The following is a 52,637-nucleotide window of genomic DNA, read 5'->3' as shown; positions in this document are numbered from 1 at the left end:
GCTTGAAACCGCCCTCGTGCGGCAAAGAAAATGATGCAGAACAGAGCCAACAGAACGAAGAGCAACGCCCAGATCTTTGGTCCCGACTGCCTTGCCCGTCCGAGTCTGTCAATCATTGTTTCAGTTTCTTCGATGCCATGACAACACTCTTGAGGAGACCAATGTTCTCAAGTGTCCGCCCCGTCCCCTCGCCAACGCAGGAGAGCGCGTCCTCCGAAACGAGAACAGGCATTCCCGTCTCGTGTGAAAGAAGCTTATCGAGGTTCGTCAGGAGAGCACCGCCGCCCGTCATCATGATGCCGTGATCCATGACGTCTGCCGCGAGTTCCGGGGGCGTCTTTTCGAGTGTGGTCTTCACTGCATCAATGATCTTGTAGATCGGCTCGTTCAGCGCTTCCCGAATTTCCTTCGCATGAATCGTCAGGGTCTTTGGGAGACCGCTTACAAGATCCCGCCCTCGAATATCCATCGTACGATCCATGTCCGGCGTTACAATCGCGGTGCCAACCGTGATCTTAATCTCCTCCGCCGTGCGCTCACCGATCATGAGATTATACATGCGCTTGATGTACTGCACAATTGCAGAGTCCATCTCGTCGCCGCCGATTCGAATAGATCGGCTCGTCACGATGCCGCCGAGCGAAATTACAGCGATCTCCGTCGTACCCCCGCCGATATCGACGACCATACTGCCCGTTGCCTCTTCGACCGGAAGCCCTGCACCGATCGCCGCAGCCATCGGCTCCTCAATGAGATATGCTTCGCGTGCGCCTGCCTGTTGTGCAGCATCGATGACCGCACGCTTTTCTACCTCCGTGACCCCTGACGGAACACCGACCACCACACGCGGACGGACAAACGACTTTGAGCGCATTGCCTTACGAATGAAGTATTTCAACATCGCCTGCGTCACGTCAAAATCCGCAATCACGCCGTCCTTCATTGGACGAATCGCGACAATATTGCCGGGTGTACGCCCGATCATCTGCTTTGCTTCCTCGCCGACGGCAAGCACATCTCCCGTATCATTCTTTATTGCAACAACGGAGGGCTCGCGCAGTACGATTCCCCTGCCCTTTACATGCACCAGTGTATTTGCAGTACCGAGATCGATGCCCATATCGTGTCCACCAAAAAGACCAAACATTGTAAAAGGAGTCTCCTTCCATCAGATGAAAATACATCGCTTAAGTATAATTCCGGTTGCATATATGCTTACACAGAATATGCTACGTCAGTATATCATACGCAAGTTTATTTTTCCATGAGATTTTATCGGAAAAATACAATAGGTTACGTTGGCTAAATTACAAGTACTGCCAGCGGAGAAAAATTATGTATCCGAATCAATGCAACAAACTGCGGCGCATCAGCCCTTGATATAAAAGGCTTATAGACACAACCGCTAATTTCTTGTATAATGCGTTCATCAATTCATCATAAAAATTATGATCCTTAGGGGGACGCGATATGGCACTTATTGTAAAGAAATTTGGCGGAAGTTCGGTTGCGACGCCCGAGAAGATAAAGAACGTCGCAAAGCGCATCCTCAGCGAAAAAGCCCCCGACGATCGGATTGTCATGGTGGTCTCGGCGATGGGCGATACGACGGACGATCTGATCGCGCTGGCGGAGCAGGTGGCTGACACGCCGTATCAATACGCGCGCGAAATGGACATGCTCATGACGACGGGCGAGCAGGTCTCTATCGCGCTGCTCACGATGGCGTTTCGCTCCATGGGACAGCCCGCTATCTCGCTCACGGGCGCGATGGCAGGGATGAAAACGGACAGCGCGCACACGAAGGGGCGCATCATCGGGATCGAGCCGGCGCGTGTGCATCAGGAACTGGACAAAGGAAATATCGTCGTGATCGCCGGATTCCAAGGAACCGATCCCGCAGGCAATCCTGTGACGCTCGGGCGCGGCGGTTCCGATACCTCCGCCGTTGCGATTGCGGGAGCGATCGGCGCCGATACCTGCGAGATCTACACGGACGTCGACGGAATCTACTCCGCCGATCCGCGCATCGCGCGGGGTGCGCGCCGTATGCGCGAGATCACATACAACGAGATGCTCGAGATGGCGCGTCTCGGCGCGGGCGTCATGCAGCCGCGCTCCGTGGAGATGGGACAGCTCTACAAGATCCCCATCCATGTCCGTTCGACATTTACGACAGAACCCGGCACGATCATTAGGGAGGAATATACAGTGGAAGAGAAGTCCTTTATCATTCGCGGTGTGACGCATGACGAGCACGTTTCGAAGGTCGCCGTCCTCGGCGTTGCCAATGTCCCGGGCGTCGCGCACGAGATTTTCTCAGCGCTGGCGGACGCGAACATCGACGTCGATATGATCGTGCAGAGCCTGCGCAGCGCCGAGTCCAACATCACCGATATGATCTTCACCGTCGCCTCCATCGACGCGCCGGAGGCAAAACAGGTCGTCGAACGCATCGCGGATAAAATCAACGCGTCCTCCGTGCTCATCGACAACGACGTGGCAAAAGTCTCCATCGTCGGCGCGGGGATGCTCGGCAGTCCCGGGATCGCCGCGCGCATGTTCGGCGCACTCTCGCGCACGAAAATCAACATCGAGATCATCAGCACCTCTGAGATCAGCATCTCCTGTCTCATCAAGGGCGGTAGCGTGAAGGAAGCCGTCAATGTGATTCACGACGAGTTCTTCCCCGACGCGCATTGATGTACGCGCAGGATATACCGACCGGCGGCGTTGAATACTTGTATACACTCCCGTGCGCCGTGGACATCGCCCCAATAACGCGCTATGATTCATGCGACGCAGTATATAAAGGAGAGTGTATTTAACATGGCATTTCAGATGGCGGCATCCCATGCAGCCGGAAAGCAATTAAAGGACGCGATTTTCGGCGCGAGCGCGGCATGTCGTGCCGCGAGTGAAAAGTATGGCGCGGATCGCGTGACGAACGCCACGATCGGCGCCGTCATGGACGACGCGGGGAAACTGGCGCATCTGCCGACCGTGGAGCGCATTTTCCGCGCCCTCCCCATCGAGGACTATATCGCCTACGCCCCGATCGCAGGACTGACCGCATATCTCGATGCGGTCATCGACATCACCTTTGCCGGCAATCGCCCGGACGGATACCTCGGTGCGATCGCATCCGCCGGCGGCACGGGGGCACTGCGTCTCGCGGTCGCGAACTATGTGGAAAAGGGCGACAAGGTGCTGACCTCCGATTGGTTCTGGGGCACTTACGGCGTGATCTGTCAAGAACTCGGCTGTTCCACCACGAATTTTACGTTGTTCGACGCGCAGAACAATTTCAATCACGAAGCGTTCGCCGCGTCGGTCGACGAACTTCTGCGCGTACAGGACAGTCTGCTCATCATCCTCAACACGCCCGCGCATAATCCGACGGGATACAGTCTCTCGGCATCCGATTGGGATCACGTCTTGGACGTTGTAAAGAAATATGCGGCGGCAGGGAAAAAGATTGAGTTGCTCGTCGACATCGCCTACATCGACTTTGCCGGCGAAAAAGTCGCAACGCGCGCATTCATGCAGAAATTCGCGGGGCTTCCCGAGAGCATCCTCGTCCTCTTTGCATTCTCCATGTCCAAGGCATACACGTTCTACGGGCAGCGCTGCGGCGCACTCATCGCCCTCTCGTCGAATCAATCCGTGATCGCAGAGTTCAGCGAAATCACGAAATACTCCGCGCGCGCAACGTGGTCGAACATCAACCGCGGCGCTATGACGCTCCTCACGCGCATCGAGCAGGACAAAGCCGCCTATGCCGCATATGAGGGCGAGCGCGACGCTCTTTATCGGCTCGTACAGGAACGCGGCGACATCTTCATGCAGGAAGCGGCGGCGTGCGGACTCCCCGCACTGCCCTACAAGGGCGGCTTCTTCCTCGCCGTTCCCACGGACGATCCGCAGGCGGTCTGCGACCGCCTCCACGAAGATCTCATCTTCGCCGTGCCCCTCAAAATGGGCGTGCGCATCGCGGCATGCTCCGTGCCAAAGGATAAGATGCACGGTGTCGCCGAGAAAGTAAAGCGCGCAATGGACAAAATTTCTTAACAATCCTTGACAATCCGGATGAAATTTCATAGAATAGCAACGTGTGATATTTTTCATGTATCCATTAGCCCCGGAGTCGTGAGTGTATATCGCATCAACACATAAAAAAACTCTTATCTCTCTAGGGGGGAATTACGTGAAAACCACGGTTATGGCAAAAGCTTCCGATGTTGAGCGCAAGTGGTATGTTGTAGACGCCGAGAATCAGACGGTCGGACGCCTTGCAGCGGAGATCGCGAAGATTCTTCGCGGTAAGAATAAGCCCATTTACACGCCGCATGTCGACACCGGTGATTATGTCATTGTTATCAATGCTGAAAAAGTAAAGTTCACGGGAAAGAAGCTGACGGACAAGACCTATTTCCGTCACTCCGGCTATCAGGGCGGCACGACGTTCACAACTGCCGGTCAGATGCTCCAACGCTTCCCTACCCGCGTCATTGAACATGCCGTTAAGGGTATGCTGCCGAAGAACAGCCTCGGCGCGCAGATGTTCCGCAAGCTGAACGTATATGTCGGCGCAGAGCATCCCCATGCGGCGCAGAAGCCGGAACCGCTGTCGTTTGACATTCGCTGAGTTTCGTAAAAAGGAGGAATCTGTTCAATGGCACAAGTTACTTACTACGGCACGGGACGCCGCAAGACCTCTGTCGCCCGCGTTCGCCTCGTTCCAGGTGACGGCAAGGTGACGATCAACGGTCGCGATATGTCCGAATACTTTGGTCTTAAGACTCTCGAGTTGATCGTTCGTCAGCCGCTGAACCTGACGGAGACGGTTGACAAATACGACGTCATTGCCAATGTGGCAGGCGGCGGTGCATCCGGTCAGGCAGGCGCGATCCGCCACGGCATCACGCGCGCCCTTATCGAGATGGACGCGGAGCTTCGCCCGGCACTGAAGAAGGCGGGCTTCGTCACGCGTGACCCGCGTGAGAAGGAACGCCGCAAGTACGGTCTCAAGAAAGCGCGCAAGGCTTCGCAGTTCTCGAAGCGTTAAGTGCACGAACACAAAGCAATATAAAAATCCCCTCTTCCGGCAAAGAAGACGGGATTTTTTATTGACATTTTCTCTATATTAACCTATTATGTATATATAAAAAATAGGTTTTATGAAAAGAGGCTCACGTCATGAAAATTTCCGCGAAGGGACGGTATGGCATCGCCGCGATGGTTTTTCTTGCCCGCAATTACGATGCCTCCTCCCCCATCACCATCATCAGCATCTCCGAACATCTTGGCATCTCGAAGATATATCTCGAGCAGGTATTCTCGCTCCTCAAGCGCAGCCGGCTCGTCAATTCCATCAAGGGCTCGCAGGGCGGCTATCAGCTCTCACGCCATCCGCGCGAGATCAACGCGTACGATGTGCTCTCCTCCATCGAGATCTCGCTGATTGAAAAAGCGGGTCCAGCGACGGATAAAATGGACGCGCTCAACCGTATGCTCTCGCGCTGCGTCTTTGACGAACTCGATCGAAGCATCCTTGAGACACTGCGCGGCATCAGTCTCGAGGATCTTCTCACCGCGCTGAACCATGAGGAAACGGACGACAGCCTGATGTATTTTATCTAATACGGTGCATGTAAAATCGGCTGCATGGAAAAACTTCCATGCAGCCGATTTTTTATACGGCAAAATAGGAAACAATAAAGAGAAGCCCGCCAATGCATCCGCCGACGAGCGAGCCGTTCACGCGAATCCACAGGAAATCCTGCTCGACCTTATCGTAGACGAGCCGATTGAGCTCATCGTCCGTCAACCGTGCGAGCACATTCTCAACGATGACGCCGACGAGCGTCTGCGCATGGAGCGCGGAGCGCGCGAGCAGGTCGTACAAAACCTTTGTGATGATCTTTTGCAGATCGGGGCTCTGCTCGATGAGGGAAAGCATGTGCCGATATTCCACCCGGATGATGCTGCGCAGATGTGTATAGAGTTCTGGCATATGCTCCTCAACAGCGTCCACATGTCGTGCACGATCCTCTTCGAAATGTCTGCGCATCTGATCAAAGAGACGTTTCAGCGTCTCCTCTATGGGCAGTTCATCCGCGATGCGCACTTGCAGTTCGCGTGCAAGAGAAAGGATCTCCTCGTCCCTGCGCAGATCCAAAAGACATGCTCTGCAAAGCGACAGCGCCTTCTCCTGCAATGGCGAGCCGTCCGCCGCGATCTCGTCGAGCGCCGTGCAGATATGGCGTTGAATGAGGGAGGCACCCTCTTCCAAATTGACGGTATTCGTCAACTCGAGGAGACGCGAGAGAAATCCATCCCCTAATTTTTCGTGCTCCATACGTTCCAGCGCATCTCGAATCGAATGCCACATCTCCTCGGTGAGTGCTTCTTTTTTGAGCAGGACAGCAAGTTTTACAAGACCGCTGCGATCCCATGCATTTTTTTGGGAGGTGTCGACGATCCGATCGATCAGTGCGGCGATATTCTCCTGCAAAACGAGATTTTTAATACGTCCGGACAAATAGGAAATCATCTTCGTATTGTGCCCGCGCAGGAAGGATGCACGGAGGAAATGCATGACAGTATTCGTCAGCCCTTCTTCTGTCTCGGGACGCCGGAGGTATGCCTGCATCATCGGGACGAGATGAATTTTTTCAATATGGCGGAAGATTTTGCGCCGTGAGAAAAATTCCTTCTGTACCATCACGACAATCGCGTGAATGAATCCCGCACGGCGGCGCGGGAGCAGCGCCGTGTGGTACGGGAATCCGAGCGGCTTCTTAAAAAGTGCGGTCACGGCGAACCAGTCCGCCGCCCCGCCGACGAGCGCCGCCTCGCTGACGGCGAGCAAACCGCCCGCCCATACGGCGCCGGGATAGGAAAGATGCAAATAGAGCGAAATGAGGAAACAGAGGAAGGAGAGGAGCAACGCCCTGTCCGCAGTGTTCAGAGAGCGCATCATAGTCCCCACATCCTTTCCGCGAGGGTCACGCACAGAGAGAGCCCCATGCCGACAATAGCGCCGACCACGGCACCGTTGACGCGGATCATCTGGAGATCGCCGCGCACCTTTCGTTCGATGAACGCGATCAGCTCGTCGTCGCTTTTTTTGCTCAGATATTCGCGCACAAATACTGCGACGAGATCGTGATGCTTGTCGATCTCCGCGGCGATCAACCCCTTCACGAAGCGATCCGCGCGGCTCTGCCACGCGGCGGAGTGTACGAAGGTATCTAATTTTTCATTGAGGAGCTGCTTGAGGTAAGGAACCCAGAACGGACGTGCGCCTTTGACCCGCGTTTCGATAAAGTCGACAATCATTGACGCGATGTCAATATGTTCGGCAAGATGTATCTTATATTGATACAGTATATCACGCAGCGCAGGATCGCTCCGAACGGCGGTGACAAACGCGCCAAGCGCCGCCACGCCGTCGATATGGCGCCAATGCTCCGCTTCGAGCGCGCTCTCGAGCATCTCGTCGAGGTAGTCGGTCAATCCTTCGACAATCATCGCGTCGTCGAAAAATGACAGGACAAAGGCGCGTATCATACCGTCCCCCTCATACTCCGCACGCATGGAGGCAACGTTCTCATGCAGCAGTTCCTGAAAGGCATCCGTCCGTATGATGCGGCGCCCCATGCGAACGAATACGTTAAAGACGCGATCTGCATGGGGATGCTCCGCAAGAACGGAGAGCAGCTGTGCGAGACTATCCTCGAGAGGCAGGCTCCGCAGCGCCTGTATGATATAGGGGGTCAGCTCCCGCGCGGCGTTCTCGCTGTCCACTCCCGCCGTGATATGATGCAATATGTCGACCGCCGCATCAACGAGCCGTTCGCGCCCCCCGCGATGCTCTAAGTACTCTACGAGGAGCGCGCCGATATTCTCCTCTGATACAACCTGCATGATGTTATCGCGGCTGAGGAGATCGCTCGACGAGAACGATACGAGGGACTCCATAATGCGCGCCCGGTTGCGCCGCAGGATATCCGTCCGATGCGATATGCCGAGCGGACGCCCGAAAATCGCCTTGATGGCAAACCAATCGGCAAGCCCCCCGATCGTCGCGGCGAGAAATCCGTGATGCAGCGTACTCATGAGAATACCGCCGCCGCCCATCGTGGACGCGGCGCCGATCACGCTGACGGCAAGCGCAAGATTCGCTTGATTTTCCTTCTGCACAGAGGTCGCCTCACATTATTTAGAGTGTCGGCACGAGTGCTTTGAGATAGTCGCGGAATGGTGCCCCAAGATCCGCACGTCGCAGAGCAAACTCTACTGTCGCCTGTAAAAATCCGAGTTTATCCCCCAAGTCGTAACGCTGTCCCTCAAAATCATACGCATAGACCGCTTCACGCTGTGCCAAGACCTTGAGCGCATCCGTGAGCTGGATCTCCCCGCCCTTGCCCGGTGTCGTATTGCCTAGGATCTCAAAGATCCCCGGGCATATGATATACCTGCCGAGCACCGCCATACGGCTTGGCGCTTCTTCGAGCGCAGGTTTTTCCACCATATCGTGAACGCGCATCAAACGCGCATTCCCCAGGTTCTTGCCCGCAACGATGCCATAGGACGATACCTGCTCGTCCGCGACAACCTGACAGCCAAGTACCGAGCCGCCTGTCTCCTCGTAGACGTCCATGAGTTGGCGCAGCGCCGAGCGCTGCGGATGATAGACCACGTCGTCGCCAAGCAGAACTGCAAACGGTTCATTCCCTACAAAGCTCTTTGCACACAGGATCGCATCGCCGAGCCCTCGCATATATTTTTGGCGTACATAATGCACGTTCACATCCGTCGTCTCTCGTACGAGATCCAAGAGTTCCTGCTTTCCCTTGCGCTCCAGTTCATGTTCCAGCGCCGGTGCCGCGTCGAAATGATCCTCAATGGCGCGCTTCCCGTGTCCGCTGATGATGAGAATGTCCTCAATACCGCTCGAGAGCGCTTCCTCGACGATATACTGGATGGTCGGCTTGTCCACGATGGGGAGCATCTCTTTCGGTGTCGCCTTAGTCGCGGGGAGAAATCGCGTGCCATATCCTGCGGCGGGAATCACTGCTTTTCGTATCGGCTGTCTCGTCATGTACATTGCTCCTAGCTTCCGCTGTAAATAAAGCGCGAGGTGCTTTCTGCCCCGCGCCCATATATCCTAAAAAGTTACGTCCGTGCCAAAATTTCCAATACGGCGTCGCCGATCTCCGACGTCTGCGCCGTACCGCCAAGATCAGGCGTGAGCGTCCGCCGTTCTATGAGCAGTGTCTCAATGGCGGATAGAATCCGCGCGCCCCAAAGAGGTTCGCTGAGAAAGTCCAGCATTTGACTCACCGACCAAATCGACGCCAGAGGATTTGCAAGCCCTCGCCCCGCGATATCCGGCGCACTGCCGTGAATCGGCTCGAACATTGACGGGAACCTGCGCTCTGGATTGAGGTTTGCACCGGCGGCAAGCCCCATGCCGCCTGCAATCGCAGCTCCTAGGTCTGTCAGAATATCACCGAAAAGGTTGCTTGTCACGACGATCTCAAACCGTTTCGGATCTTTGACAAAGAACATGCTCGCCGCATCGACGAGAAGCGTATGTGTCTCGACATCGGGGTAGTCCTCGCCCACCTCTGCAAAAATCCGATCCCAAAAGACCATGGAGTAACGCAGCGCGTTCCCCTTCGATATTGAGGTCAAAGAGCGCTTCTCTTGCCGTGCCAGCTCATAGGCATAGCGAATCACGCGTTCACACCCGTGGCGCGAGAACACCCCCGTTTGGAGCGCCATTTCCCGCTCCGTCCCCGGATAGAGATGCGCGCCGACATTGGCGTATTCGCCTTCACTGTTCTCCCGCACGACTATCATATCGATATCGTCCGGCAGAGCGCAGGCAAGCGGACAGGGGGCTCCTTTGAGGAGTTTTACCGGGCGCAGGTTGATATATTGATCAAAGCCTCGGCGAATGCGCAAGAGCAAGTCGCCGAGCGATATGTGATCCGGCACGCCGGGGTATCCGACGGCACCAAGATAGACGGCATCGAACACACGGAGCGTATCGAGTCCATCCGGCGGCATCATCTCTCCGGTTCTGAGGTAATATTCGCATCCCCATGGAAAATCCTCAAATGAGACGGTAAACGTACCGCTCATCCCGGCAATGCCGGAGAACACTTTCTTGCCTTCTGCCAAGACCTCCGGTCCGATCCCGTCGCCTGCGATCACCGCAATATTAAAATGCTTCATCCAGAACACCCCCTTTTCGATCGACTTTCTAAAAATGTGTCGGCATTAAAACGAATCCGCAATCGTCTTAATCAAAAGTGACTGCTGCTGGCGAGGAAGATCGCTGCGATGTAAGGCGCGGCCAAATCCAATCAAGAAGTCAATTTTTTGCAGTTTTGTCAGCGTCGTATTATCACGCAAAACCTGTGTGAGTGCGCGCATTCCCTCAACCGTAGGATCTTTTTTTAACTGAATTTCCATGGCGAGCTGACCGGCAAGAATATGGCGGCGCACTTCATCCGAAATGCCGGGGAGTGTATCATCCTGCATCTGCTGAGGTCGCGGTGTCAGCGCGGGAACTCCTTCGGGGCGCACGGAACGCTCAGGAACCGCTTGCAGAGAATGCCCCTCCTGACGCATCCCCTGTGAGAGCGGTGCATCGAGACTATCGAATCGCTCCGGTTTCTTCGGCGGTGCAGGCACATCCGCAGGAGGGTTCAGTGTAAACTGCTCATGCGGCATCTGCGCATAGCGAGGGCGTTCCGGTTTCTGCAGCGCTTCTTCCCCTCCAACAGCTGCCATAGACATGCTCTGCTGCGGCACGGAGACAGCAGCCTGTGTCGGCATCTGTGCTGCGGGCTGATGCATATGATCTATCGGCATCTGCGATCCCTGCATGGGAGGCGGCGGTACAGGCATATTCTGTGCAGGTTCCCGGTGCATGTCTTCCGGTGGTACGGACGGAACTGCGGGACGCGGAGGGATGACACGCGGCGGCTCGTTCTCTGGCACAACCTCTACGTGAGGAAGACCTTCTCCCTGCATATTCGTCCGACCGACGAGCTGCTGCGGCGCACGCCCCTCTTTTTCCGCCTGCTTCGTCTCGCGCTTCACGTCCGCCGCCGTGATGATGACGGGCTTTGCTTTCTGCGCGGAGAGCGTGAATGCAGGCGTATTGCTGCGCGCTGCGATACGTGTATCCACGTCATCCCAATGAAGACGTGCTGCACGCTGCGGAGCCGTGTGCGACGTCTGTTTTTGTACGGGTGCCGCCGCTGATTTTTTCTGTGCGGAGATCGATGCCTCATAGCTGTCCGATGCCGTATTCTCCTCCATCTTCGGCTGCCGGGTCTGATCCGTAACAAGCCGGTTCGAGTGAAACAGCTCCTGAGAATCCACCGTCCCTGATGTGGCTGCCGATGCCGTACCGGAAGAGAGTGCCATAAGCACGGCTGCAGTAATCATTGTTTTCTTCGACGAACCCTTCATTTGGAATCTTCTCCTTTATCTTTCATCCCTATCCTTAACAGCTCTTTTATTTTTGTGCTCCCGCGAGCGTTCGTGCCCCCTCTACAAACGCGGATACCGATGCGGCGCGCAGTTCCGGATTATCGATCAGCTCTAGTCCGTACCGCTCCCCGTTCGCACTGCGGAAAAACAATACTGCCATCTGCGTGTCTGCGTGTGCCGCAGCATCGACGACACCATCTCCGTCCTCATCAATCTCGATTTCCTTCGCCGTCATAGCAAAAATTGCCTTATTTCGCTCCGTTAGATTGACGAGCATGATGCCCTCGTAGCCGTTGCTGCCCATGATCCCCTTGAGAAGCGTCTCTGCCTGTTCCCGATCAATGCTGTTCAGATCCGGCAGTGCATCCGCGGAAAATGCATCCACGAGAACCACCCACGCATACTTGATATTATATTCCTCGTTTTCAAAAATCAGCACCTCCCCCTTGCGCCCTTCATACAGCACTGAGGCAGGAATCACTCCGACAGGCGCTTTAGGGCACATAATGCGGTAGCCGTAAGCCTTACTTTCATAAAGATACGGAAGAACCGTCTGTGAATGTTCCTGGACAGCCTGCTCCATTGGCTTTGTCGCCGGAACTGTGTTTTCGGCATGTGCTGTACCAAAAAGGAGCAGCGATATACCGGCTGCCGCTAATATATGTTTCGTGTGTTTTTTCATGAAATACTCCTTATCATATCCACAGTCATCCACAATGCTTTTTCCACAGAGGCACGCTTATTTTCAAGGCGTGTCCCCAAAAACCGGTTCTCAGAGACCACGGTGCCGCTCGGTGAAGATACGGCGATGTAGACGAGCCCGACGGGCTTGCCCACCGTCCCGCCGCCGGGGCCTGCAATGCCCGTGATGCCGACGCCGATATCGGTGCGCATGAGGGTGCGTACTCCCTCCGCCATCGCACGCGCCACAGGTTCCGAGACCGCGCCGCAGGAGGCAAGGCTCTCCTCCGGCACACCTAGAATGCGCGCTTTCACCTCGTTCGTATAGGAGACGACGCTCCCCGTCAGATACGCGGAGCTGCCCGGCACATCCGTCAGCGTACTCGTGAGCAGTCCCCCTGTGCAGGATTCAGCACAGGAGATCGTAAGACCGTTCTCCTCGAGCAGCCTGCCGATCTCGGCGGCAATCGCCACAATGTTCTCCGCCATCAGCCGACCTTCTCTCCCACAATATCGTAGGTAAACCCTTGCAACAGGCGCACCCTCACAATATCCCCGATACAGCTTCCCACGTCGCCCTCGATGTAAATCTGCCCGTCCACCTCGGGCGCCTCGCGATAGGAACGCCCGACGGCAATCCCCTGCTGCTCGCTGTCGCGCCCCTCGATGAGGACGTCGATCTCCTTATTTTCAAGCGAAATATTGATCTCCTCGGAAATCTTGCTCTGAAGGCTCATCAGGTCATGGTACCGCTCCTGCATGACCTCCTCGGACACCTTTTGACGCATGAGCGATGCCGGCGTGTCCTCCTCCTCGGAGTAAGTAAAGATGCCGAGCTTATCGAACCGCTGTGCCTCAACAAAATCGCGCAGCGCCTGATAATGCGTGTCCGTCTCCCCGGGAAATCCAACGATAAACGTCGAGCGAATCGTCACGCCCGGGATGCGCTCACGCAGTTTTTGGATGAGCCGCTCGATGCCCGCGCGCGTATCGGGGCGGTTCATCGAGCGCAGCACCGCGTCATGCGCGTGCTGGAGCGGGAGATCAACGTATTTGACGACCTTAGGCTCCGTGGCAAAGACCTCGATGAGTTCGTCGCTGAAATATTTCGGATAGCTGTAGAGCACACGGATCCACGATATTTTTTCAATCTTGGCGAGCTCCCGCAGGAGACTTGCAAGCATCGGTTTGCGGTAGAGATCGAGCCCATAGTTCGCGCTGTCCTGCGCGATGAGAACGAGCTCGCGTACACCGCTCTCCGCCAGCTCCCGCGCCTCGGATACGATGTCCTCCATCGCGCGGCTGCGGAACCCGCCGCGGATGAGCGGGATCGCACAGAACGCGCAGCGGTGATCGCAGCCCTCCGCGATTTTCACATAGGCGGTATAGTTCGGCGTCGTCCGCAGGCGCGGCGTATGTGCATCGTAGATGGTATCGTCCTCGCCCGCAATCACAAGGCGTCGTCCCTTCAGCGTCTCCTCGACAACCTCCATGATGCGGCTCCACGCCCCCGTTCCGATGATGGCGTTCGCCTCCGGGATCTCGTCGAGGAGCTGCTGTCCGTATCGCTGACCGAGACATCCCGCCACGATGAGACTGCGGCAGCGTCCCGTCTCCTTATAATCCGCCATCCCGAGCACGGTCGTAATGGATTCTTCCTTCGCCGACTGAATGAATGCGCAGGTATTGACGATCAGGATATCCGCCTCCGCCGGTTCTGACGTGAGTTCGATGCCATGCTCCCGCATGATGCCGAGCATAACCTCCGTATCCACTAAGTTCTTTGCACAACCGAGACTGATGAAACCTGCTTTCACTGACAAAACTCCTCCGGCTTTCGCCCCATATTTATTCCCCGCTGAGCCGCACTTTTTTTACCCAGCGATCGAGGAGCTTCTCCTTCTCTTCCTTGGTAAAATAAGGGTGACTTTGAAACATTGTAATATTTTTCCCCGCAAATGTCTGATACGCGAGCGTCGCGGGATTCGTCGTTAGAAAATAGAACCGATGTCGGGCAAGCGCGCGCTGCGCCTCGTCCGTCAGCAGCCAGTCCGCGAACTGCTCCGCCTCATGCGCGTCCCGCTCCGCGGCGCGAAAGGCGATGCCTGTGCCGAAGACCACGGCACACGTCCCATCCGTCGGATAGAGTACGCGAATCGGATAGTCGCCCCGCACATAGCGCAGCGTCTCACTCAGTACCGCGATGGAGAGATCGACCTCCCCCATCCCCGCCTGACGCACCGGCGTGTGCAGATACCGCGAATACTGCATGATCTTCGGCTGAATGGCGCGCCACATGTCAAACGTCTGCTGCTCGCCGTACTCCGCGATCATACTGTAAAGAAGATTGGACGCCGCATCCGCCGCCATAAAATCCGTCGTACCGATGCGGATATCGCGCTGCTGCGTCAGCATCTGCCACGAATTTGGCAAATCGAGATGCGTCCGGAGATAGTCTTGATTGACCGCAAAGACGATGGGGTCATACCACACCCCAGTCCAGAATCCTTTCTCGTGGCGAAAGGATGCCGCTACCTGATCGCTCTTTTCCGACGCATACGGAACGAGATACCCCGCCGCCGCCGCACGGTCGAGAATCTCCCGCTCCGCCAGCACGAGCGACGCCTTCCCGCTCCCCGTCTCCTTAGACTGCTCCCGCAGACGATTGAATATTTCTTCAGGCGGAATCTGAATGAAATTGACCCTGATATTGTGTTCCGTCTCGTACTCCTCAGTGAGCGCCATCGCCGCCTCGGTCGGCAGCGACGTGTACGCCGTGATCTCCTGCATCGACCGCCGCTCCGCACCGCGCGAATGCGACGAGAGATGCACTGACACGAGGACAGCCGTGAGCACGAGGAATACGGACACCATAACAAGCAGCGAATATCGCCTCATGTAAAATCCTCTTGCACGCATAAGCATATACCTATATGCCATTATATATTTTACCAAAACAAATAGCAATAGGCGTTAGTAGGAAAATCTCTTAAAGCATTGATATATCTAGCTTTACGCCTATTATCCACCAACAAAACACATGCGTATAAATACACCTAAATGGAGATTTCCACCGCATTTTGTAGACAAATTGTAGACAAGAAAAAGGGACGGTATCATGCCGCCCCCTCTTTTTCCGTCTGTATTCTGTTACCATTCCGCGACCGTATAGATTACGGAGCCCCCCTTAACGTCGCTGCCCTGCCCGTGCGCGAGAGCTTCCCATCGACCGACCTGCAATCCTGCCGTCCAATATGTACGGCTGTCAACCTGCGTCACGCCCGTCTTGATCTTGCGCCGCTTGTCGAGGTTAATTTTGTATACGCCGACTTGATAATCTTTGTTCTCGGGCTGCGGGGCGACGACCGTCCTATCCGTCTTTTCGAGAGCGGCGGGCGGCAGTGTCTTATCATTATGATTGATGCGCTCCTGCACCTGCGCCGCCGCACGCTCCACGGTCGGCGCGGTGACCGTGACATGTGTCACGGGCTGCACCTTGCCCTCCTGCGCGCGCTCTATGGCACGGGCGAGCTGCTGTGCTTGCCCCTCGGATACTCTCAAGCGCTCGCGCAAAGTATCTGCGTCCCGCGCCTGCTCCTCGGTCATGATCTGCGCTTGCCTTAGCGCCTCCTGCGTATGCGCGTGGTAGCGGTATGTGAGTACACCAACAACGGCGAGGACAAGGATGCACGCCGCGGCGATAATGATTTGCTTGCGTGTGATGTTTTCAAGCATGGGTTATTCCTCCTCCGCACCTATAGGTTCATACGTTTTCTCGAAGATGTACGGCTTGCATGGATAAAACTCTCCATTGACGCCGCGAATAATGAAGTCGTTCACGCTTGCAACCATAGCGCCCTCTAACGTATGAACGATGAGGTTTGTTCCCCCGTTATACACTTCACCGACAGCATCGCAGGCAAAGGCTTTTATCTCATCAAGGTTATTGTCATGCCATTGGACAGCATCAATGACAACGGGTCTTTTTCTGTATTTCATTTTACCGCCTCAATTCTGCGCGTACCAATTCGCCTTACCCCGCACTTCCGGCAGCAGCACATAAAGATTTGTTCCGGGGCACGCTGTCGGCATGAGATCGCGGTGCCCGACGACATGATTCTCATCAATCGGCAGACCGTAGTCCGTGCAGAGATTCGCGAGCAGCATCGCGAGGGATTCGATCTGCGCCCCCGTTGGATCGGCGAGCTCGAAATTCCCGCAGACGTGAATCCCGATCGTGTGATTGTTGTGCTCGTATGCGTGTGCGCCGACCGTCCAATGCAGACGCCCCGCCTCGATCGTGCCACTCTTGCGTATGACATAGTGATAGCCGATGCCCGCCCATCCCTGCGCCCTGTGGCTTGCGTGGATCTCTTCTGCGGACAGATCGTCGTCGTACGGATTGCCCGTGTGATGGATGACAATCTGATCCGTCGCCATACGCTTGCTGAGCTCTCCAAAAGACAGCTCCGTGTCCTTGATGTTTACTCTTTGCATTTCTGATCCTCCTTTTCTTCCTCGTACTGATCCGGGATACCGTTGTTGTCACGGTCGATAAATGACTTTGCGAGGAATCCGATGACCGCGATCCACGCCGCCGACGCAATCTCATGAAGGAAAGCGCGGAGCTCCACGAGATCAGCCCTCGGCTGCGTGTACCAGTCGTACGTCCATGCGCAAACGTAGATTGTGCAGCACAGGATGATCAGTATGGCGTACCATACGATATAACGCATGGCAGCATGACTCTTCGGCATGGATTTGACATATGCCCCTGCCCTGCCGATCCACTGTGCTATCTTTGCGCCCATCGTTATCGCCCTCCGAGCGCCCACGTGAGGATTGTCGCGAAGATACCGACGAGCGTCGTGCTCATCCCAATCGTCCAGCACACGTCCCTTTTGAAATCGTCGATCCGCTTGTGCGCGGATTTGAGGGACGATTCGATCGCAGCGATCTGTCTGCCGATACTATGTAGCTCATCCTTGCAGGCAGGATGCTCCCTCCGTATTACCGTGAGCTGCTCCTCAATCCTTGCGAGCCGCTCGGTTAAAGACTGATCCATATGCGTTCCTTTCATTGCATCAAAATAGCCGCCCGATTGAGCGGCTATCCTTCATTCCTACATTCTTATCCCTCACGCGTCGCGAGATATTCCGCAACATCCTCTCGGTACAGCTCCGGCACGATGGGCTTCTTGTCCTCGTTGTCCTCATCAACAACGAGCCACTTCCCGGCGCGTACCAAGAGCGCATACACGGGGATCATGTATTTGTTCTTCGTCTTCATTTCTTGTCACCCCCTTTCAGAGCTTCTACTTCAGCTTTCAAAGCGGCGATTTCCGCCTCCTGTGATGCAACAGCCTCAGCTAGCGCAACTGCCGTTTCATCGACATCCGGTTCAGACGGTGTTTCTCGTGGTTCGACTTTCGGCGCAGGGGGAGCGCTGACAGGCTTACCCGTGGCGGCATCGCGGATGTAACCCGTGCCGTTGTCCCCCTGCCCGCGATTGCCAACATAGTGATGGTAATCCTCTTCTGTAATCGGGACGTAGCCGCCGTCAAGATAGGATTGCCGTTCTTCGTCCGTCGCGTAGTGGACGCCTTCGCATACGGTCGCAGTGCGGCGTCCTGCGTCGTCAAATTTTGCTAGATATTCCATAACTGGGTCCCCCTCCTTGTTAATGACCTATCGCGATAAACTGAACCGGGTGTCCGTTCTGTGGGGTGCCAATATCGTCAGGCCACCATGATGCTATAAACTGAGTATTTGAGATAAGGCTGAAACCAACTCCATATTCGTAGCTTACGCTACCCCCCGTTATCATGAATGCTTTATTAGGAAACTCAATGGGGAACGCATAGGACCTAGCGGCACTTGACAAGCCGTCAATCGTACCCCACTGTATGATGAGCCCATTTGCGAACTTGACCCACCCGTTCTGGGCGATCGAGCTTGCCACGATGCCACCCGTATTCTGTGCAGTGATTTTTTCGAGGATGTCGGAGAGTGACTGCCCTCCGAGCCGATCTGCGCTATCAGCTTTGCCGATGAGTCGTCCTTCAAAGCCTTCATCGGCTTTCATTTTTCCGGATGTATAGACATGTTTTCCGTTATAGGCTCGTATCCAGTCGTTATCAGTCATGTGCCAGCCGCCGCCGTGGCTCTCGAAGTAGAATCCACTGTCATCATGCGCACGGAACCAATCCCTAGTATTAAAGGTTGCTGCCCAAAGAGCACCGCTCATCGTGTCGCCGCTCTTGCTTACCTTCTCGGCGAGATTATTAAGGATCGTCGTTGCAAAGTTCGGGTCGTTCCCGATTGCCTTTGCCAACTCCTGCAAGGTGTCAAGAGCGGCGGGACTGGAGTTCACGAGCGCAGTTATCGCCGCGGCGACAAAATTGGTTGTTGCGAGCTGATCGCTGCGCGTTCCTGCCGATGCCGTAGGCGCGGTCGGCGTGCCCGTGAGAGCAGGGGATTCATACGCATCCGCATGCAGGTGCTTCTTGTGTACAGACTTCTCTGGATGATCGAGCTCGGCAGCGGTGCGGTGGGTGTTGATTCCATCTGCCGCGGCGCTCGTGATTGCTTCCTCGAGGTATCTTGTGATGCCCTCGACGTCGTTATCCATGCAGTCATGTCCTCGTTTTACAATGAGGTTTGCGATTGCCTTGCACATTGCCGACCATTGATAGTACATCTTGTTGTGCATACGTGAGAGCGCCATTCCGGGAATAACACCGCCGATGCGCTGTGTCGCTTCTTTATACTCCGAGTCGTTATAGGTGCGCTCTGGCATATTCTCCTCGTTGAAAATCTGGAAGTTTGTCTTTGCCATACCGATTCCTCCTTACATCCAGCTGCTGTCATCATAACCGTTCATTCCAGTCTTTGGGTCGTCTATATCATAAGCAAAGGATACGTCCGGCATGGAGTTCATCCAGTTCGCATGGTCGTATCCTTTGATGGTCTCTGTTTCGAGGTCATATCCGAACACTGCTTGCTCGGAAAAATAATAATTCACACGAACACCCTGCGGCTTTGGAATGATGAGCCCCTGCCGAACCATTTCTTTGGTGATTTGGTCATCAATGCCGATGGCGAGGACGTCAATCGTCATATCCTGATTGTCTTGGATAATGATTCCTTTGCCGAACAGCGCGCTCCACAGTTCCTTGATGTCGTATATCCCACCCTTCCACATATTCTTGGCGATCTGTGCGCGGAGCAGATTACGGTATGCTTCGTTGTCGAGCACGGGAGACAGCCCCTTGTCCGGCTGATACGGCAGTGTGCGTTGCGCGCCGACAAACTCGCCGAGGACATCCTCCTGTACGCCTGTCGCATAGTCGAGATCGTATTCGTCGTCAAGATAGACGGCGAGCGCAAATATATCATCCGAGCAGGAAAGCAGGGCTTCGACGGTTCTCATGAACTTCTCGCGCCCTCGATGCTGCGATGTGATAAGGTCAAGGTACGAATCCATCATGGGCATCAAACCACCTCCACCGTAACCGCCGAGCTCTTTGCGATAGCATTGTACGGGATGATGATATCGACAATGCCGAGCGTTCCGCCAGCTCTCCCAAGCTGCACGGACTGCAGGGCAAACGGCGGGTGCAGGGCATCGTCAACAGCTGCCGAAATCGCAGTGAGGATGCCCGTCGTCGTCACGTTGGTGCCAATTCCGAGGCGTTCGATGTATTCTGTGATATTTCGATTGATATCATCTTCGACGGTCGTTACAAAGATCGCGTATTTTTTGATGGTAACCTTGACCGCAACCTCTTGATAAATCGGGCGAAAAAACCGAATTTCATTTTTCAATCCGTCTGAGTTGACGTAGATCGTTGTCGTTGTCCCGTGCGTTCCGCATCCCGGACCTTTGCGCAGGTAGATTTGCTCTGCCACCGCAGAATCAAGCCCACCCTCTACAACGGCGGCGATACTGTGACCTGGGACGCCGTTTTCATCCGTGCTGTTCGTGTCGTTTTCATACACCTTGTACCGCGTAACGCCTGCGACGCTTGCGATGCCGGCAATGGTGCTGTCAACCATGTTTTGGCTCGGAATCGCCGTTGAGATGGATTGACGCTTGCGCAGCTCCTCATCTGTTTCGATGGGACGCCCTTTGACCGCAGGCACTTTATTGGTGACGGACAGCCATCCATACTGCGGGTTGCTGATTTTCGTGATGGTACCGACGGGCGCCTCCACCGCTCCGACGTCTTGGCATTGCGCCGTTGTCTCGAGTGTTTCCCCCTCGAATCTGATTTTCTCCGGGAGTTCCCATTTTCTCCCCTGCGTATCCTCGACAATGCCTGCGGGGATGGTCGTTCCCGGTACACCCGTGAGTGTCAGCACACAGGTTGAATGCGTCGCGGTCTTGCGGCGCAGACCGTTCAGCTTGACACGGCTCGACAGCCCCGTGCCGACTGCCGTCTTTGCGCTCTGATTGTGGTAGACGATCTGCAGCATCTGCATCGTGTCGTAGGTCTTGAGCGCAAATGCAGATATCATCTGATAATCCTGCGCATCATTGCCGAGGTAGATGTCCTCCCCGTAGATTTTCTTAAACTGCGCGATCAGATCATCCCGAATGTCGGCGTAGGTCGGCACATGAAGCCCCGCATCGTCAATATATGGCGCGAAATATGCCATTGCTATACCTCCTCGTCGATGCTGAACGCACCATATTCGCTTTGAATCGCCGCGCGAATGGTCAGCCGGCGATTCTCGTTATCCCATATCGGGTCAAAGGACAAAATGGACAGGACGTGCGGCGTCTGCTGGATGCGGTCGCGTATGATTTGCTCTGCCGCCGCCACATCTCGGTGTGCGATGATCTTCTGCCAATAAGGCACACCATCTTCGATGTCCTCCCACCACTCGTAAATTAAAAGGCGCAGCCGCGTTAAAATCGCTTGCTGCACCGCCGCAGCTCCCTCGATATAGGCATGTCCATTGCCGAGGCAAAAATCCCCGGTCTCGTCAAGCATACGGTATCTCATGACACACCGCCTGTTGTTCCACCGCCCGGCATAACGCCGCCGTGCGTATGCCCGAGGAAGCTGCGCCCGTCGATAACAACGCCACCGCTGATAGTGACGCCGCCCGCCGCCTGTATGTTGATTGTACTTCCGTTGATCTCGATAGAGGCGTCTCCCGATGCGTTGCGCAGCTGCGCCGTACCGGGCGAATATCCGCTGACAACATGCGGCTGGCTGCGAAAACCGACAAGGGCGAATCCATCTGAAAGATCATGCCGGCGCTTTTCCGCTTGATTCTGCACGCCTCCATTTTGCCACCATGCGTCGATGCAGCTGTCGCCGAACACCACAAGGCAATCATCGCCGGTCTGAATCGGGAGCGTCAGACAGTATCCGCCGCCCGAATAAACGAAGAAGGGAACATCCGGAAGAAGCGGTATCTCCGCCCATTCAAGTATGCCGCCCCGGTTCATCCTCTCGCGGATCGCGAGCCTAACAGTACATGTCTGCCGCGCATAATCGACCGACTGGATAATGCCGGGCGCGGCGACCCGCAAATCAAAAGCGAAGCCATCCATCTCCCGCTTGCTCTGCTCGATTTCCTCAGCGAGCCGTTCCGAAACCTTGAGCATTCCATCACCTCATTTCATTGTCTGTCCTGCGCCGTTCACCGTGGTCAGGAGCCCCATGCGTCCATTTCGGCTGACGCCTATCACCGACGTTGTCCATTCGTCGCCCCACGTGTCCCCGTGATGCTCGACAGAGAACACCTGATACTCACCGTCCTGGTCGAACTGCGCCGTCTGCGGGAGTTGGTCGCTCATTTGCTGTCCGCTACTGGGATCAATCTGAATCGCCTGCCGCTGAATGATCTCGTTGTCGATCTTAATCATCGTGCGCAGCTTTACCCTCGGATCGAGCAGCATTTTAATCTGTATGCCTTGGTCGGTATAGATGGGCGTACCGACAAGCCCGGTATTCGGCGTGAGTACGAGCACACGATCCTCTGGGATCTCCTGCTCGACCGTTTCTATCGTCAGTTTCCCATCTTCACCCTCCCAGTAGGCGGCGTCGTTCCACGTGCAAATATCGCGCAGGTATTTTGCGGGCGTACCGAAAAGCACCTTTCCGCGTGGCAGCGGCTCAGCGGGCAGCTCCTCACTCACCTCGCCGACGCCTATTTTCTTATCCGCCTGTCCTGCGACTGCATTCACCACATCGCGCGGCGTACTTCCCGCTGCGATGGTGCTGCGAACGTGATTCATAAAGAGGCTTATCATCCCTTTGATGGCGATGATCTCAAGGCGATAGTCCGTCCCGTTCTCTCTGTTCCGGAAAATCTGAACAATGTCCCCAGTGAAAATCTCGCCGTACTGCCCTTCCTCATAGCCGCCGAAAATGGAGATCTGAAAGCCCTCCTCGATGGCCTCTTTCTCGGTTGCTGCGTTCATGTTGTAAACAACGAGCGTTCCAATCTGCACGGCGGTCTCGGTTGTGGTCTTTGTTTGGAACTCGCATTTGAGCATAGACACATCCATCTCGGTGTCATGCTCCGGATCCCGCTCATCGGTTGCACTCCCGTTCTCGTCTATCTTGTAGGCGGGCTTGTAGATCAGGATTTTCCATTTCCGCCCGTAGAGCCGCCCTCTGCGTGCCGGTGCTTTCGTCACATCTCCTTCATTTGTCTCCGGCATCGCTGTCCCCCCATATGACATACCAGTCGCTGTCAAGCGTCGTTTCACTCGGCCATTGTTCCATGACGCGGCTGCGCGGGACAATCCATGCGCTGCCAACGCCGAGATAGCCGACCTGCTCAAGGATGTTCTGTCCCGGCAGGAGCGGCAGCCCGGAATAGACGAGATCATCATTTCGATAGATGTCGACGAGCCAGTATCCAGCGATATCGTTGTAAGTCATGCGGAACCGCAGAAGTGTGTTTCCGCCGTCAATCGGTACCTTCGCGCTGAATTTGTGATTCGGGATCCCTTGAAAGGGGATGATAGAGAACAATTCCGCGCACCTCCTATGTCAAAATGCCCCTGCCCGTATCCAAAATGACACGTGCAGCGGTCTTATTCACATCATCGCCCGTCTGCACGGGCGTCTGTCCTGCCGAGGTCTCCCCGGCCGATGCCGAGGCTCGAGCGCTGACTGCCGTCTCCGCCACGGTCGCAAAGATGATCTCCCGCAGCCGCACCGTACAGCGCAAGGCGTGAAGCGTATTCACATCGTCGGGCGAGGACATCTCCTCGATGAGCATGTTGTGATAGATTTGCAGCCGCGTCTCGACGGTAATCGGGACGCGCGCCAGCTGCATCGCACGCAGGCTTTTCCATGCGGTGATGGATCGACCTTCCCCCGGCGTCGTCATCATGTTCGGCATACATGGCAGACCAGCAAAATTGCTATACATCTTGCCCATCGACTGCAGAATGTTGCTGAATACCGGCGGCGCCTGCATATAGCTGTCAGCAGTAGCGTCTGACATCATAATTTCAATGGTAACCTCGGCGGGCTCAATGACAGCATGATCCGTCATAGTGACGCCCGTCTGCACGGGATAATTCGTCGGGCGCACGCGGCTGATGTGCTCCGTGCGCATGATACCGTCAAAGTGCATCCCGCCGATCGGCCATTTCGGAACGCGGAACAAGAATTGCTCCATATCCTTATATCCGGTCAAGAAGTTGATGATCTCATAGTGTCCCGTCATCTTCCCGATCTCCGCTCCGACTTTCATCCAGTCGGGCTTTTTCTTGCCGGAGACAAGTTCGGAAAAATAATTGATGCCGTCGAGAGATAGTCCCTTTTTAACGCCCATGAAGTCGCCTCCTCAAATCATCACGGGCGCACCCGTCATCGTACGGCTCCGCAGGATATGCGCGCCCCTTTGTTCGAGCAGGCTCATCGTCTCGCGCCCGACACTCCTGCCGATTTCTGCGGCACTCTGGTTCGTTCCGTTGACGGTAACGCCGCCGACGTTGACCTGATAGACGACGTTTCCTCCTCCGCCTCCGGACTGATAGCCTCCATATCCGCTCTGCCGGGCACCGGACATCAGTCCGTTGTAAAGGAGCGGGTCAACGCTGTACGTCGAGGAGAAGGATGTCTGCATGATCGGAGCGCTCGTCCTTGGCCTCTTTTTGGCGCCCGGGAGGCCTCCTGCCGTCTGAACCGGTTCGGATGGTTCGGCACGCAGAATGTCGCCGTTCTTTATCCTTTTATACCACTCCGCAGTATAGGCTTGTTCGTATCCGTGCTTTCCGACTTCAAACTCATCTGTCCAGACCGTCGTCGATTCGGACGGAGACATGCCGTTCATCCGCGCCGGGTCTAGTCCGCGCTGCTGCGCCTCGATGATCGCATAGTCCGTCTGTACGCCCGGGTCTTGCGGATCAAGCCCGTGTTCCTTCGCCCATGCAAGAAACGCCTTTGTCCGCTCACCATTCCACTGGTACATGCCATAGCCGCCAACATGGCCGACACCCGGAACGTCGTGCTCCGGAACATCGCTTGTATCAAAATTGTGCTCCTGCTCCAAACGCCCAAGAACCCCGGCGATGACCTCGTCGGAATAGCCCGCCGCCTTGAGCCGTTCGTATACGACGCGAGCGTTCCATGCTCGGTCGCCTTTCCCTGCGGGGCTGCCGTCGCCGTCTCCACTGAGGATCATCCACGCTTTGCGGAACTCCCCGTCTTTGAGCGCAAGAAGCGCACGGCCGAATTTTCCGACACGCGAAATCGCGCCGTCGATCATCCTGCCGATCTCCTCCCAAAACCGACGGAACGGCGCGCTGTCGCGCATCATCCTGAGAAGGTCGCGGAACACACCGACTGCACTCGACACGATCCGGACGAGCGCTGTGAATATGCCGAAAACGGCGCGGATCGCATCGCGGAAGGTGTAGACATGATCTGTCTTGCCGAGCTCTCCAAACAGCCCTCGAAATGCGATATTGACGAGGTCAAGGATGACATTGAAGGTATCCATGAGAACGCTCGCGAGTTCGCCCACGGCGTCGATCAGCTCGCGGTATTCCTTTGTCTTGCGCACCTCATTAGCAAGGCGCGAAATCCAACGAATGAGGCTTTTGAACGTCCCCAAAAGAGACATGAACATATCCCATAGTTTTTCTATGGCTGAGCTCAGATGCCGGACGGCGCCATGCTTTTCCATGGATTCATAGAGGAGCTTTGCTTGCTCGATCCATGCCGCGACGTAGATGGTCGCGAGATCCCAAAGAGCACCGCCGATCTCCTTGATCTCGGACAGAAACGCCCTCAGTTCGCTAGAACCTCGAACGCGATTGAAGAACACCGACACAGCGCCGGCGAACTCGTCCCACTTCTTCTTTGCCGCCTCGATGTACTCGCTCAATTTGTCCCAATAGGCGCCGAGGGCGGACTGCTTACCCTCCATATGACCGTAGTAATCGTCAATGAGAAGGAGCAGTGAGCCTACCAGCATCAGCATGCGCGTCAGCGGATTCGCCCTGAGTGCAACCGTCAGTGCGGCGAGTGCGGCGAGTGCGATCTTGACGCCCTTCGGGAAGCTGTCCCACATCGCCCAAAGCGATTTTCCGATGTCCATGACGAGCGTCAAGAAATGCCTGCCCACGTTGATGATGTAAATGAGCAGGCGCGCGGCTTTCTCCGTCCAGACACTCATGTTTTTGACAAACATATCGTTAAAGCTGCGGAACTTCTCGCGGGCTTCTGCAAGAGGACGATTCAGATACTTCATGAGATAGTATCCGACCCATGTCATTGCATAGGAGACCTCTTGCTTGAGCCGCGTGAACTCAAACATGAGATCGCGGAAGCCCCGCATCGTCTCTGCGAAGTCCCCGCCGACCTTCATCTTGCGCCCGTCTTCGGTGAGCTTGTTGAAACGATCCATCAGCTCGGGCGTCAGCATAATGTCCTGTATGGATTCGCCGAGCGCGTCCGTCGCCGCTTTCATCGTCCATGCGGCATCCTTGCCGACCATCATCTGACGCGACAGCTTCTGCATGGCGATGTCCTGCTTTGCAGCGGCTTTCATCAATCCGAAAACGGACGCCGTAACGCTTGCGATCGCCGTCCCAATGACGGCAGAGGCGCGGACGAAGTTTGCGGCCATATGCCCCGTTGCCGAATCCACGGTACGGTCAAGGCTTTTAATCGTCGTCTCTGCCTCCCGAAAGCCTGGCTTATCAATCCGTGCGCCGAGGCCGACAAGATATTCCTGTATCATCTCACCGATCATGTATTCACCTCCTTATTTGCCGCGCATTCCTCCGCCCGACGGCGGTTCTCTCCCTCCACGAGCATAATCTCATGCATGTCGAGAAGATCATTGAATGTATACGTCCCGTCCCACAGTTCATGCTGCTGCCATTTCCCTGCGATGACGGGCGCATACACCCATTCGTTTACGTTTCGGTAGGCGCAAAGTTCAAATCCCGGAGCCCGGCTTGTAATGCCGTCAAGCCGTCTCCGCTGAAAAAACCCGAGATGTTGAAAACCAACGCGTGAATCGTGAGCATGATGACGAGCATCGCATTGTCAGCGACGTCCTCGACGCCCCAGCTACCGTTCTCATTTAGGAGCGGCGCGGTGCGCCCGGGCAAAACCTCGCCGACGACGGAGAGGACGTCCTTCTGGAACGCGATAAACTCCGCCTTGCTCATCAGCGCACGGTTTGGCATCGGCAGCGCAGAAGTATCGCCTCCGTCCGCCTGCACGGCATTCATCATTTTCGCCTCCATGCCCATCGGAAGCATTTTCTCCATGAGCGTGAATGCGATATAACTGCCTGTAAAAGCGTCAAAGGAGCGGATTTCAAATTTCCGCCCCTGCAGCTCGACGACCTTTTTAATTTGTCGTTTCATCATTTACCTCCAAATCAAAGCTGGATGCGCTGAATATCTGCAAACAGAATCTGCCATGCGACGCGCTGACCTTGGCTCTGCAGCGGCTCGTCCGGCTCTTTCGTGAAGGAGCCGCCGGAGCAGTAATAGGTCTTGCCCATCTTCGGTGCTTCAATCGTCATAGAGATTGTTGTCCATGCCGACGTGTCCGCCTGCCAGCAGTAATTAAAAAGCCCCTGCAGAAATTTATGCAGGGAGCTCGTCTGCTGCGCGTTGATGGCGACACTGCCGTTATTGCCCGCGATCTTGCTGACCATAACCGAGCCGTCCGAGGCGACGTCGTGCACCGAGCGATCCGTCGTCTTGGATACGGTCATATCGCCGATGCCCTCGCCCTGAATCGAATACGAGCCGTATCCGGGGCAGTTGATTGTCGCATTGACGTCGGTAAACGAATAGGTGCTTACATTTGGCATTCTTTATCCTCCCTTCTTAGCGGTTCACGTCGACCTGAATGGTGACATGGTGAATCGCGCCCGCAAGTTTCAGCGACACGTAGATCGGCGGGGCATTGCGTGCGTCTCGATCCGCCTGCTGCTGATTCGCGATCGGCTCGCTCTGAATGAGGTATCCTCCCGGGAGTACCTGTCCGTATTCAAGCGCCATCAATTCCTCGCCTTTCCAGACGCCCTCCTTGATGAAGCCGATGCGGTTCATGTCGTCGCATACCTCTTTGAGTGCTGTCTTGATGCGTCCCATGCCGGCTTCCGTCTGCGGGACTTTGCCCACATTGACGAGCAAGTCCATGATGGAGAGCTGCATGTCGTTCTTGAACTTGTCGAGATAGATGATCTCATCGAACCACGAGCCGTCGCCGACACGCCCCTCCTCAAACACATCATAGTAATTACCGCGGTTGATGTAGACGTTACCGTAATTGTTCTTGATGTTATTGAGGTCGTTCGTCGTGAAGGTCTGCATGTAGTTTTCTGCCTGCACGCCGACCTCGGGCTTGTAGGCGAGCGTGAACGCGCTGTTCATTGTGGAGGCGCTCATCGCCCCCATCGCCCATCCGATTATCGCGCAGACAGCATCTTTGTGTGCAGTCGAATACTGCCCGATGATGCGGCGATACTTCTTGCTCTTGATGGTGCCGAAGATTCCGCCGTCCGCCGCTTTCGCCTTGTTGTCTGCCGTCGTAAAGGCAAACATGGTAGACGGAGTGCACGCCTCGACAAACTCCTGCACCTCAAGCAGCTGCGCGTCGGTCATGTCGCCGCAGTAGATGCCGACGTACCACTCCGAATCCTCCTGGCGCAGTGCCTGAATCGTCTTGACGGGCGTCTCCTTGCTCGCCACCTTGCCGATTGCAACGAGCGGCGGTTTCTTCCGCTGCCCGAAGATCAGCGCGGCCGCCTTGTAAAGGCGATCCTCCGTCGTGAAGCCCGCCTGCAGCATCGAATTGAGGCTGTCATAAGTCACGATGCGCCGGTCTGCAAAATCCGCGACCGAGCCGACGTCGCCCATAAGCAGAGCGAGATTGAATTTCTTGCGCGTCGCCGAGACGGCGGCAAGATTGACGATGATATTGACCACGGGGTCAAGCGGCAGCACATTTTTGAGTGCCATATTGTTCCCTCCTTATGGTTATGGATTCGCCTGTGCGCCGATTTGGACGCGGTCGATGTGACCGACGTCCTCCGGCACGAGACGATAGAGTTCATTGAATCGCAGGGTGATATCCCACCTGTCCCACCACTTCCCTGCGAAAAGTTCGGGCGCCTGCATACACGTCGGGAGATTAGTGATGATGAACACGTCCTTGCGGGCAAGGTTCCGCTGCACAGAATCGTAGAAAAATCCGTCCTTGAGAAAATTGACGAGCTCGTAGGATTTCCGCCCGTATGCGGTCGCCTGCAGCTCCCACACGCGCGTTCTCACGGTATCCCGATAGACAGTTCCATTATCCGTGCGGTACTGACTGTCACGCTGTTTTGCGTAGTCGTCATCCGCTTCAGCAAGATACAGAAAGACGATATCGTCGCTGATCTTCCAGTCGGGCGCACCTCCTTCCGGATAGCGCCAACGGATGAATTTGTCAGGTTTTTTGATGATGCCCGATACGATATCCTTCACTTCGCCCCAGAACAGCTCCTGAAGCTCCGTATAGGTCATCCGCTATCCTCCTCTCCCATGAGCCCGCCGATTGCCTTGTAATACCCGTTTGCTGCATAATCGAAGGTTTGTATCAGCTTGTACCGCTTTCCCTTCCACACGCACACATCCGACGTTTTGTCGGTATCGGAGACATCAAGGCTGACCTCGTCCGTGATGAAGGTTTTCATCCCGTTGACGCGATCGGCGGTATCGAGCAGTTCGAGGTCTTTGCTTGAGGACGGCTGCACAATTCCTTCGACTGTTATTTCCGTCGTTTTTGTGTGCGCGCTGCCGTGTATCCACTCCGTCTCGCCCTGCTTGATAACGATAAAGTTTGTGCAAAAATCCGGATCGTGGACGATCTCTGAAACATTGATTGCCATCGGATCACCCCATATCCCTTATGACATAAGTGATGGATTTTCGCATCGCATCCGTATCAATGAGTGGACTGTCACTTCCCTTCGCCTTGATGGTTCGCTCAGAGTTCGGCGGCCATTTATTCTTTGGGTTATCGAACCATGATTGTGCAGCTTTCACAGCAATCTCACCGGCAGCGCTAAGCTCTCGCTCGGAGCCTGCCATATCCCCGTGCATCGCAGCGCGATACGCCACGGCGATCTGTTTTCCGATCGCTTCACGGCTGTCTTTGATGGCAGGCTGGAGCACGGGGCGCGGCGGTATCGCGTACGCGGGGCTGCCGTGCGTCTGCACATAGAGGCTATGCGCCGCACTGTAGAGCATGCCTTTGTCGATATTCTCCTTCATTTCAGCCCGCATCTGCGGGGCGCGTACGCCGTGCGTATGGAGATAGAGCAGTTCCGCGTTGTTCACTTCGTCACCACCCGGACGGCTCGATTTTTCTTGAGGAATGCCGACGAGCACTTTCTTCCGCGTCAGCCTTTCGAGCTTCTTGACCATAGAGGTAAATCCTCTGCCGGACTTCGTAACCGTTGCAGTCCCCTTTACCATACGACCATACCTCCGACGGAGTACATCCGCGCCATCGTGACGAATTGCTGACCGTAGGAGGTCAGCTTGTACGCCCCCCAGCCTGCGAAGTCCTCATTGATGCTGCCGAAATCATAGGACACGGAAATATCGCCCGCGCTCTTGGAAGTTTGCAGCCCCTTGGCAAGCCCTGCGGCAATCTTCTTCTGCATAGGATCATCGGCACCGGCCGCCGTCTGGAGATAGAGCGTCAGCCAGTGCGCGATGTAGAGCCCCATGCAGATTTCCCATGCGTCGTGATAACGGTTTTTGTGAATGGAGGACTGCGCCATATTGACCCATGCCCTCAGAATTACATCCGGCACCGTTCCTCCGCCGAACTGCGGATATGCGGCAAGAAAATCATCCACACCGTATTCGGGATTACCGCCCGTTCGGATGTTCGACGCTGCGGCGATGATCCCGAACACATCGATATCCGAATACATCATGGCTTACTCCTTCTTGCCGCCGTCATCCTCCTGCGGCGGGCTGTTATTGCCTGCCTGCTGGTTACCTGCATCGGCATCCTTCTTCGAGTTCTTCTGCGACTTAGATTCCTTCTTGCCGCCGTCATCCTCCTGCGTCGCATCAGCAACCTCAATCGTACCGTCTGCAACCGCCCACGCATACATGGGGTCTTTCTCGACCCAGTCGGGGAGGGTGGAGAACGCATACGGCTCTGCCGTGACGATCTCCTCCGTCTCGGGGTTGCGGAATCCGATCTTCTGTTTCGCTACGAGTTTAATCATGCTGTCCTCCTTAGATACCGTCACGATAGATGAACGGCTCGAAGTAGTGAATTTTAACCTGTCCGACATTCGCCATGTAGAGGCTGTCGTAAGATGCCGTATTAACGTTCGGCTGCGTCATGACGCGGCTCATCGGAACGGGAACATCCATCCCGACAAAGCGGCGCTGATTGACGTAGGCGACCATTCGGTTCTTCTTGCTGACACCTGCGCCGATGCAGAACCGGCACTCGGCAATCACGAGGTCGACGCCCTTCGCTTTGGCGATGTTGTGGTCGACGAGATACTGCATGATGGAGACGGGCGTCGGATAACCGTTTACGCTCACCATCGTGCGGTTGATGTACGCGAAATTTTCAGGGTCGATGAGGATGTGATTCGGGATCGCGCTGTTGTCATACTGTGCGCCTGCCCATCCTGCGATGATCGCCTCATCGATATCGTTCAAAATCTCCGTCGGCGTCTTGGTCGACCATCCCGTCTGACCGCTTGCGCCGGCCTTGACTGCCGTTGCCGTGATCTGCTTGTTGTTGAGCAGTCCGGTCGTGCCGTATGCCTCCTGCCCGAGGTACGTGTTGATGTCCATGTACTTGTCGTAGTCGAGGCGGATACCGTCGTTGTAGATGTCCTCGATGCTGCGCCCCGTGACTGCGCCGCGCAGCTGATCCTGAATCTTGATGGACATAGACACCTCGTACGGGAGCACCTTATAGAGGTCTTTGGAGAGGTCTGCCTGAATCCGGCGCATGGAGTTCTGGACACCGCCGACGCCGTCCGCCTGTCCGCCCGTGACGCTGTACTCGACGTTGAATGCGGACGTTGCCTCGACCCATCCGCCGCCGCTCTCGATTTCGATGTCGCGCGGATAGGTAGTGCTCGTCAGCGGCTCGCGCAGGAGCGGATCGAGCTTTTCCAGTTCGCTCTCGAGGAACGCCAGACCGCTCGATACTGCCGCCGCGTCCATTGTCAGCAGCGGAGAACCTCCGCGCTGCGGCGCGATTGCAAGGTTATACTGTTTCTTCATATCGTTTCTCCTCTCTCCTCTTACACGCCCTGACGTGTGATGATCGTCAGCTCTGCGACGCTGCGTGCGTCTGCGCCGCTCGACCACTTCACGCCCGTCAGTTCGACGCAGTTTCCGGTCTCATTCGCGGCGCCAAGATCACCGACCTTTGCCCCTGCAGGGCTCGTGCCGCCGACGACCTTCGTGCGGACATATACCTTTGCGCCGACCTTTGGCGTCCCCCATGCGCAGGTAGCGGAAATACCGCCGCGCTGGAGCACGTCACACGGCTCTCCTGCGGTGTATGCCCCGAAATTCTGATAGGGGTATACCTTCGCCGACTTTACCTTGCGCATGGCGATGCCCGCGAAGTCCGCGGCGGTGTTTGTTGCGCCAAAGAGCGCAACGGAGCCGTCGTCCTTCTGAATAACGGGCGCGCCGAACGGAATGTCATCCGTTCCTGCGGCGACAGGGCGCGTGCGGCTGACCTCGTCTCCCTGACGGGACGCCTGCCCCGGATACCCGTAGGTCATATTGATTCCGATTGTAGTTCCCGGCATTTATTTTTCCTCCTTCTTGCAGTGCGGATTGCGCTTGCGGCAGTTCTCGCCGAAAGCACGCATCTCCTTTTCCTTCGCGGCGGCATCCGTGGTCTTGCGGCGTGCAAGTGCACCATAGCCGCCCGGCATTGGCTGCGAATCCTTCGTCTTCATCGCTTTCTTCACGGCTTTGCTGAGTGCGTCGGACGCCCTCCGCTGCTGCGCCTGCGGCATTGCTGCGATGATCGGCTTCATAGCGCGAATCACCGACAGGGCGAGTGCCTTATCTGCGGCAGGTCTTGCTTCATTCGATTCAGATTCCGTCTCCTGCTCCTGCAGGTCTTCGTCCTCCTCGAGCTGTTCCGGCGGGACGGTCACGCTCTCCTCCTCGGATTCCTCGTCCTCCGTCGGTGCAGGAGCGCCGCCTTTGAGTTCCTCCTCGAGTTCGTCCAGGGACTCCGTTTCCTTTGCGGGTGCTTCTTCCGGTTTCGGCTCATCATCCTGCGTTTGCGACTTCACGAATGCGTCAACCTTAGCGTTGAGAGCCTCTACCGCGTTCATAAGAGCCGCGATATCCTTGCCCTGTGCCTCCTGCGGTGTCTCTTCCCCGCCGCCCTCTGCTTCATCGACAGCGCGTGCCGCCTCGCGGACTTCCTCCGGCTCTGCATCTTTGGCGAATGCCGCAAACATCCGATGCAGAATACTCTTTTTTGCCATCTGTTTTCCTCCTTCTGGCTTGGTCTTGGCGTCACGGATAGACACGTCGTGTCCCGCGCGCCCGGCATCGACGACAGCAACATGATTGCCGATGATATCCATCTGCTCGTATGTTCCGTCGTCCCTCTCGATATATTTGCACTCGTAGCCGCACGATATTTCCCGCTTGCCCGCGTCAATCTTGGCAATGAGCGCGGCATCGTACACAACGAGATCGCAAATCAATTTGTCGGCGTCCGCTCCGCTGCCGCGGCGGACATTTTGCACCGTCCCCTTCGTGTAGCTCGCGTAGTTCGACGCGTCCACGCCGATGGGCGGGTGATCGTCTGTGACGGGCTTCCCTTCAAAGGACGCAATCGCCGCAGGCTTGAACACCTCGTTTTCCTCTCGGTAGACATTTAGAATACCGTCACCGTGATCCGTGATGCCGAGTTCCTGCGGCAGATACTCCTGCACGCCTGTGCGGCAGATCGGGACGCTGTGACACACGAGGAATCCCTCGGGCGTCCGCGTCATATGGGGCGAGAACCTAGCCCCGTAGAATGCTTTCAATGGGCATTCCCCCTTTCAAATTTTAGGCATAAGAAAACCCGCCCTGTATCGAGCGGGTTATTTAAGAGTTTTCCTTTTTAGGCTTCAGCCGCATCCCCCATCCGCCATAATCCACAAGTTCAAAACGGCCGTATTTATTCGCCAAATCCTTTATGTTATTCTGCTGGTTGCGCGTAAGATCGTTCCATTTGACAATGACCTCCCCGCGTTTCTCGCGCTTTGTATTGCGATACTCTGACAAATCGACGCCCACCTGCTCGTTTATGTAGGACATCAACTTTTCTGCCTCTGTCCCCTTTTTCTTTAGCGCGGGCTTAGGCTTCTCCTTCGGCGTGAACTCGTGCTTCGTCTTGCCCGTCCATTCCTTGCCGCTGAATTTGCCACCTGCACCGCCGTCGATCTTGCCCTCCGTCAGATGGACTTTCGAGCCGTTAATCGTGCGCCAGTTCTTGGGGGCTGGGTCTTTCGGATGCACAGTGTCCATCGTCAGCCCCTTGTGCATGGCGTAGGCATCCAGTGCCCGTTCAATCCGTCCGAGCGCCCGTCCGATGCGAAATGCATCTTGTACCTTCATAGTTCTAACTCCTTTCAAATCTCTTGCGCGACATTCGCTCAATATGCCCGTTGCGATACACACGCATCGGGAAATTGAGTAAATCCAAATCAACCACCGGCTCTGGATAGCACCTACAATTCGGGCAGCATCCCGCGTGGTAGTGTCCCAGCTTATTGTTGTACGGCGTCCCGTCGATGTGGCGCAGTGGAAACAAGTCCTCGGGCGCAGGCGGATCGCTCCACCTGACGAGAACGCCGCTCATGTGCTTATGGCTGTTGCGCGTCCTGCCGTCTCCATTGTTACCTCCACACGCGCGCCACACATACCAGTCAAGTCCGAGGGCTTCTGCACGCGCCTGCACTAGATTGGTCTGCGTCATGGAGACCTGCGTCCGCGCGATGAGCTGCGCCCGCGCCGTCGTTTTCTTCGGGAACATCCGCTTAATCTCATCGGCGATGTCCGAGGCTCTGCGCCCCTTTAGTGCCTCCCGTGCGGCGTATGCGGTCACGTCGTCGGCGATGTCCTTCGGCAGTGTGCTGATGAGGGCTGCATTCTCCTTCACGAGGGCTCGTATTCGCGCCCCACGTGCCCCCTGAAGCTCTTTTTGCAGGGCTTCGTATATCTCCCTCCCCCTGCCGTTATTTCGCGCCGCCTCGCGCCATGTGCGTCCGGTATCCTCGAACAGCCCCGTCACCATCTTCATAGCGATTGCTTCCGAGAGACGGATGAAGTCCGGATTCTCTGCGAGATGCTGCAGCGTCCCGGTGATGAGCGCGATCTCTGTCGTCTCTCCGACGCGCGTTACAATCCCCTTTGCAAGGTCAAGGAGCGCTCTGCGGAACGCTACTTCTATTCTGCGCTTTGGCATCCAGAGCGGTTCTCTCATGCGTAGGTCTCCTCAAAATGGGTATAAAAAATCCGCCTACACGTTCGTGCAAGCGGTCACTGTGCCGTTTGTTTGTCTTATATGCCGGGGATGCTGTCCTTGATGCCCTTCGCCATTTTCATGGCGCGCTGCATCAGGCTGTTCTCGTTCAGGTATTCTAGCCCCTTGAGTGTAAGGCGCGGACGGGATTCGCTGACCATGAAGTTTCCTGCCGCGTCGATGTCGATGGCAAGTCCTTCAATCATGCCCGCCTCGACGAGCATTCGCAGGAGAGATAGCAGACGCTGCTCGGAGATATGGAGCGTTTCTGCCGAAATCACACGATAGTCAAATTCTTCACTATCCATAGCCGCTTCCAGTGTCTTTAGGATGCGGTAGATGATCCGTATGTTGTCCATTGTGCTCACCTCTTATGCTTCCTGTGCGGTCCCTTCCCGATCTTGATGAATGTCCAATGCGAACAATAGCACATCGTCACTGTCAAGCAGATCTCCATCCTCATAAGCCTGCATGACTTCTTCACGCTCCTCATCCGTCTTTAAGCGCAATCGGACGCCAAGGACAAAATTATCGTTATCCCATATCTCACGCAGCATTTTTACAAGCCGTCTCTCTGCCCCGACTGTTTCTTCTTCTGGAATCATAGAAGCACCTCCATCATCAATTTATCTTCATTCTATCCAAAATGCGGTAATTGTCAAACCCATTATTTTCAACGAGGTAGTCATAGTTCCCGACTGCCTTTCGGAGGATTTTCTTCTTCCGCTCCTCTTTCGACAAGTCACTATTGAGAGCGCTCACTATGCGGGCATACTCCGCTTTCGACAACTTGACTTCACGGCGTTTCCGCTTGCGGTCAAACTTGCGTTTTCCCGCGCCTTTGCCAAACTTCCCATCGGACTGACGTGGATGATCCCCTTCATTCCACGCATCCGTCGTCCGCTGTTTTGGCGGTTCTCCTGCGCCGCTGCCGAACACGCCGTTCATGAGGTCGCCCATGCCCTCGTCCGGCTGCATGACCGAATCGTCGGCACGCTCTATATCCTCATCCGTAATGTTCGACCACATTCCAGTCATCTCAGACTGTTGCCGCAGTTCTTTCAGTGCCGTGCGCTGGCTCACCATGCCAGCCTGGAACGCCTTTGTTACGCTGTCCGTGTTCTTCGAGGCAAGGTCTGCCATCTCATCGTCACGCGGGCGGCGGATGGGATTGAATTCGTAGTCCCAGTCATCGGGAATACCACCGAGCGTCGAGATAAACATGATCGGCAGAATCTTGTCATACACAGGGCGAAGTTCCGCCTCCTGCTTTTCTTCGATGGTGTCATAGTAATTCTGCATGTCGCTCTCGCCGGTAGCATTCATCCCGGCAGGGCTGCGCCCGAACAGTTTTGTCACAGGCGTCTCCGCCGCGCCCGCGACGTCCATCATGAACCTGTCGTATGTCTCGCCGATGCCGCCGAAGGTGTACTGATGCGTCTCGTAGCTGTCGCCCTCGCCGAGGATTTGGAGACTGTTGTTGTTCATCATGGCGTTCATGCCCTGAATGGTATTGTAGAGCTGCACCTGTGCGCTCTCGTTTCCGGCGGCGAGCAGCTGCCCCATGCCGTCCATCTTCATGACACGCAGATTGGCCATGAAGGTCAGCATGGCGATGTTCCAGCTCACATTGTCTCGTTTTCGGAGTTCGTCAAAGACATGCTCCAGCTCGGACGCGCCCCAGTAGGTCTCTGCGAGCTGCTCGAGATACGGGAGCGCGCGCCCCATGAATCTGATGATGCGGCTGTGATGCACGCGGATGCCAACGGTCAGGGCGTCGCTAGATATTGTGTAATATTCGGGCATCCCAAACTCGGGATCGGAGATGTCACTGACGAGCTTGTCTTCCGGGGTGATGCCCGACCATCGGTCGAGGACGAGCAATCCCTTGTAGCTGCCCGGCATCACCATATCGTAATCGAGCGGTTGGTCGAGGCAGTTCTCATGTCCCTCAATCATAATGAGCGCGCCTGCGCCGCCGTAGAGCCGCCCCCATTTCAGCCCCTCGAGAATCTTGCGGCTTGTGCGCGTCGTGCGGTCACAGCGGACAATCTTCTTGATTTGGTCGGGCGATAGCTGCGTCAGGATATGGTAGCCGTTCTTGATCATATCCTCTGGGACAACATCGATGATGCGGCGTACGATCCAGTGTGAACGGTACAGGCTGTTGATGGTCTGCCAATCCCTAGAGAACCGCGTCAAGGGGTATTCCGTCGTTTCGAGCGGGTTCGGCATGAACACACCCGAGCGTGTCATTGGGTTCTGAAACGCGTCGTTCGTCTTCTGCCGGCGCAGTTTCGCTTGTTTGTTTTTACTCATTCTCTGCGCCTCCATTTCGGCAGCATGGTGTGAACGTAATACCGCAGCGCGTCGCACGCATGGTCGTTGCTTTTGACGGGTTGCTCTTTGCCCATCCGCGCCGCTTTTTCGTCCCAGACGTAGCTCTGGAACTCGTCGATCATCGGCTGACAGCGCGTGCGGTGGATGCGGATTTTCTTCTTCGTCAGCAGTTTTGCGACCTCGCGGATGCCGTCGTTGACGCTGTTGTCTGCGTCCTTTACGCGGAATCCGCGCCCTTGACACTCGAGTTTGAAGCTCGCCGCCGAGGGGTCAATCACGATGATGTCGGGATACTCCTCGCCGACCATTCGCTCTAGGTCGTCGGCATACTCGGCGTCGGTCTTTTGCCGCTGCTCCTTGCGACTGTCCCAGTAGTACATATCTGGGATCCATATCGTCTCGCCGTCGTCGTAAATGTCGAGAAAGACCATCGGATTCTTCGTACCATAGTCGCAGGCAATGAAGCGGCGGCAGGTGCTCTTGATTGTGTTAGTGAACTCCTCATCGTCAAACAGGAGGTCATCGCTGAACATGTCGTAGATGATGCCCTCCGCAAGCACCCACAATCCGAGGATCATGCGCTTGAACCACATTCCCGAGTACGAGCTGCGAATGTTCGTCTTGTACTCGCCCGTGAGGTTCGGATTGTCGTCTAACTCAAAATGCACCACGTTTACAAGTCCGTCCCGGAGCTTCTTTTCGCTCGTGACGTATTCCTTGTAAAGGTAGTGCATGGGAGAATCCGGATTTGTCGTACTGTATAGCTTTGCCCCCGGCACGCTGAGACGGTTGAGGAGCTGCTTGAAGAATCGCTCGGGCATGAGGGTCAGCTCGTCGCAGTATGCGCCTGCAAGGGTCTTTCCTCGGATGAATTTCTCTGAGCCCTCGTCCTTTGCACCGACGACCTTAATGCGCCGTACATGCTCGCCCTCTGCGTCCCGCCAGAACACGTCAAGCGAGCCGCTCTGCCGGTTGTAGTGGTAGTGCTCCTCGCCGATGGTATCGAACAGGTCGTTCAGCACGTTGTCGTAGATCGTGTCCTTGGATACACCGGTCATGAGGAGCAGCCCCGGCGGCCCCGTCATGATGTAGTCGAGCCATTTGGGAATCATGGCGACGGTCTTGCCGCTGCGGACGCTGCCCTCGAGAATGTTGATGAAGGCGTCCTCCTCGATGGGCTTCTCGATGAAGTCCAGAGCCTTTGTGCCCCAGTCCTTAAACTCCATCAGGGTGTCCTCCTCTCACGAGCCTTTTTTAGAGACTGCACAAGCTGCACCATTGTGGATTGCTCCTTTGGTTTATTCTCCTCACCATTGGCAAGTGCGGCGGCTTTTTCCCTGAGTTTTACGTCGCGTTCTTTGAGGCGGATGTCGGCACTGTCTCCGATGCTGTCAAGTAGTATCTTCACCATCTGCGGATTGCCCTCACAAGCGGTACGAATGATTCCGCCAATAACCGCATCGGCGATTGTAATCTCCTCGTCTTTGATGTTTGCCGCAAGCATGATTCCTTCTCTGAGGTCTGGATGCAAGTCCTTCAAGGTGAGTGAGACTGCTTCTTTGAGGACTGTACGCAGAGCTTTCTTGCGGCGGCGGGATTTTCCGCTCTCAACGCCACCTTTTTTGCTATTTTCTCTAGCTTCGCTCTTACTTCGTTTCGATGCCGGAATCAGATTCTGCTCGTTCGCCATCTACACGCTCACCACCTCCCTTGATATAGGCATAAGAAAACCCGCCCAGAATGAGCGGGTTCATTGTGAAATTGTTGTCTACTTCTTTCCGTACTTGCGGCGGGCACGGTCTGCACGTTTGCCCATGATAAAACCGTAGTGGTAAATGATAATGCCCGTAATCAGGACATCGCCTATAGCAAGATGACGATTCATCAACCAAGCTATCATGTCGCGAACAGGTTCATCTGGAATTGCATGACGCATAGCAATTTGCTCCATTGTCATGACTACACCGCCTCCCGCCCGAAAATCTTTTCAAACACAGGAACGACGCTTTCATAGTACCGCCAAGTTTCGACTTCCTTGACGCTGTGCTCGGACTTACTGTAGAACAACTTCGCATACTCGGGTACTTTCAACTTGTGCATGTTCGCCAGCTTGCCGATCTTGTTTGCCGACACGCCGAACATTGCGCCGATTTCCGTCGCTGAGTACGTCCGACGCTCTGCGGCGGGCAAGGGAAGAATCATCTCACCCGCGACCATCTCGGCGGCTTTTGCGTTGCATACGGCTTTGTATTCGGGGATGTTCGTGCGCTCTGCAATCTTGAGAAGCAAGTTTGCCGCACGGGTGCGAGCATTGCGCTCCATGATTTCCACACGCTTGGACTGAAGGGCATCGTCATGCTTCACGTTGTAGCCGCCAGTCTTGCGGATGGAGGGCAGAACCTCCGACGTGACCCAACGCTTGAACTTCTTCGCGGCGGGGAGCTTCGAGGAGAGGATGAGTGAGTAAAGCCCCGATTCGTTGATGATGGTTGCCGTCTGTGTCCCGCGCGACGGGGTGGTAATTTGCCACCCCGTCTTATCTTCCTCGTCAACATGGGCTTTCAACGCATTCACGGTATCCTTATAGCCCAGAATCTCCGCGACATCCTTGCCAACGAAATACGGTTCTCTCCCCTTCACAATCGTTCGCACCTTGCCGAACTCGGCGTTTTCGAAAATCTGAACTCCATTTGTCATTACAATTCATCCTTTCTTTTTTCCCGAAAAGATGATAGAATGAAACCATCAATCCCTTCGGGGGTTGTAGGACAAGCAACCCTCGACTGTCGCCAAACACTGAGGGTTGCTTTTTTCATCAATCTCGATAACTTTCGCGCACGGTATCAAGCAACGTCCTGCCATGCGGGGCATTCCCATCACCTTTAATGACGTCCACTTCGGCGGTTCCTATAAGTGGTTTGATGCGCGCTTCAAGCCACTCCGTTACACTTGTGTTTCCAGCTGCTTTCCGCTGATAATTATATGCAGGAAATAGCTGACTACGCGGGCAACGAATTACGACTTTAATTTCTTCGAGCTGAACTATCTGTCGTTCAAGCTCACTCGCAGGCACATTCATATCTCCCCCTCCTTTCAACGGCAATATTACACGATTATTTTCAGATTGTCAAGGGGGTTATTTAGCTTTTATTTTGTGTGTCTATTCATAATTTTACAAAATTCTATTTTGGTCATTTTATAGATTTTACCGCCGATGTGAACTTTCACGGGGTACTTTAGCAAATCTTCATCCACAACAGTTTCGGCATAGCAGCGACAGAGCGGGCAACAGCCCGCGTGGTAGTGTCCATAATTCTCCGAATTCGTCGATGGAAATAATGTTTCCGGCGCGGGTGGGTCGTTCCAATTAACAACAATCCCACTCATTTTACGGTGGCTATCCCTTGTCTTCCCATCACCTTTTCTGCCTCCGCACGCCCTCCAAACGTACCAATGAAGCCCCATTTTTTCCGCTCGCGCCTGCATCAAAGCTGTGTGTGCAATAGACGCTTGCGTTCGTGCAATCAAAAGAGCTTTATTTTTTGCATGGGCAGGAAGCATTTTCTCAAGGTCTTTCGCAATAGATTCAGCCCTGCGTCCTTTTTGGTTCTCCTGCATGACGTAAAGTGCTATATTGTTGGCATCCTCTGCAGAGAGTATTGTCAAAAGATATGGGGCTGACCGGGCAAGGGAGGACACACGTGCGCCCGTTTCTCCTTGCATCTCTTTTTGTAGAGCATCATACATCGTTTTGCCTCGCCCATAGGTCGAGGTTATTTTTTTGATGATCCCCATTATATCTATCATCGTGCGATGCCGCCTTTCTCTCATAGACTGCTTTTATTGTTCCAATCTTATATTACTCGATGATAGACATAAACTCAATCAAAAAAGCCCTCCACTGATACGGCGAGGACTGCTTGCGCTCTATGCAATTTTCGACATTACCATCATACCACGTTTGACAGCGAAAAACGCGCAGAAAGTGCGCAAAAATCTCGCAAAGAATGCGCAAAAAACGCGCAAAAATTTTGCTGTCTTAGTTATCCACAGTTTTCCAAAAACACGAAGTCAAGGCTGCGCTGCCCTTCCACAGCTTCTGGGAATAGCGTCTTTGTGAGCACTGTGATCGCCTCCCGGGCGAGATACTGACAGCTGCGCTCGCTGTAGCCTGTCGCCTGTGACACCTGATACCATCGCTCCCCGTCCATGAACTTCCTGCACAGGATCGTGCGGTGTGCGTCGCCCATCAAAGCGAGCGCATTGTCAATCCGCCGCAGGAGCGTCTGGATGCGGATGTAGTTCTCGCGCAGAATCGGCAGACGTTCTTCGAGCTTCATGCGTCGGACGACGGCACGCTCAACCTCGGATAGCTCATCGTACCCGCCGACGGGTGCATCGCCATACTTCGATATTTTCGCATCTCCGATGCTGCGTATCTGCTCTTCCACGCCTTCGATCTCGATGCGGAGGCTGGAGAGTTGCCCCTTGAACTGGTGATAGTTACGGAGATACCCGTATACCGTCTTTTCGTAATCGTCGTACTCCCTCATATGCTCCTCCGCTTAACAACGAGACAGAGAGCGCGACTTCTCGCACTCTCTTTTTGCTCCGAAAACGCCTTGTCTTATTCTGCGCTGCCGTCCAGTTCCCGCATCATGATCTCTATCCTCGGTCGTTCATCGTACCATTTCCCGAGCTCGGAGAATCCGACGATCTGACTGTCGTCCTTGTACCACACGCCCTTGAGTGCATCCTCGACCCCTTTCAGCACGTTGGACACGTCCGGCTTTGTCACCGGTCGAATCTGCCCCGCCTTTGCCGCCTCGCGCTTGTATTTTGGCATCCCTTTTGGGATGGCACGATAGATACGTAGGGAGAACTCGATTGCACCCTCTACGGGCGATTCCGGGGCGTGCTGCGCCGCAATCATCCGCACATAGCTCTTGTAATCGCGGCTCTTTGCGGGATCGTACGCCTTGACAAATCCGCCCTGCCGAGAAAACCGCGGTCGTCCCTGCGCGACCGGCTCGCCGAGGATAACGGCGGTATAGATGCTCAATGCGCGACCTCCTCGCTGCTCAGCAGCCTATACGTCTCCCCATCGTAGACGTACACCGGCATGCCTTTTTGACTCGCATGTGAGAGCTCCATCATGCATCCTCGGCTCTCCCGGTATCGTCCTGTCATCACTATCCCGTCGCAGTAATCCAAAAGGCACAGACAGTACATCATGATTTTGTAGTACTCCATGCTCTCCAACGCCTTAAAGTTGGCAATCGGGCTGATGTAGAGCACATCCGGGTATTTCTCCTGAAGTTCGCGTTGGATCGCTTCCGCCTCTGCCCGATTCTTCGTTTCGTCACCGCTGAATGGGTGCGATAGATAGTGTGTAATCATCGGTGTTCCTCATCAATCCTTCATCCACACAAGCCACACCGTCTTGCCTCGCCGATTACCAAACAGCGGACGTTGCGGGAACAGCCTCAAAATATCCGCTGTGCTGATCTGATCCTCGCTCCACTTGAAAATCAACACGCCCTGCGGCTTGAGTACTCTCATACACTCGGCGAATCCACGGCGCAAATCATCTTCCCAGTCATCCGTGAGCATTCCATATTTCTTGCTCAACCACGACGCCTTTCCGACACGACGTAGATGTGGAGGATCAAACACCACGAGCCGGAACGACTCATCGGGGAAAATCATATACCGGAAATCGCCTAGGACATCGGGCCTAACCTCAAGTTTCCGCCCGTCGCACAGCGTATCATCCACGATACGGCAATCTTGGAATACCACGCGGGGATTATTCTTATCAAACCAAAACATTCTTGCACCGCAGCAGGCATCAAGAATCGGCTTATCCATGTCAATCCTTCCTCTTCGCACAGTCCCTCACCAACGCCCCATACAAGCGTTGAGATATTGGTTGCACACACTGCCGAGTGTCATTGCGCCTCCTCATGGTAGCCGCGCTTTCGGTTCTTCTCGTTGACACGCCGCTGCCATTCGTCCCGCTCCTCTTCGTTATATCCGAGCGCATCAAGCCACGAAACACACACTGTGATCACATCCGTCAGCTCTTCTGCAAGATGCTCATTGATCTGTCTGTTGCGGATGATTCTATCCAAATCGAGATTGATGAGGTCTGCTTCCCCGAGTACCTCCTCTGTCTCCTCTGCGAGTTTTTCCATCCACTCTTTTGTACTCGCATTCCGAAATGCCATGCATGGAATCGGTTTAATCATTTTCTGCCTCCTACTCTATCCGCTGCCAATCATAAAGCCTTGCCCATGCCTCAAGCCTGTCTAACGCATCCTTCTTCGTGGGATACGCCCCTATAAGCACCTCTGGCGTCTGTCCCTGATCAGCATAGTACACCGAGTACCGCAGCCTCCCTTTTGCTGATTTCCCATCCGGCGCGACGTAGTACACGGTGCCGACTTCGTCCTCGTACATCATGCGTATCCCGCCTCCTTTTCATATTGCCTTGCGCGATACCGAAATGTCGCAAGCGGCATATGACACGCCCGCGCCGCCGCACTCCCTGTGATTTTCTCTGCTTTCCACTGCCGATAACATTCAGGAAAGTTTGTCGGCAGGGGACGCGCCGGTCTGCCAAACTCTACACCGCGCGCTTTTGCCGCCGCGATCCCTTCGGCTTGTCTCTGCTTGATGTTCGCACGTTCGCTTTCGGCAACGAACGAAAGCACCTGCAAGACAAGATCGCTGATGAACGTTCCGATGAGGTCTTTCCCCCGCCGTGTATCAAGCAGCGGCATATCGACGACCACAATGTCAACGCCTTTTTCCTTGGTCAATATGCGCCACTGCTCTTGTATCTCTTCGTAGTTACGCCCGAGGCGGTCGATACTTTTAATATAAATCACATCGTCCTTTTTCAGGCGCCGTACCATCTTCTGATAAGCAGGGCGGTTAAAATCTTTGCCCGACTGCTTGTCCGTGAAGATGTTTTTCTGAGGGATGTCAAGAGCCTGCAGGGCGATGATTTGACGCTCTTCGTTTTGCTCGCGTGTGCTGACGCGTACATACCCGTAAATCATACTGCCGGCTTCGCCTCCCGCCATCCGTACCGCTTTGCCTTTTCGTCAAGCTCCAGCTGCGCCGCAAGTCCCGAGAAAAAGGGATACTCGCACATCTGCCCGCTCTCTTCCTCCGTGTCCCGATAGATGCCCCAGCGGCTCCGCCCGATGTACGCGATGTAATAGACTGCGCCGCGTTCGTCCTCGTACTGCATCATCGCACCTCCCGAAATATAACCTTGCTCTCCCGCATTTTGTACAGGAACAGCTTCTTCCGCAGTATGTAGTCACGCGTCTTCATGCCCTTTACCTCGACGACCTCAGTATGCCCGTCCGCGTACCGCACGAGGAAATCGGGCGTGTAAGTAATCGGGAGCTGCTTGTACCCTGCGTTGTCCACGAACCCCTCAAGGAGCTCAAAGGACGGTTGCAGCGTGATTGATACCACCTCGCCCCGACGCTTGAGGTCGAGCAGCTCGAGGTAATATTCTGCCTCGCGCTTGCTGTCGAACGTGCGCCCGTAGACGGTCGTTTTCCGGGCATTGTACTTGTTCCGCTTGCGCCGGCTCTTTTCGTCCGCGCGCCATACCGCCGTGCGTGCCGTCGGGTAGTTCTCTTTGCAGGGTGTGTATTCGTCCATGTCGCCGCCTCCTTACTCAATCCATGGCCTCATCCCATGTCGCGACAACCACCATATAGCCTTGTCCTTATGGGGTTGTTTGATGTATGGCGATGTACTGCCAAGCAACGCTTTACAGGCACCTGCCATGAGTACGTTTTTGTCCTTGGGAAAAGCAATACCATATTTCCGCGCATATTTTTTCAACTTTTTCGCTTGTCCGTATACCACAAGGGATATTAGCGCCATATCCCGCTCTTTGATAAAAGCATTCATGTCCATCAGAAACACCCGCGTTTCTTGTTCTTCTCGTTGATGCGCTTTTGCAGCTCGCCGCGCCTCGCTTCGTCATATCCAAGCGCATGAAGCCATGAGGTGCAAACGGTTATAACATTCGTGAGTTTTTCGGCGAGAGCCTCTTCATCCGCACGCTCTATACAATCAAAAAACTGATCCATGTATATCACATCTCTAACGACATCATACATGTGCTTGCCCAGTTCCTTTGCCCACGCCTCACCATCCGCAACGTCAAACATGTTGCACGGCTGCGGCTTTGTCATATCAATCTCTGCCATCTCAGCACGCTCCTTTCATGCGCCAGTCGAGGCTGTCCATCCGTATCGGCTCACACATCCCGCAAATTCGGCTCACGATGCGCTCGCCCATGATGTCTTTCTCCAGGTTCCCTCGCTTTTTGGGGTCTACCTCCGAGAGGTGTTTACTCAGCTCCTCGGGCGCAAAATTCGACGTGACAATCGTCGGCAACTCCTCGTTGTAGCGATGGTTGAATATCCCGAAAAGCTGTTCTCCAACCCATGAGGACATCAGCTCCGTCCCGAGGTCATCGAGCACCAACATCGGCGCCGTTCGTATCGCTTGCGTTACCTCCTGCGTCGTCCCTTTTCCGAACGTTGCCTTGATGTCGGCGAGGAGGTCAATCGCACTCGCAAAAAGGACGTTCTTGCCGCTCTTTGCCCGCTCATTCGCGATGATAGCCGCGAGCATCGTCTTTCCCGCGCCCCGTCCACCGTGTAGGAGCAATCCGCCGCTCTCTGCCGTTACCATCCATCGCGCAGCCTTCACCGCCTCTTTGTTGCGCTGTGTGACGCGGTAGTCCTCAAAGCCGAGATTGCGGTACCGTTTCGGTACGTGAGCCGCCTGAAAGAGACGGTCGAGCCGCACTTTCTCACGTCGCCGCCGCTCCACGTCGCAGATTGTATAGCTCACTCCGTAGCGGCCGTAATCATCCGTGACGACGGGGGTCATCCCCTGCGCCGATCCTGTCTTGTAACATGTCCCCGCGCAGCCGGCACACCTATCCCGCTCGTCCTCGATCTGTATGATCTCCTCCCGGTGCATCTCGATTACCTCCTGCGGGAGGTTGTACGTCCCACGGACGCGGGGAGTTTCGTTTTCGTTCTTCCCACTCTCTGAGTTGCTGTATCCATGGAGTTTCATCTGCGGAGACATCCGCGCTATGATCTCCTTCGCCTGTTCCACTTGTCACCGCTCCTTTCGTTTTTCGCTGTGCCTTGAATCCGTCTCTTTGCCACCGTTCGAGGATTGCCGAGATGTAGCGGAGATTCCGTCCGCCACACTCTACCGCCTCCGTGATTGCGGCGATGACCCATTTTGCCCCGTAGGTGTCGTAGAGGTCAGCGAGTTTATCCGCCTCTATCGCCCCCGTAACGGGATGGATGTTGTCCGAGAAGGTACGCATCACTTCTCCTAGGTCATCATCCGGCTTATCCCTAGAATGTGGCTGCGGCAGCTCGTCCTCACGCGCGCACGCACGCGGTATATACTGCTGCTGCTGTTTATTATTATTTGTTTTAGTTTTTGTTTTTGTTTTAGGGGACTCGGAATCCGTTGAGGCTGTAGGCTCTGCGGGATCGTTTTGGGGGAATTTTTCCCCTATAACCTCCCCTAAAACCTCCCCTAAAACTTCTTTTTGAGGGAATTTTTCCCCTAAAACTTCATCCTTTTGGGGGAATTTTTCCCCTAAAGATTCATCCGAACCTCCGTTATAGGGGAGTTTTTCCCCTAAACGGATGATGTGATACTGCGTCGGGATACGTCTATCTCCAAACTGCACAGAGATGAATCCCTTATTGATAAGCTCCTGCCGTGCCTTTTGTATTGTCTTGCTCGTGAGCCCTGTGACAGTCTCTAAATACGCATTGCTCGCCTCGAACCACGCTGTCCATCGGCGTTTGTTGTTGAGACCAAATAACTGTAGATAGAGGGCATAAGAGGACGCGCTTAAAGACACCGCCGCAGAGCGGTCAATAAATGCGCCCATCTGCCGTATGTAGTCCATGCGCGTCCTTCTCCTTATGCTTTCTCTGCCGCCTCATCCATATCGTACGAAAACAGGTCATATTCCGACCGCCATTCGTGCGATCCATCCTCCAGTTCAACGAGGTACTCTACGGTATACTCATCTTCGTCGTTGCAGTGCAGGATTACTTTTACGACAACGCCGCGCACATCGATGTTTCCGCCAAAATTTCTAAAGTTTACCTTGTCCCCAACATTGAACGCCGATTCAATCTCGAACTTCATTGATTTACACCTCCCCCATCGTTTAATCCTCAAACAATTCATTTATTGCCTGTATCACTTCCTTAGAAAGCGGTGCAGGTTTTCCATAAAAATCAAAAAATCCTATGATTACATCATGGTTATCAAACTTACGTTCAATCACGGACTCGTTCCACCATTTACGCGTTCCGTTTTCAAGTTCGACCAAATACGAGGGCTGATGTGTCGTATGACTGATGAGCTTAATGTCTACGACAACGCCCTTCTGATTCCGGGTGCCAATCACATCTCCGACGTTGAACTTTGATGCAATCTCGAATTTCATCATCTCACTCCTTCCTCAGTTTGTAGACGTCCGCAATCCGCTCGTCTACCTTCACAGGCTCTAGGATGTACCGCCGCAGGAACGTCTCATGCCCTATCTTGTGTATCTCTGTGTGATGCGTTCTACACAGCGGCAATACCCGCATCCCGATGTGACATATCTCCTTACGATTGCGCCCCATGCCCACACAGTCAACGTGATGCAGCTCCGCTTTCCTACCGCATACCGCGCATCGCTTGTTCATGAGACACACCCACACATAGCGGGGGATGTCCTCGGCGAGCTTATAGAGCGGCTCGTTGCACGGAACATCATGCAGGAGGCAAAAGTCGATCAGGAACGTGATGTAGAGCCTTGCAACCTCCACCGAACAATCGGAGAGCGAGAATGTCCCCTCTAGCGTCGCCATTTCCGACTCTTGAAAGATCCATTTTGAGAACTCCTTGACCGTCTCCATCGGTGTGCCGCCCATCCATAGGGCAATGTCGCGAATAAGGGCGTATGCCTTGCGTCGTTGCTCGGGACTGATACGGCGAGGATCAACAAGCTCAATGTTGACACCCTTGCGGTACTTGCCCTTGAGAGCCTCCTTGTCGGCAGCAGGGAGGAGGATAAGAAAGCCCTCCTCAGCCTCCTGCACGACCTTTCCTGAGAGAATCATTAGAACGGAATATCATCGTCGGGGATAGTATCTCCGATGACGCCGTAGGATTTCCGCTCCAGTTCCTTCTTTGGCGGCGCAGGGACGTCCTCAATGCCCTCAAGTTCGTTGATGTAGGCTATCTTGGTTGCCGTCTTGATTGTCCCATCATAGGAGGATTCATACTCTTCCTCCCGGAACACGCCGCCGAACATCAGCCCCTTGAGCGATTCCACATCAAAGTTCCAGTCCCACCCGGGATTGGACGCCTTGAGGATTTCAACGAGCCCCTTAAACCGTCCCGCCTGCGTGTTGTTCGGCTCCCCGTCAAGCCCCGTGAGCTGATAGTATGTGCCGCCTGCGGGGTATTTTGCATCCGCGTCGCTTTGTTTACGCTGCTTGTATTGCCGCACAAACAGCCCCGCATACTCGCCCTCGGCGACATCCACCCAAAGAACAAGCATCTCTTTCCCTTTGCGCGACTGCGTAACAGCCCCGCCGATAATCGTGCAGGGATAGCCGCCCGCAGGGAGCCTTTCCCCGCCGCCCTTGATTGCCGTCGTTTCGTCCCACCATGTTGGTTTTTGCATTTTGTCTTCCTCCTTATGCACTCTTCGCCGTATCTTCGGCGTCCTCGCCCTCATACTCCTTGAGTGCCGCAATCACAGCGGCCATATCGTTATCAATCTCCTTGTCAAAGCATCCCATCGGGCTTTTCGCCGTGCTTTTATCCGATTGCGTTTCAAAGACGTATTTCCCGTCAAGTGCTTTTGATATTAGAACCGTTGAGAATTTACTTTCCGGCACAATCTTATCCAGCTTGCGCCCCGAGGTTTTCATGCGTGTAAATATGTACCCGCTATCATCACGGTCGGTCTGCGTGTGTGCCATACAGACAACAGTCAAGTCCTCTCGGTAAAGGTGTATCTTCGTAATCAGTTCCCATATGACAGCGGCAAGGTCGACCCATTTGTCATATCCTTTCTCTTTCATGCGCCGCATCTCATCATCAATCATGCACATATTCAACGTGTCAATAACGACGACTTCGATGTGAGTGAGATCGCCATCGTTTACACGCGTCAGATAGTTCATGATGACCGACACGTCCGAACTCTGGATATAGTTCTTGTTTGCCGTGTTGTACGACTTGCGCCATCCACGCCATGACAGCCCCTTACGGTCGGCGTCAATGATTAGTGTCGTCTGTGGGTCGAGTGTCCGGAGTGACGTTGTTTTTCCGCTCCCCGATTCGCCCATGATTAGGATTGCTCTACTCATTTGTTCTTCCTCCTTCTACGCCGCGCCACCTGCCCGCGCGGCGTCGTGGATGCCCGACCGACGCACCGCCCGCCCTGCTTTATCTTTGCAGACAGTTCGTTCCGTAAATGAGGTTTCCCCCACCTTTTACATCCTCCAAATCGGGGTACAATCTGTACCTAGGTTATCCCTTGCGCCGTTATTCTGCCTCCACATAGAAGGACGGCTCGCCCTCCGTTACAGTCATTCCGGGGATAATCTGCCCCGTCACGCTTACTATGCGCCCGTCCTCCATGACGTTCAGGGTTTTCTTGTAATCGCCCCATCGGACGCTTTCCTTGCGTTCGATGTAGTCCGCATCATCCTTGCGAACAAATGCAAGAAGATCTGCGTTCGTTGCGGACACCTTCTCGCCGCCCATCATGTACGTCTTGCTCCCCGCACGGAAGCCGACGCGCCCCGAGGGCAGCATGACAGACTTCTTCTTGCTGCCTGCAAGCTCCGCCTCTGCCCATGGGCGCAGGAGCCCCTCAAAGAACGCCTCATCCTCGTCAAGTTTCATAAGGCTTTCTGCGCGCCACTTCTCATAGCGCGCCACCATCTTTTGGTATTGATCCTCGACCATCTCACGCTCTTTGCGTTTCTCGGCAATTTTCTCAAGCGCCCACTGCGCACTTGCCGCGTCTGTCACCTCAAAAGGCTTCTTTTCTACCGCTTCCATCATGCCGCAGGTTCCTCCTCTATACCGAACTGTTCCGGATGACGTGCCAAATAGTGAATCTGAACATCATCGAATGCTTTATCTACCTCAAACCGCATCCCGTAGCGCGTTGTGCTGTGCTGTACCTGTCCCGCTTCATCACGCCAGAGAATCATGATCGCAGGCGCTTTTGTCAGCTCCCCATAGGCGAGCACTTTATACATGGTTCCGCACAGTTCGGCTTGAAAACGTTCCACATACACGACATGAACATCAGAACCGCCCTCATAGCCGCGCAGCCCGCTCAGCAGCGCGTCAATTTGCTCTTGTACCCACGCGGGGTATTTTGTTACGATCATTTGTCAAATCTCCTCTCATGTGCTATGATAGTCGTATCATTTGTTTTAACTCCTTGCCCTTTCGGGATTGCCGTCTCGAGGGGCTTTTCTTTTTGTGTGTCTTTTTTACGTTCATCCCATAACCGCGTTCACCGAACGCCGTGATCAGGATTGCGCTCTCCTCCCGCGTGCGCGGGATCTTCCCGCCGCCGTCACACGTCGGCAGCGTGCATGTGAGACAGCCCCACCCGGGGCGGCACTCATTCATTCCCGCGCACCCAGTACGTCATGGTCAGCTTATCCCCCGGATGAAGCATCCCACCGCGATCCACAAGCCACGGGTTATTTTCGTACACGCCCTCCTTGTACTCAAGGATGTAGCGGCACGTCCCCGTGTTCTTTGCGACGTACTCCTCACAGATTCCCCACAGTGTTTCTCCGGGCTTGACGATGTGCGTTTCTTCCACCAGTACCGCCTCGGGGCGATCCTCCAGTGCCTCCATGCCCGCCGTACACACGGCGCAGGCGAGCAGCCCTCCGCCAATGAGGGCTTTCATCCCTAGTTTCATTTCCTACACCTCCTCACGCGCTCCGTACTGCACGGAGCTTCTTCTCTTCCGGCTCGCCCTGCGGCAGGGATGCGATGTAATCGAGGACGTCACGCCGTTTGTATCGTTTGAATCCTTTCCACAGCAGATAGAAGGGGATCTTCCCTTCGCGGATGAGGCGGTCAACGGTAACGACCGAGACGGACAACATCGCCGCAACGTCCTGTTTCTCAAGGAGTTCGGGTTGAATGGAGTGTGTGAAAGAAATTCTGTAAAAACTTCTGACTCGAAGGAATAAGGACTTCTATGGTAAAATCAAATCATGGGAGGTCTTTGTTTATGGCAAAACAACAAAAAGAAGTTCACAAAGTCAAAATGACCGATGGGAAAAGAGCGATCATTCAGCAGCTCTTTCAAGAGTATGACATTGAGAGCACATCCGACATCCAAGACGCACTAAAAGACCTGCTGGGTGGAACCATCAAGGAAATGATGGAGGTGGAAATGGACAGCCATTTAGGCTACGAAAAATCCCAACGCTCCGCCAATGAGAACGCTCGCAATGGGTACAAATCCAAGACATTAAACAGCAGCTATGGGAGCGTTCGGATTGAAGTCCCCCAAGACCGGCAGTCTTCTTTTGAACCACAGGTGGTAAAAAAGCGGCAGAAGGATATCTCTGCGATTGATCAGAAAATCATATCCATGTATGCCAAGGGAATGACTACGAGACAGATTTCCGAAACGATCAATGACATCTACGGTTTTGAGGCATCGGAAGGATTTGTATCCGACGTAACCGATAAGATTCTGCCCCACATTGAGGAATGGCAGAACCGCTGCCTTGTCAGCGTTTACCCGATCGTTTTCATTGATGCCATCCATTTTTCCGTGCGTCAGGACAGCATCGTAAGCAAACTTGCGGCCTACGTCGTTGTAGGGATTAACGATGCCGGGCGAAAAGAAGTCTTAACCATTGAAATTGGAGAAAATGAGAGCAGCAAATATTGGCTTGGCGTTCTTAACAGCCTAAAAAATCGA

77 protein-coding genes (1 of these 77 running past the window's edge) are annotated in these 52,637 nt (G+C 54.8%); 6 read left to right on the top strand and 71 right to left on the bottom strand.

The window, feature by feature from the left end; translation table 11 throughout:
* Positions 1-116, bottom strand: the start of a protein-coding gene (mreC, locus tag HMPREF1147_RS05380; RefSeq protein WP_037351208.1) for a rod shape-determining protein MreC. The gene continues 841 nt to the left of window position 1, outside the view; only the first 116 of its 957 coding nucleotides appear in the window; its start codon is at positions 114-116; its stop codon lies off the left edge, out of view.
* Positions 113-1,147, bottom strand: coding sequence for a rod shape-determining protein (locus tag HMPREF1147_RS05375; RefSeq protein ID WP_009348678.1), 1,035 nt, complete (start codon positions 1,145-1,147; stop codon positions 113-115). Before HMPREF1147_RS05375 ends, mreC begins: the two co-directional genes overlap by 4 nt.
* Positions 1,148-1,470: 323 nt before the next feature.
* Between HMPREF1147_RS05375 and HMPREF1147_RS05370 the strand changes: the two genes are divergently transcribed.
* The 5 genes from HMPREF1147_RS05370 to HMPREF1147_RS05350 all read left to right on the top strand — a co-directional run bounded on the left by HMPREF1147_RS05370 (position 1,471) and on the right by HMPREF1147_RS05350 (position 5,643).
* A complete protein-coding gene (locus tag HMPREF1147_RS05370) occupies positions 1,471-2,703 on the top strand; it encodes an aspartate kinase (RefSeq protein ID WP_009438570.1) in 1,233 nt (410 codons plus the stop codon).
* A 126-nt stretch (positions 2,704-2,829) separates the two neighbouring features.
* Positions 2,830-4,071 (top strand): aminotransferase class I/II-fold pyridoxal phosphate-dependent enzyme, encoded by a 1,242-nt coding sequence (locus tag HMPREF1147_RS05365; RefSeq protein WP_037351207.1) that lies wholly within the window; start codon positions 2,830-2,832, stop codon positions 4,069-4,071.
* A gap of 151 nt (positions 4,072-4,222) precedes the next feature.
* Entirely contained in the window at positions 4,223-4,648 is a 426-nt protein-coding gene (gene rplM / locus HMPREF1147_RS05360; RefSeq protein WP_009348673.1) for a 50S ribosomal protein L13, read from the top strand.
* Between the two features lie 27 nt (positions 4,649-4,675).
* Complete coding sequence (gene rpsI, locus HMPREF1147_RS05355) at positions 4,676-5,068, top strand: 30S ribosomal protein S9 (RefSeq protein WP_009348672.1); 393 nt, start codon at positions 4,676-4,678, stop codon at positions 5,066-5,068.
* 131 nt (positions 5,069-5,199) lie between these two features.
* Entirely contained in the window at positions 5,200-5,643 is a 444-nt protein-coding gene (locus HMPREF1147_RS05350) for an Rrf2 family transcriptional regulator (RefSeq protein ID WP_009348670.1), read from the top strand.
* Positions 5,644-5,695: 52 nt separating this feature from the next.
* Here the strand turns inward: HMPREF1147_RS05350 and HMPREF1147_RS05345 are convergent, their stop codons facing one another.
* From HMPREF1147_RS05345 to HMPREF1147_RS11620, 69 genes are all read right to left on the bottom strand, one after another.
* Positions 5,696-6,985: a DUF445 family protein gene (locus HMPREF1147_RS05345; protein ID WP_009657994.1), complete on the bottom strand. Its 1,290-nt coding sequence runs from the start codon at positions 6,983-6,985 to the stop codon at positions 5,696-5,698.
* Positions 6,982-8,208 (bottom strand): DUF445 domain-containing protein, encoded by a 1,227-nt coding sequence (locus HMPREF1147_RS05340; protein ID WP_009658011.1) that lies wholly within the window; start codon positions 8,206-8,208, stop codon positions 6,982-6,984. The genes HMPREF1147_RS05345 and HMPREF1147_RS05340 overlap by 4 nt, the downstream gene beginning before the upstream one ends.
* Positions 8,209-8,227: 19 nt before the next feature.
* On the bottom strand, positions 8,228-9,109 hold the full coding sequence (gene galU, locus HMPREF1147_RS05335) for a UTP--glucose-1-phosphate uridylyltransferase GalU (protein ID WP_009438390.1): 882 nt from the start codon (positions 9,107-9,109) through the stop codon (positions 8,228-8,230).
* Between the two features lie 74 nt (positions 9,110-9,183).
* Positions 9,184-10,251, bottom strand: a complete 1,068-nt coding sequence (locus HMPREF1147_RS05330) for a tartrate dehydrogenase (RefSeq protein WP_009658018.1) — start codon at positions 10,249-10,251, stop codon at positions 9,184-9,186.
* A gap of 45 nt (positions 10,252-10,296) precedes the next feature.
* Positions 10,297-11,499 (bottom strand): hypothetical protein, encoded by a 1,203-nt coding sequence (locus tag HMPREF1147_RS05325; protein WP_009658017.1) that lies wholly within the window; start codon positions 11,497-11,499, stop codon positions 10,297-10,299.
* 46 nt (positions 11,500-11,545) lie between these two features.
* Complete coding sequence (locus HMPREF1147_RS05320; protein WP_009438416.1) at positions 11,546-12,202, bottom strand: hypothetical protein; 657 nt, start codon at positions 12,200-12,202, stop codon at positions 11,546-11,548.
* Positions 12,199-12,690, bottom strand: a complete 492-nt coding sequence (locus HMPREF1147_RS05315) for a CinA family protein (protein WP_009657992.1) — start codon at positions 12,688-12,690, stop codon at positions 12,199-12,201. Before HMPREF1147_RS05315 ends, HMPREF1147_RS05320 begins: the two co-directional genes overlap by 4 nt.
* On the bottom strand, positions 12,690-14,018 hold the full coding sequence (rimO, locus tag HMPREF1147_RS05310; RefSeq protein ID WP_009658024.1) for a 30S ribosomal protein S12 methylthiotransferase RimO: 1,329 nt from the start codon (positions 14,016-14,018) through the stop codon (positions 12,690-12,692). The genes HMPREF1147_RS05315 and rimO overlap by 1 nt, the downstream gene beginning before the upstream one ends.
* 31 nt (positions 14,019-14,049) lie before the next feature.
* Positions 14,050-15,099, bottom strand: a complete 1,050-nt coding sequence (locus tag HMPREF1147_RS05305) for an ABC transporter substrate-binding protein (RefSeq protein WP_009657997.1) — start codon at positions 15,097-15,099, stop codon at positions 14,050-14,052.
* A 252-nt stretch (positions 15,100-15,351) separates the two neighbouring features.
* Complete coding sequence (locus HMPREF1147_RS05300; RefSeq protein WP_009657979.1) at positions 15,352-15,936, bottom strand: hypothetical protein; 585 nt, start codon at positions 15,934-15,936, stop codon at positions 15,352-15,354.
* A 3-nt stretch (positions 15,937-15,939) separates the two neighbouring features.
* Entirely contained in the window at positions 15,940-16,200 is a 261-nt protein-coding gene (locus tag HMPREF1147_RS05295) for a hypothetical protein (protein WP_009657983.1), read from the bottom strand.
* A gap of 9 nt (positions 16,201-16,209) precedes the next feature.
* Entirely contained in the window at positions 16,210-16,698 is a 489-nt protein-coding gene (locus tag HMPREF1147_RS05290) for a peptidoglycan recognition family protein (protein ID WP_009657974.1), read from the bottom strand.
* Complete coding sequence (locus HMPREF1147_RS05285) at positions 16,686-17,012, bottom strand: hypothetical protein (protein ID WP_009658020.1); 327 nt, start codon at positions 17,010-17,012, stop codon at positions 16,686-16,688. The genes HMPREF1147_RS05290 and HMPREF1147_RS05285 overlap by 13 nt, the downstream gene beginning before the upstream one ends.
* A gap of 2 nt (positions 17,013-17,014) precedes the next feature.
* Positions 17,015-17,266: a hypothetical protein gene (locus HMPREF1147_RS05280; RefSeq protein WP_037351204.1), complete on the bottom strand. Its 252-nt coding sequence runs from the start codon at positions 17,264-17,266 to the stop codon at positions 17,015-17,017.
* 65 nt (positions 17,267-17,331) lie between these two features.
* Entirely contained in the window at positions 17,332-17,490 is a 159-nt protein-coding gene (locus HMPREF1147_RS05275; protein WP_009658030.1) for a CD1375 family protein, read from the bottom strand.
* Positions 17,487-17,861, bottom strand: coding sequence for a hypothetical protein (locus tag HMPREF1147_RS05270; protein WP_009658032.1), 375 nt, complete (start codon positions 17,859-17,861; stop codon positions 17,487-17,489). The genes HMPREF1147_RS05275 and HMPREF1147_RS05270 overlap by 4 nt, the downstream gene beginning before the upstream one ends.
* 19 nt (positions 17,862-17,880) lie before the next feature.
* On the bottom strand, positions 17,881-19,038 hold the full coding sequence (gene pilV, locus HMPREF1147_RS11920) for a shufflon system plasmid conjugative transfer pilus tip adhesin PilV (protein ID WP_009658010.1): 1,158 nt from the start codon (positions 19,036-19,038) through the stop codon (positions 17,881-17,883).
* A gap of 12 nt (positions 19,039-19,050) precedes the next feature.
* Complete coding sequence (locus HMPREF1147_RS05260) at positions 19,051-19,689, bottom strand: DUF2612 domain-containing protein (protein ID WP_232208058.1); 639 nt, start codon at positions 19,687-19,689, stop codon at positions 19,051-19,053.
* A 5-nt stretch (positions 19,690-19,694) separates the two neighbouring features.
* Complete coding sequence (locus tag HMPREF1147_RS05255; RefSeq protein WP_009658037.1) at positions 19,695-20,861, bottom strand: baseplate J/gp47 family protein; 1,167 nt, start codon at positions 20,859-20,861, stop codon at positions 19,695-19,697.
* 2 nt (positions 20,862-20,863) lie between these two features.
* The gene (locus HMPREF1147_RS05250; RefSeq protein ID WP_037351202.1) at positions 20,864-21,211 is read right to left on the bottom strand and encodes a hypothetical protein; all 348 of its coding nucleotides are present in this window, start codon (positions 21,209-21,211) and stop codon (positions 20,864-20,866) included.
* Positions 21,208-21,822, bottom strand: coding sequence for a Gp138 family membrane-puncturing spike protein (locus tag HMPREF1147_RS05245; protein WP_009657977.1), 615 nt, complete (start codon positions 21,820-21,822; stop codon positions 21,208-21,210). The genes HMPREF1147_RS05250 and HMPREF1147_RS05245 overlap by 4 nt, the downstream gene beginning before the upstream one ends.
* Positions 21,823-21,831: 9 nt before the next feature.
* On the bottom strand, positions 21,832-22,884 hold the full coding sequence (locus HMPREF1147_RS05240) for a hypothetical protein (protein WP_009658013.1): 1,053 nt from the start codon (positions 22,882-22,884) through the stop codon (positions 21,832-21,834).
* Positions 22,868-23,200, bottom strand: coding sequence for a hypothetical protein (locus HMPREF1147_RS05235; protein WP_009657995.1), 333 nt, complete (start codon positions 23,198-23,200; stop codon positions 22,868-22,870). Before HMPREF1147_RS05235 ends, HMPREF1147_RS05240 begins: the two co-directional genes overlap by 17 nt.
* A gap of 13 nt (positions 23,201-23,213) precedes the next feature.
* Positions 23,214-24,011: a phage baseplate protein gene (locus HMPREF1147_RS05230; protein WP_009657963.1), complete on the bottom strand. Its 798-nt coding sequence runs from the start codon at positions 24,009-24,011 to the stop codon at positions 23,214-23,216.
* Positions 24,012-24,023: 12 nt separating this feature from the next.
* A complete protein-coding gene (locus HMPREF1147_RS05225; RefSeq protein WP_009658009.1) occupies positions 24,024-26,438 on the bottom strand; it encodes a phage tail tip lysozyme in 2,415 nt (804 codons plus the stop codon).
* Positions 26,435-26,596, bottom strand: coding sequence for a hypothetical protein (locus HMPREF1147_RS05220; protein WP_009658040.1), 162 nt, complete (start codon positions 26,594-26,596; stop codon positions 26,435-26,437). Before HMPREF1147_RS05220 ends, HMPREF1147_RS05225 begins: the two co-directional genes overlap by 4 nt.
* Positions 26,597-26,604: 8 nt before the next feature.
* A complete protein-coding gene (locus HMPREF1147_RS05215; RefSeq protein WP_037351200.1) occupies positions 26,605-27,063 on the bottom strand; it encodes a phage tail assembly chaperone in 459 nt (152 codons plus the stop codon).
* Positions 27,064-27,077: 14 nt separating this feature from the next.
* A complete protein-coding gene (locus HMPREF1147_RS05210; protein WP_009658016.1) occupies positions 27,078-27,518 on the bottom strand; it encodes a phage protein in 441 nt (146 codons plus the stop codon).
* Positions 27,519-27,534: 16 nt separating this feature from the next.
* Positions 27,535-28,671, bottom strand: coding sequence for a DUF3383 family protein (locus tag HMPREF1147_RS05205; protein WP_009657970.1), 1,137 nt, complete (start codon positions 28,669-28,671; stop codon positions 27,535-27,537).
* Between the two features lie 18 nt (positions 28,672-28,689).
* On the bottom strand, positions 28,690-29,217 hold the full coding sequence (locus HMPREF1147_RS05200) for a hypothetical protein (RefSeq protein ID WP_009658033.1): 528 nt from the start codon (positions 29,215-29,217) through the stop codon (positions 28,690-28,692).
* Complete coding sequence (locus HMPREF1147_RS05195; RefSeq protein WP_009657978.1) at positions 29,214-29,582, bottom strand: hypothetical protein; 369 nt, start codon at positions 29,580-29,582, stop codon at positions 29,214-29,216. Before HMPREF1147_RS05195 ends, HMPREF1147_RS05200 begins: the two co-directional genes overlap by 4 nt.
* Positions 29,583-29,586: 4 nt before the next feature.
* Positions 29,587-30,171 carry a hypothetical protein gene (locus HMPREF1147_RS05190; protein ID WP_009658019.1) on the bottom strand — a complete coding sequence of 195 codons (585 nt, stop codon included), beginning with the start codon at positions 30,169-30,171 and terminating at the stop codon, positions 29,587-29,589.
* Entirely contained in the window at positions 30,165-30,641 is a 477-nt protein-coding gene (locus HMPREF1147_RS05185) for a DUF4054 domain-containing protein (RefSeq protein ID WP_009657968.1), read from the bottom strand. The genes HMPREF1147_RS05190 and HMPREF1147_RS05185 overlap by 7 nt, the downstream gene beginning before the upstream one ends.
* A gap of 3 nt (positions 30,642-30,644) precedes the next feature.
* Positions 30,645-30,941: a hypothetical protein gene (locus tag HMPREF1147_RS12255; protein ID WP_009658028.1), complete on the bottom strand. Its 297-nt coding sequence runs from the start codon at positions 30,939-30,941 to the stop codon at positions 30,645-30,647.
* 10 nt (positions 30,942-30,951) lie between these two features.
* Complete coding sequence (locus HMPREF1147_RS05175) at positions 30,952-31,965, bottom strand: DUF2184 domain-containing protein (protein ID WP_009657975.1); 1,014 nt, start codon at positions 31,963-31,965, stop codon at positions 30,952-30,954.
* 20 nt (positions 31,966-31,985) lie between these two features.
* On the bottom strand, positions 31,986-32,504 hold the full coding sequence (locus tag HMPREF1147_RS05170; protein WP_009657990.1) for a hypothetical protein: 519 nt from the start codon (positions 32,502-32,504) through the stop codon (positions 31,986-31,988).
* A complete protein-coding gene (locus tag HMPREF1147_RS05165; protein ID WP_232208057.1) occupies positions 32,505-33,752 on the bottom strand; it encodes a DUF2213 domain-containing protein in 1,248 nt (415 codons plus the stop codon).
* Positions 33,753-33,813: 61 nt separating this feature from the next.
* Positions 33,814-34,326 carry a hypothetical protein gene (locus HMPREF1147_RS05160; RefSeq protein ID WP_009657981.1) on the bottom strand — a complete coding sequence of 171 codons (513 nt, stop codon included), beginning with the start codon at positions 34,324-34,326 and terminating at the stop codon, positions 33,814-33,816.
* Positions 34,327-34,330: 4 nt separating this feature from the next.
* Positions 34,331-35,194, bottom strand: a complete 864-nt coding sequence (locus HMPREF1147_RS05155; protein ID WP_009657986.1) for a phage minor head protein — start codon at positions 35,192-35,194, stop codon at positions 34,331-34,333.
* A 77-nt stretch (positions 35,195-35,271) separates the two neighbouring features.
* The gene (locus tag HMPREF1147_RS05150) at positions 35,272-35,592 is read right to left on the bottom strand and encodes a YjcQ family protein (protein WP_009658006.1); all 321 of its coding nucleotides are present in this window, start codon (positions 35,590-35,592) and stop codon (positions 35,272-35,274) included.
* Positions 35,593-35,604: 12 nt separating this feature from the next.
* Positions 35,605-35,838: a hypothetical protein gene (locus tag HMPREF1147_RS05145; protein WP_009658026.1), complete on the bottom strand. Its 234-nt coding sequence runs from the start codon at positions 35,836-35,838 to the stop codon at positions 35,605-35,607.
* Between the two features lie 16 nt (positions 35,839-35,854).
* Positions 35,855-37,552 (bottom strand): DUF1073 domain-containing protein, encoded by a 1,698-nt coding sequence (locus HMPREF1147_RS05140; protein WP_009657980.1) that lies wholly within the window; start codon positions 37,550-37,552, stop codon positions 35,855-35,857.
* Positions 37,549-38,799, bottom strand: a complete 1,251-nt coding sequence (locus HMPREF1147_RS05135; protein WP_009657999.1) for a PBSX family phage terminase large subunit — start codon at positions 38,797-38,799, stop codon at positions 37,549-37,551. The genes HMPREF1147_RS05140 and HMPREF1147_RS05135 overlap by 4 nt, the downstream gene beginning before the upstream one ends.
* Positions 38,799-39,263 carry a hypothetical protein gene (locus HMPREF1147_RS12035; RefSeq protein ID WP_037351197.1) on the bottom strand — a complete coding sequence of 155 codons (465 nt, stop codon included), beginning with the start codon at positions 39,261-39,263 and terminating at the stop codon, positions 38,799-38,801. The genes HMPREF1147_RS05135 and HMPREF1147_RS12035 overlap by 1 nt, the downstream gene beginning before the upstream one ends.
* Before the next feature lie 78 nt (positions 39,264-39,341).
* The gene (locus HMPREF1147_RS05125) at positions 39,342-39,530 is read right to left on the bottom strand and encodes a hypothetical protein (RefSeq protein ID WP_037351195.1); all 189 of its coding nucleotides are present in this window, start codon (positions 39,528-39,530) and stop codon (positions 39,342-39,344) included.
* 2 nt (positions 39,531-39,532) lie between these two features.
* On the bottom strand, positions 39,533-40,270 hold the full coding sequence (locus HMPREF1147_RS05120) for a BRO family protein (RefSeq protein WP_009658015.1): 738 nt from the start codon (positions 40,268-40,270) through the stop codon (positions 39,533-39,535).
* A gap of 118 nt (positions 40,271-40,388) precedes the next feature.
* Positions 40,389-40,652: a hypothetical protein gene (locus tag HMPREF1147_RS05115; protein WP_037351193.1), complete on the bottom strand. Its 264-nt coding sequence runs from the start codon at positions 40,650-40,652 to the stop codon at positions 40,389-40,391.
* 68 nt (positions 40,653-40,720) lie between these two features.
* The gene (locus HMPREF1147_RS05110) at positions 40,721-41,368 is read right to left on the bottom strand and encodes a phage minor head protein (RefSeq protein ID WP_232208056.1); all 648 of its coding nucleotides are present in this window, start codon (positions 41,366-41,368) and stop codon (positions 40,721-40,723) included.
* Positions 41,369-41,616: 248 nt separating this feature from the next.
* Positions 41,617-42,126 (bottom strand): hypothetical protein, encoded by a 510-nt coding sequence (locus tag HMPREF1147_RS05105; protein ID WP_009657984.1) that lies wholly within the window; start codon positions 42,124-42,126, stop codon positions 41,617-41,619.
* A 74-nt stretch (positions 42,127-42,200) separates the two neighbouring features.
* Positions 42,201-42,635 carry a RusA family crossover junction endodeoxyribonuclease gene (locus HMPREF1147_RS05100; RefSeq protein ID WP_009657996.1) on the bottom strand — a complete coding sequence of 145 codons (435 nt, stop codon included), beginning with the start codon at positions 42,633-42,635 and terminating at the stop codon, positions 42,201-42,203.
* A complete protein-coding gene (locus HMPREF1147_RS05095) occupies positions 42,632-42,973 on the bottom strand; it encodes a DUF4406 domain-containing protein (protein ID WP_009657976.1) in 342 nt (113 codons plus the stop codon). The genes HMPREF1147_RS05100 and HMPREF1147_RS05095 overlap by 4 nt, the downstream gene beginning before the upstream one ends.
* A 12-nt stretch (positions 42,974-42,985) precedes the next feature.
* Positions 42,986-43,444, bottom strand: a complete 459-nt coding sequence (locus HMPREF1147_RS05090; protein ID WP_037351191.1) for a methyltransferase — start codon at positions 43,442-43,444, stop codon at positions 42,986-42,988.
* A gap of 80 nt (positions 43,445-43,524) precedes the next feature.
* Entirely contained in the window at positions 43,525-43,824 is a 300-nt protein-coding gene (locus HMPREF1147_RS05085; RefSeq protein WP_009657991.1) for a hypothetical protein, read from the bottom strand.
* Between the two features lie 10 nt (positions 43,825-43,834).
* Complete coding sequence (locus HMPREF1147_RS05080) at positions 43,835-44,038, bottom strand: hypothetical protein (protein WP_009658002.1); 204 nt, start codon at positions 44,036-44,038, stop codon at positions 43,835-43,837.
* Entirely contained in the window at positions 44,035-44,640 is a 606-nt protein-coding gene (locus HMPREF1147_RS05075) for a recombinase family protein (protein WP_156791303.1), read from the bottom strand. The genes HMPREF1147_RS05080 and HMPREF1147_RS05075 overlap by 4 nt, the downstream gene beginning before the upstream one ends.
* Positions 44,637-44,837: a hypothetical protein gene (locus tag HMPREF1147_RS05070; RefSeq protein ID WP_009658014.1), complete on the bottom strand. Its 201-nt coding sequence runs from the start codon at positions 44,835-44,837 to the stop codon at positions 44,637-44,639. The genes HMPREF1147_RS05075 and HMPREF1147_RS05070 overlap by 4 nt, the downstream gene beginning before the upstream one ends.
* A complete protein-coding gene (locus tag HMPREF1147_RS05065; RefSeq protein WP_009657993.1) occupies positions 44,834-45,259 on the bottom strand; it encodes a DUF1064 domain-containing protein in 426 nt (141 codons plus the stop codon). Before HMPREF1147_RS05065 ends, HMPREF1147_RS05070 begins: the two co-directional genes overlap by 4 nt.
* A 260-nt stretch (positions 45,260-45,519) precedes the next feature.
* A complete protein-coding gene (locus tag HMPREF1147_RS05055) occupies positions 45,520-45,816 on the bottom strand; it encodes a hypothetical protein (protein WP_009657989.1) in 297 nt (98 codons plus the stop codon).
* Between the two features lies 1 nt (position 45,817).
* On the bottom strand, positions 45,818-46,600 hold the full coding sequence (locus HMPREF1147_RS05050; protein WP_009657998.1) for an ATP-binding protein: 783 nt from the start codon (positions 46,598-46,600) through the stop codon (positions 45,818-45,820).
* Positions 46,557-47,561 (bottom strand): DnaD domain protein, encoded by a 1,005-nt coding sequence (locus HMPREF1147_RS11420; RefSeq protein ID WP_009657966.1) that lies wholly within the window; start codon positions 47,559-47,561, stop codon positions 46,557-46,559. The genes HMPREF1147_RS05050 and HMPREF1147_RS11420 overlap by 44 nt, the downstream gene beginning before the upstream one ends.
* 14 nt (positions 47,562-47,575) lie before the next feature.
* Entirely contained in the window at positions 47,576-47,806 is a 231-nt protein-coding gene (locus HMPREF1147_RS05040; RefSeq protein ID WP_009658000.1) for a hypothetical protein, read from the bottom strand.
* Positions 47,807-47,828: 22 nt separating this feature from the next.
* Complete coding sequence (locus HMPREF1147_RS05035) at positions 47,829-48,113, bottom strand: hypothetical protein (RefSeq protein ID WP_037351185.1); 285 nt, start codon at positions 48,111-48,113, stop codon at positions 47,829-47,831.
* A gap of 1 nt (position 48,114) precedes the next feature.
* Positions 48,115-48,771 carry a putative HNHc nuclease gene (locus HMPREF1147_RS05030; protein WP_009658004.1) on the bottom strand — a complete coding sequence of 219 codons (657 nt, stop codon included), beginning with the start codon at positions 48,769-48,771 and terminating at the stop codon, positions 48,115-48,117.
* Positions 48,771-49,340: a hypothetical protein gene (locus HMPREF1147_RS05025; protein ID WP_009658023.1), complete on the bottom strand. Its 570-nt coding sequence runs from the start codon at positions 49,338-49,340 to the stop codon at positions 48,771-48,773. The genes HMPREF1147_RS05030 and HMPREF1147_RS05025 overlap by 1 nt, the downstream gene beginning before the upstream one ends.
* A gap of 13 nt (positions 49,341-49,353) precedes the next feature.
* On the bottom strand, positions 49,354-50,031 hold the full coding sequence (locus tag HMPREF1147_RS05020; RefSeq protein WP_009658005.1) for an AAA family ATPase: 678 nt from the start codon (positions 50,029-50,031) through the stop codon (positions 49,354-49,356).
* A gap of 178 nt (positions 50,032-50,209) precedes the next feature.
* Positions 50,210-50,734: a host-nuclease inhibitor Gam family protein gene (locus tag HMPREF1147_RS11415; protein WP_009658003.1), complete on the bottom strand. Its 525-nt coding sequence runs from the start codon at positions 50,732-50,734 to the stop codon at positions 50,210-50,212.
* Positions 50,731-51,069 carry a hypothetical protein gene (locus HMPREF1147_RS05010; RefSeq protein ID WP_009657964.1) on the bottom strand — a complete coding sequence of 113 codons (339 nt, stop codon included), beginning with the start codon at positions 51,067-51,069 and terminating at the stop codon, positions 50,731-50,733. The genes HMPREF1147_RS11415 and HMPREF1147_RS05010 overlap by 4 nt, the downstream gene beginning before the upstream one ends.
* A 239-nt stretch (positions 51,070-51,308) precedes the next feature.
* Entirely contained in the window at positions 51,309-51,617 is a 309-nt protein-coding gene (locus HMPREF1147_RS05005) for a LysM domain-containing protein (RefSeq protein WP_009658042.1), read from the bottom strand.
* A 13-nt stretch (positions 51,618-51,630) separates the two neighbouring features.
* The gene (locus HMPREF1147_RS11620; protein ID WP_255345143.1) at positions 51,631-51,846 is read right to left on the bottom strand and encodes an AlpA family transcriptional regulator; all 216 of its coding nucleotides are present in this window, start codon (positions 51,844-51,846) and stop codon (positions 51,631-51,633) included.
* Between the two features lie 89 nt (positions 51,847-51,935).
* Between HMPREF1147_RS11620 and HMPREF1147_RS05000 the strand changes: the two genes are divergently transcribed.
* On the top strand, positions 51,936-52,637 hold a 702-nt coding region (locus HMPREF1147_RS05000), incomplete at its 3' end, for an IS256 family transposase (protein ID WP_037351037.1).

This window comes from Selenomonas sp. FOBRC9, assembly GCF_000287655.1.
Taxonomy (GTDB): Bacteria; Bacillota; Negativicutes; order Selenomonadales; family Selenomonadaceae; genus Centipeda; species Centipeda artemidis.
The sequence above is the reverse complement of the archived record's forward strand: the minus strand, read 5'-3'. Positions and strand labels throughout refer to the sequence as shown.

Bases quoted from the DNA above. Each gene is read 5' to 3' on its own strand.
- HMPREF1147_RS05315 (WP_009657992.1), bottom strand. From the start codon at position 12,690: ATGGCGGAGAACATTGTGGCGATTGCCGCCGAGATCGGCAGGCTGCTC.
- HMPREF1147_RS05210 (WP_009658016.1), bottom strand. From the start codon at position 27,518: ATGCCAAATGTAAGCACCTATTCGTTTACCGACGTCAATGCGACAATC.
- HMPREF1147_RS05260 (WP_232208058.1), bottom strand. From the start codon at position 19,689: ATGATGGATTCGTACCTTGACCTTATCACATCGCAGCATCGAGGGCGC.
- HMPREF1147_RS05280 (WP_037351204.1), bottom strand. From the start codon at position 17,266: ATGGATCAGTCTTTAACCGAGCGGCTCGCAAGGATTGAGGAGCAGCTC.
- HMPREF1147_RS11415 (WP_009658003.1), bottom strand. From the start codon at position 50,734: ATGATGGAAGCGGTAGAAAAGAAGCCTTTTGAGGTGACAGACGCGGCA.
- HMPREF1147_RS12255 (WP_009658028.1), bottom strand. From the start codon at position 30,941: ATGATTAAACTCGTAGCGAAACAGAAGATCGGATTCCGCAACCCCGAG.
- HMPREF1147_RS05030 (WP_009658004.1), bottom strand. From the start codon at position 48,771: ATGATTCTCTCAGGAAAGGTCGTGCAGGAGGCTGAGGAGGGCTTTCTT.
- HMPREF1147_RS05230 (WP_009657963.1), bottom strand. From the start codon at position 24,011: ATGGGCGTTAAAAAGGGACTATCTCTCGACGGCATCAATTATTTTTCC.
- HMPREF1147_RS05250 (WP_037351202.1), bottom strand. From the start codon at position 21,211: ATGAGATACCGTATGCTTGACGAGACCGGGGATTTTTGCCTCGGCAAT.
- HMPREF1147_RS05125 (WP_037351195.1), bottom strand. From the start codon at position 39,530: ATGACAATGGAGCAAATTGCTATGCGTCATGCAATTCCAGATGAACCT.
- HMPREF1147_RS05275 (WP_009658030.1), bottom strand. From the start codon at position 17,490: ATGAAGACGAAGAACAAATACATGATCCCCGTGTATGCGCTCTTGGTA.
- HMPREF1147_RS05370 (WP_009438570.1), top strand. From the start codon at position 1,471: ATGGCACTTATTGTAAAGAAATTTGGCGGAAGTTCGGTTGCGACGCCC.
- HMPREF1147_RS05215 (WP_037351200.1), bottom strand. From the start codon at position 27,063: ATGAAACGACAAATTAAAAAGGTCGTCGAGCTGCAGGGGCGGAAATTT.
- HMPREF1147_RS05190 (WP_009658019.1), bottom strand. From the start codon at position 30,171: ATGGTAAAGGGGACTGCAACGGTTACGAAGTCCGGCAGAGGATTTACC.
- HMPREF1147_RS05255 (WP_009658037.1), bottom strand. From the start codon at position 20,861: ATGGCATATTTCGCGCCATATATTGACGATGCGGGGCTTCATGTGCCG.
- HMPREF1147_RS05155 (WP_009657986.1), bottom strand. From the start codon at position 35,194: ATGAGAGAACCGCTCTGGATGCCAAAGCGCAGAATAGAAGTAGCGTTC.
- HMPREF1147_RS05050 (WP_009657998.1), bottom strand. From the start codon at position 46,600: ATGCACCGGGAGGAGATCATACAGATCGAGGACGAGCGGGATAGGTGT.
- HMPREF1147_RS05185 (WP_009657968.1), bottom strand. From the start codon at position 30,641: ATGATGTATTCGGATATCGATGTGTTCGGGATCATCGCCGCAGCGTCG.
- HMPREF1147_RS05070 (WP_009658014.1), bottom strand. From the start codon at position 44,837: ATGATGCAGTACGAGGACGAACGCGGCGCAGTCTATTACATCGCGTAC.
- rpsI (WP_009348672.1), top strand. From the start codon at position 4,676: ATGGCACAAGTTACTTACTACGGCACGGGACGCCGCAAGACCTCTGTC.
- HMPREF1147_RS05020 (WP_009658005.1), bottom strand. From the start codon at position 50,031: ATGAGTAGAGCAATCCTAATCATGGGCGAATCGGGGAGCGGAAAAACA.
- HMPREF1147_RS05135 (WP_009657999.1), bottom strand. From the start codon at position 38,799: ATGGAGTTTAAGGACTGGGGCACAAAGGCTCTGGACTTCATCGAGAAG.
- HMPREF1147_RS05035 (WP_037351185.1), bottom strand. From the start codon at position 48,113: ATGATGAAATTCGAGATTGCATCAAAGTTCAACGTCGGAGATGTGATT.
- HMPREF1147_RS05075 (WP_156791303.1), bottom strand. From the start codon at position 44,640: ATGATTTACGGGTATGTACGCGTCAGCACACGCGAGCAAAACGAAGAG.
- HMPREF1147_RS05305 (WP_009657997.1), bottom strand. From the start codon at position 15,099: ATGAGGCGATATTCGCTGCTTGTTATGGTGTCCGTATTCCTCGTGCTC.
- HMPREF1147_RS05120 (WP_009658015.1), bottom strand. From the start codon at position 40,270: ATGACAAATGGAGTTCAGATTTTCGAAAACGCCGAGTTCGGCAAGGTG.
- HMPREF1147_RS05225 (WP_009658009.1), bottom strand. From the start codon at position 26,438: ATGATCGGTGAGATGATACAGGAATATCTTGTCGGCCTCGGCGCACGG.
- HMPREF1147_RS05270 (WP_009658032.1), bottom strand. From the start codon at position 17,861: ATGGAATATCTAGCAAAATTTGACGACGCAGGACGCCGCACTGCGACC.
- pilV (WP_009658010.1), bottom strand. From the start codon at position 19,038: ATGGCAAAGACAAACTTCCAGATTTTCAACGAGGAGAATATGCCAGAG.
- HMPREF1147_RS05040 (WP_009658000.1), bottom strand. From the start codon at position 47,806: ATGAAGTTCGAGATTGAATCGGCGTTCAATGTTGGGGACAAGGTAAAC.
- HMPREF1147_RS05375 (WP_009348678.1), bottom strand. From the start codon at position 1,147: ATGTTTGGTCTTTTTGGTGGACACGATATGGGCATCGATCTCGGTACT.
- HMPREF1147_RS05085 (WP_009657991.1), bottom strand. From the start codon at position 43,824: ATGATTAAACCGATTCCATGCATGGCATTTCGGAATGCGAGTACAAAA.
- HMPREF1147_RS05195 (WP_009657978.1), bottom strand. From the start codon at position 29,582: ATGGCAATCAATGTTTCAGAGATCGTCCACGATCCGGATTTTTGCACA.
- HMPREF1147_RS05010 (WP_009657964.1), bottom strand. From the start codon at position 51,069: ATGATCGTAACAAAATACCCCGCGTGGGTACAAGAGCAAATTGACGCG.
- HMPREF1147_RS12035 (WP_037351197.1), bottom strand. From the start codon at position 39,263: ATGGCGAACGAGCAGAATCTGATTCCGGCATCGAAACGAAGTAAGAGC.
- HMPREF1147_RS05200 (WP_009658033.1), bottom strand. From the start codon at position 29,217: ATGACCTATACGGAGCTTCAGGAGCTGTTCTGGGGCGAAGTGAAGGAT.
- HMPREF1147_RS05140 (WP_009657980.1), bottom strand. From the start codon at position 37,552: ATGAGTAAAAACAAACAAGCGAAACTGCGCCGGCAGAAGACGAACGAC.
- HMPREF1147_RS05330 (WP_009658018.1), bottom strand. From the start codon at position 10,251: ATGAAGCATTTTAATATTGCGGTGATCGCAGGCGACGGGATCGGACCG.
- HMPREF1147_RS05325 (WP_009658017.1), bottom strand. From the start codon at position 11,499: ATGAAGGGTTCGTCGAAGAAAACAATGATTACTGCAGCCGTGCTTATG.
- HMPREF1147_RS05065 (WP_009657993.1), bottom strand. From the start codon at position 45,259: ATGGACGAATACACACCCTGCAAAGAGAACTACCCGACGGCACGCACG.
- HMPREF1147_RS05105 (WP_009657984.1), bottom strand. From the start codon at position 42,126: ATGAGGGAGTACGACGATTACGAAAAGACGGTATACGGGTATCTCCGT.
- HMPREF1147_RS05005 (WP_009658042.1), bottom strand. From the start codon at position 51,617: ATGAAACTAGGGATGAAAGCCCTCATTGGCGGAGGGCTGCTCGCCTGC.
- HMPREF1147_RS05090 (WP_037351191.1), bottom strand. From the start codon at position 43,444: ATGGATAAGCCGATTCTTGATGCCTGCTGCGGTGCAAGAATGTTTTGG.
- HMPREF1147_RS05095 (WP_009657976.1), bottom strand. From the start codon at position 42,973: ATGATTACACACTATCTATCGCACCCATTCAGCGGTGACGAAACGAAG.
- HMPREF1147_RS05205 (WP_009657970.1), bottom strand. From the start codon at position 28,671: ATGGCACTCAAAAATGTGCTGCCGCTTGACCCCGTGGTCAATATCATC.
- HMPREF1147_RS05025 (WP_009658023.1), bottom strand. From the start codon at position 49,340: ATGCAAAAACCAACATGGTGGGACGAAACGACGGCAATCAAGGGCGGC.
- HMPREF1147_RS05170 (WP_009657990.1), bottom strand. From the start codon at position 32,504: ATGCCGGGAACTACAATCGGAATCAATATGACCTACGGGTATCCGGGG.
- HMPREF1147_RS05110 (WP_232208056.1), bottom strand. From the start codon at position 41,368: ATGGGGATCATCAAAAAAATAACCTCGACCTATGGGCGAGGCAAAACG.
- HMPREF1147_RS05245 (WP_009657977.1), bottom strand. From the start codon at position 21,822: ATGCTCAAGGTTTCGGAACGGCTCGCTGAGGAAATCGAGCAGAGCAAG.
- HMPREF1147_RS05055 (WP_009657989.1), bottom strand. From the start codon at position 45,816: ATGGCAGAGATTGATATGACAAAGCCGCAGCCGTGCAACATGTTTGAC.
- HMPREF1147_RS05320 (WP_009438416.1), bottom strand. From the start codon at position 12,202: ATGAAAAAACACACGAAACATATATTAGCGGCAGCCGGTATATCGCTG.
- HMPREF1147_RS11420 (WP_009657966.1), bottom strand. From the start codon at position 47,561: ATGGACTACATACGGCAGATGGGCGCATTTATTGACCGCTCTGCGGCG.
- HMPREF1147_RS05150 (WP_009658006.1), bottom strand. From the start codon at position 35,592: ATGGACAACATACGGATCATCTACCGCATCCTAAAGACACTGGAAGCG.
- HMPREF1147_RS05080 (WP_009658002.1), bottom strand. From the start codon at position 44,038: ATGATGTACGAGGACGAAGTCGGCACCGTGTACTACGTCGCGCCGGAT.
- HMPREF1147_RS05240 (WP_009658013.1), bottom strand. From the start codon at position 22,884: ATGCCGGAGACAAATGAAGGAGATGTGACGAAAGCACCGGCACGCAGA.
- HMPREF1147_RS05115 (WP_037351193.1), bottom strand. From the start codon at position 40,652: ATGAATGTGCCTGCGAGTGAGCTTGAACGACAGATAGTTCAGCTCGAA.
- HMPREF1147_RS05295 (WP_009657983.1), bottom strand. From the start codon at position 16,200: ATGAAATACAGAAAAAGACCCGTTGTCATTGATGCTGTCCAATGGCAT.
- HMPREF1147_RS05350 (WP_009348670.1), top strand. From the start codon at position 5,200: ATGAAAATTTCCGCGAAGGGACGGTATGGCATCGCCGCGATGGTTTTT.
- rplM (WP_009348673.1), top strand. From the start codon at position 4,223: ATGGCAAAAGCTTCCGATGTTGAGCGCAAGTGGTATGTTGTAGACGCC.
- HMPREF1147_RS05290 (WP_009657974.1), bottom strand. From the start codon at position 16,698: ATGCAAAGAGTAAACATCAAGGACACGGAGCTGTCTTTTGGAGAGCTC.
- HMPREF1147_RS05145 (WP_009658026.1), bottom strand. From the start codon at position 35,838: ATGATTCCAGAAGAAGAAACAGTCGGGGCAGAGAGACGGCTTGTAAAA.
- HMPREF1147_RS05160 (WP_009657981.1), bottom strand. From the start codon at position 34,326: ATGAAGGTACAAGATGCATTTCGCATCGGACGGGCGCTCGGACGGATT.
- HMPREF1147_RS05365 (WP_037351207.1), top strand. From the start codon at position 2,830: ATGGCATTTCAGATGGCGGCATCCCATGCAGCCGGAAAGCAATTAAAG.
- HMPREF1147_RS05300 (WP_009657979.1), bottom strand. From the start codon at position 15,936: ATGCTTGAAAACATCACACGCAAGCAAATCATTATCGCCGCGGCGTGC.
- HMPREF1147_RS05175 (WP_009657975.1), bottom strand. From the start codon at position 31,965: ATGAAGAAACAGTATAACCTTGCAATCGCGCCGCAGCGCGGAGGTTCT.
- HMPREF1147_RS05345 (WP_009657994.1), bottom strand. From the start codon at position 6,985: ATGATGCGCTCTCTGAACACTGCGGACAGGGCGTTGCTCCTCTCCTTC.
- galU (WP_009438390.1), bottom strand. From the start codon at position 9,109: ATGACGAGACAGCCGATACGAAAAGCAGTGATTCCCGCCGCAGGATAT.
- HMPREF1147_RS05285 (WP_009658020.1), bottom strand. From the start codon at position 17,012: ATGGGCGCAAAGATAGCACAGTGGATCGGCAGGGCAGGGGCATATGTC.